This is a genomic window from Evansella sp. AB-rgal1, assembly GCF_041820985.1.
Taxonomy (GTDB): Bacteria; Bacillota; Bacilli; order Bacillales; family Salisediminibacteriaceae; genus Evansella.
Window position 1 is genome coordinate 1 of record NZ_JBGUAU010000026.1, and the last position, 57,671, is coordinate 57,671.

General features: G+C 35.8%; 65 protein-coding genes (1 of these 65 running past the window's edge). 11 read left to right on the forward strand and 54 right to left on the reverse strand.

The features are described 5' to 3' along the window. Nucleotides 1-172 precede the first annotated feature (172 nt). From ACERII_RS19160 to ACERII_RS19170, 3 genes are all read right to left on the reverse strand, one after another. Nucleotides 173-2,329 (reverse strand): heavy metal translocating P-type ATPase, encoded by a 2,157-nt coding sequence (locus ACERII_RS19160; RefSeq protein WP_373644437.1) that lies wholly within the window; start codon nt 2,327-2,329, stop codon nt 173-175. Further along, nucleotides 2,322-2,705 (reverse strand): ArsR/SmtB family transcription factor, encoded by a 384-nt coding sequence (locus ACERII_RS19165; protein WP_373644438.1) that lies wholly within the window; start codon nt 2,703-2,705, stop codon nt 2,322-2,324. Before ACERII_RS19165 ends, ACERII_RS19160 begins: the two co-directional genes overlap by 8 nt. A 268-nt stretch (nt 2,706-2,973) precedes the next feature. Beyond that, complete coding sequence (locus ACERII_RS19170; RefSeq protein ID WP_373644439.1) at nt 2,974-3,189, reverse strand: Beta-galactosidase C-terminal domain; 216 nt, start codon at nt 3,187-3,189, stop codon at nt 2,974-2,976. Between the two features lie 355 nt (nt 3,190-3,544). Between ACERII_RS19170 and ACERII_RS19175 the strand changes: the two genes are divergently transcribed. The 3 genes from ACERII_RS19175 (at nt 3,545) to ACERII_RS19185 (ending at nt 4,943) form a co-directional block, all read left to right on the forward strand. Continuing rightward, entirely contained in the window at nt 3,545-3,676 is a 132-nt protein-coding gene (locus ACERII_RS19175) for a hypothetical protein (protein WP_373644441.1), read from the forward strand. A 414-nt stretch (nt 3,677-4,090) separates the two neighbouring features. After that, nucleotides 4,091-4,609 (forward strand): YfiT family bacillithiol transferase, encoded by a 519-nt coding sequence (locus ACERII_RS19180; protein ID WP_373644442.1) that lies wholly within the window; start codon nt 4,091-4,093, stop codon nt 4,607-4,609. A 97-nt stretch (nt 4,610-4,706) separates the two neighbouring features. Further along, a complete protein-coding gene (locus ACERII_RS19185) occupies nt 4,707-4,943 on the forward strand; it encodes a hypothetical protein (protein WP_373644443.1) in 237 nt (78 codons plus the stop codon). A gap of 199 nt (nt 4,944-5,142) precedes the next feature. On the opposite strand, the gene ACERII_RS19190 is transcribed toward ACERII_RS19185, so the two are convergent. From ACERII_RS19190 to ACERII_RS19230, 9 genes are all read right to left on the reverse strand, one after another. After that, entirely contained in the window at nt 5,143-6,072 is a 930-nt protein-coding gene (locus tag ACERII_RS19190) for an alpha/beta hydrolase (protein WP_373644445.1), read from the reverse strand. A 303-nt stretch (nt 6,073-6,375) separates the two neighbouring features. After that, nucleotides 6,376-7,887, reverse strand: a complete 1,512-nt coding sequence (gene arfA / locus ACERII_RS19195) for an arabinosylfuranosidase ArfA (protein WP_373644447.1) — start codon at nt 7,885-7,887, stop codon at nt 6,376-6,378. A 55-nt stretch (nt 7,888-7,942) separates the two neighbouring features. Next, the gene (locus ACERII_RS19200; RefSeq protein WP_373644449.1) at nt 7,943-8,785 is read right to left on the reverse strand and encodes a carbohydrate ABC transporter permease; all 843 of its coding nucleotides are present in this window, start codon (nt 8,783-8,785) and stop codon (nt 7,943-7,945) included. Between the two features lie 6 nt (nt 8,786-8,791). Beyond that, a complete protein-coding gene (locus ACERII_RS19205; RefSeq protein ID WP_373644451.1) occupies nt 8,792-9,730 on the reverse strand; it encodes a carbohydrate ABC transporter permease in 939 nt (312 codons plus the stop codon). 103 nt (nt 9,731-9,833) lie between these two features. After that, on the reverse strand, nt 9,834-11,168 hold the full coding sequence (locus tag ACERII_RS19210) for an ABC transporter substrate-binding protein (RefSeq protein ID WP_373644452.1): 1,335 nt from the start codon (nt 11,166-11,168) through the stop codon (nt 9,834-9,836). 306 nt (nt 11,169-11,474) lie between these two features. Beyond that, a complete protein-coding gene (gene gucD / locus ACERII_RS19215; RefSeq protein ID WP_373644453.1) occupies nt 11,475-12,920 on the reverse strand; it encodes an alpha-ketoglutaric semialdehyde dehydrogenase GucD in 1,446 nt (481 codons plus the stop codon). Between the two features lie 28 nt (nt 12,921-12,948). Continuing rightward, nucleotides 12,949-15,111, reverse strand: a complete 2,163-nt coding sequence (locus ACERII_RS19220; protein ID WP_373644554.1) for a dihydroxy-acid dehydratase domain-containing protein — start codon at nt 15,109-15,111, stop codon at nt 12,949-12,951. Between the two features lie 6 nt (nt 15,112-15,117). After that, nucleotides 15,118-16,056 carry a U32 family peptidase gene (locus ACERII_RS19225; protein WP_373644455.1) on the reverse strand — a complete coding sequence of 313 codons (939 nt, stop codon included), beginning with the start codon at nt 16,054-16,056 and terminating at the stop codon, nt 15,118-15,120. A 285-nt stretch (nt 16,057-16,341) separates the two neighbouring features. Beyond that, complete coding sequence (locus ACERII_RS19230) at nt 16,342-17,043, reverse strand: FadR/GntR family transcriptional regulator (RefSeq protein ID WP_373644457.1); 702 nt, start codon at nt 17,041-17,043, stop codon at nt 16,342-16,344. Between the two features lie 380 nt (nt 17,044-17,423). On the opposite strand from ACERII_RS19230, the gene ACERII_RS19235 reads away from it, so the two are divergent. Continuing rightward, nucleotides 17,424-19,265: a family 43 glycosylhydrolase gene (locus ACERII_RS19235; protein ID WP_373644459.1), complete on the forward strand. Its 1,842-nt coding sequence runs from the start codon at nt 17,424-17,426 to the stop codon at nt 19,263-19,265. A gap of 135 nt (nt 19,266-19,400) precedes the next feature. Here the strand turns inward: ACERII_RS19235 and ACERII_RS19240 are convergent, their stop codons facing one another. Further along, nucleotides 19,401-20,285, reverse strand: a complete 885-nt coding sequence (locus ACERII_RS19240; protein ID WP_373644460.1) for a family 43 glycosylhydrolase — start codon at nt 20,283-20,285, stop codon at nt 19,401-19,403. A 723-nt stretch (nt 20,286-21,008) separates the two neighbouring features. On the opposite strand from ACERII_RS19240, the gene ACERII_RS19245 reads away from it, so the two are divergent. Beyond that, nucleotides 21,009-22,682: a glycine betaine uptake BCCT transporter gene (locus tag ACERII_RS19245; protein WP_373644462.1), complete on the forward strand. Its 1,674-nt coding sequence runs from the start codon at nt 21,009-21,011 to the stop codon at nt 22,680-22,682. 180 nt (nt 22,683-22,862) lie between these two features. Here the strand turns inward: ACERII_RS19245 and ACERII_RS19250 are convergent, their stop codons facing one another. The 13 genes from ACERII_RS19250 to ACERII_RS19310 form a co-directional block, all read right to left on the reverse strand. Beyond that, a complete protein-coding gene (locus ACERII_RS19250) occupies nt 22,863-23,972 on the reverse strand; it encodes a DUF4362 domain-containing protein (RefSeq protein WP_373644464.1) in 1,110 nt (369 codons plus the stop codon). Nucleotides 23,973-24,353: 381 nt separating this feature from the next. Next, nucleotides 24,354-24,692, reverse strand: a complete 339-nt coding sequence (locus ACERII_RS19255; protein WP_373644465.1) for a DUF1048 domain-containing protein — start codon at nt 24,690-24,692, stop codon at nt 24,354-24,356. After that, nucleotides 24,689-25,033: a PadR family transcriptional regulator gene (locus ACERII_RS19260; RefSeq protein WP_373644467.1), complete on the reverse strand. Its 345-nt coding sequence runs from the start codon at nt 25,031-25,033 to the stop codon at nt 24,689-24,691. The genes ACERII_RS19255 and ACERII_RS19260 overlap by 4 nt, the downstream gene beginning before the upstream one ends. A 443-nt stretch (nt 25,034-25,476) precedes the next feature. Further along, nucleotides 25,477-25,638 (reverse strand): hypothetical protein, encoded by a 162-nt coding sequence (locus ACERII_RS19265; RefSeq protein WP_373644469.1) that lies wholly within the window; start codon nt 25,636-25,638, stop codon nt 25,477-25,479. A 327-nt stretch (nt 25,639-25,965) separates the two neighbouring features. Next, a complete protein-coding gene (locus tag ACERII_RS19270; RefSeq protein ID WP_373644470.1) occupies nt 25,966-26,304 on the reverse strand; it encodes an ASCH domain-containing protein in 339 nt (112 codons plus the stop codon). A 132-nt stretch (nt 26,305-26,436) separates the two neighbouring features. Continuing rightward, nucleotides 26,437-26,685 (reverse strand): hypothetical protein, encoded by a 249-nt coding sequence (locus ACERII_RS19275; RefSeq protein ID WP_373644472.1) that lies wholly within the window; start codon nt 26,683-26,685, stop codon nt 26,437-26,439. A gap of 74 nt (nt 26,686-26,759) precedes the next feature. Then, nucleotides 26,760-27,380, reverse strand: a complete 621-nt coding sequence (locus ACERII_RS19280; RefSeq protein WP_373644556.1) for a class I SAM-dependent methyltransferase — start codon at nt 27,378-27,380, stop codon at nt 26,760-26,762. Between the two features lie 96 nt (nt 27,381-27,476). Next, a complete protein-coding gene (locus ACERII_RS19285; protein ID WP_373644474.1) occupies nt 27,477-28,052 on the reverse strand; it encodes a pyridoxamine 5'-phosphate oxidase family protein in 576 nt (191 codons plus the stop codon). A 621-nt stretch (nt 28,053-28,673) separates the two neighbouring features. Next, nucleotides 28,674-29,339, reverse strand: a complete 666-nt coding sequence (locus ACERII_RS19290) for an MFS transporter (protein ID WP_373644476.1) — start codon at nt 29,337-29,339, stop codon at nt 28,674-28,676. Nucleotides 29,340-29,625: 286 nt separating this feature from the next. Further along, nucleotides 29,626-29,808 carry a hypothetical protein gene (locus tag ACERII_RS19295; RefSeq protein ID WP_373644478.1) on the reverse strand — a complete coding sequence of 61 codons (183 nt, stop codon included), beginning with the start codon at nt 29,806-29,808 and terminating at the stop codon, nt 29,626-29,628. 33 nt (nt 29,809-29,841) lie between these two features. Beyond that, the gene (locus ACERII_RS19300; RefSeq protein WP_373644479.1) at nt 29,842-30,207 is read right to left on the reverse strand and encodes a hypothetical protein; all 366 of its coding nucleotides are present in this window, start codon (nt 30,205-30,207) and stop codon (nt 29,842-29,844) included. Beyond that, nucleotides 30,204-30,767 (reverse strand): hypothetical protein, encoded by a 564-nt coding sequence (locus ACERII_RS19305; RefSeq protein WP_373644481.1) that lies wholly within the window; start codon nt 30,765-30,767, stop codon nt 30,204-30,206. Before ACERII_RS19305 ends, ACERII_RS19300 begins: the two co-directional genes overlap by 4 nt. Continuing rightward, nucleotides 30,764-31,282 (reverse strand): RNA polymerase sigma factor, encoded by a 519-nt coding sequence (locus ACERII_RS19310; RefSeq protein ID WP_373644483.1) that lies wholly within the window; start codon nt 31,280-31,282, stop codon nt 30,764-30,766. The genes ACERII_RS19305 and ACERII_RS19310 overlap by 4 nt, the downstream gene beginning before the upstream one ends. Before the next feature lie 239 nt (nt 31,283-31,521). On the opposite strand from ACERII_RS19310, the gene ACERII_RS19315 reads away from it, so the two are divergent. After that, nucleotides 31,522-32,325, forward strand: coding sequence for a hypothetical protein (locus ACERII_RS19315; protein ID WP_373644484.1), 804 nt, complete (start codon nt 31,522-31,524; stop codon nt 32,323-32,325). A 37-nt stretch (nt 32,326-32,362) separates the two neighbouring features. Here the strand turns inward: ACERII_RS19315 and ACERII_RS19320 are convergent, their stop codons facing one another. After that, nucleotides 32,363-32,923 (reverse strand): hypothetical protein, encoded by a 561-nt coding sequence (locus tag ACERII_RS19320; RefSeq protein WP_373644485.1) that lies wholly within the window; start codon nt 32,921-32,923, stop codon nt 32,363-32,365. A 468-nt stretch (nt 32,924-33,391) separates the two neighbouring features. On the opposite strand from ACERII_RS19320, the gene ACERII_RS19325 reads away from it, so the two are divergent. Then, a complete protein-coding gene (locus ACERII_RS19325) occupies nt 33,392-33,610 on the forward strand; it encodes a hypothetical protein (protein WP_373644487.1) in 219 nt (72 codons plus the stop codon). A gap of 324 nt (nt 33,611-33,934) precedes the next feature. Here the strand turns inward: ACERII_RS19325 and ACERII_RS19330 are convergent, their stop codons facing one another. The 20 genes from ACERII_RS19330 to ACERII_RS19425 form a co-directional block, all read right to left on the reverse strand. Further along, nucleotides 33,935-34,456 (reverse strand): GNAT family N-acetyltransferase, encoded by a 522-nt coding sequence (locus ACERII_RS19330; RefSeq protein ID WP_373644488.1) that lies wholly within the window; start codon nt 34,454-34,456, stop codon nt 33,935-33,937. A gap of 109 nt (nt 34,457-34,565) precedes the next feature. Next, entirely contained in the window at nt 34,566-35,009 is a 444-nt protein-coding gene (locus ACERII_RS19335; protein ID WP_373644490.1) for a GNAT family N-acetyltransferase, read from the reverse strand. A 225-nt stretch (nt 35,010-35,234) separates the two neighbouring features. Next, nucleotides 35,235-35,687: an NUDIX hydrolase gene (locus ACERII_RS19340; RefSeq protein WP_373644491.1), complete on the reverse strand. Its 453-nt coding sequence runs from the start codon at nt 35,685-35,687 to the stop codon at nt 35,235-35,237. Nucleotides 35,688-36,277: 590 nt separating this feature from the next. Further along, nucleotides 36,278-36,553, reverse strand: coding sequence for a hypothetical protein (locus ACERII_RS19345; protein ID WP_373644492.1), 276 nt, complete (start codon nt 36,551-36,553; stop codon nt 36,278-36,280). A 363-nt stretch (nt 36,554-36,916) separates the two neighbouring features. Then, complete coding sequence (locus ACERII_RS19350; RefSeq protein ID WP_373644494.1) at nt 36,917-37,321, reverse strand: hypothetical protein; 405 nt, start codon at nt 37,319-37,321, stop codon at nt 36,917-36,919. A 39-nt stretch (nt 37,322-37,360) separates the two neighbouring features. Continuing rightward, nucleotides 37,361-37,552, reverse strand: a complete 192-nt coding sequence (locus ACERII_RS19355; protein WP_373644495.1) for a hypothetical protein — start codon at nt 37,550-37,552, stop codon at nt 37,361-37,363. An 89-nt stretch (nt 37,553-37,641) separates the two neighbouring features. After that, nucleotides 37,642-38,052, reverse strand: coding sequence for a hypothetical protein (locus ACERII_RS19360; RefSeq protein ID WP_373644496.1), 411 nt, complete (start codon nt 38,050-38,052; stop codon nt 37,642-37,644). Nucleotides 38,053-38,318: 266 nt separating this feature from the next. After that, complete coding sequence (locus ACERII_RS19365; protein WP_373644498.1) at nt 38,319-38,525, reverse strand: hypothetical protein; 207 nt, start codon at nt 38,523-38,525, stop codon at nt 38,319-38,321. Nucleotides 38,526-38,624: 99 nt separating this feature from the next. Next, nucleotides 38,625-39,197: a DUF6609 family protein gene (locus ACERII_RS19370; RefSeq protein WP_373644499.1), complete on the reverse strand. Its 573-nt coding sequence runs from the start codon at nt 39,195-39,197 to the stop codon at nt 38,625-38,627. A gap of 115 nt (nt 39,198-39,312) precedes the next feature. After that, nucleotides 39,313-39,837, reverse strand: a complete 525-nt coding sequence (locus tag ACERII_RS19375; protein ID WP_373644500.1) for a dihydrofolate reductase family protein — start codon at nt 39,835-39,837, stop codon at nt 39,313-39,315. A 121-nt stretch (nt 39,838-39,958) separates the two neighbouring features. Beyond that, nucleotides 39,959-40,459 carry a GNAT family N-acetyltransferase gene (locus ACERII_RS19380; protein WP_373644501.1) on the reverse strand — a complete coding sequence of 167 codons (501 nt, stop codon included), beginning with the start codon at nt 40,457-40,459 and terminating at the stop codon, nt 39,959-39,961. Between the two features lie 351 nt (nt 40,460-40,810). Further along, complete coding sequence (locus ACERII_RS19385; RefSeq protein ID WP_373644502.1) at nt 40,811-41,455, reverse strand: HAD family hydrolase; 645 nt, start codon at nt 41,453-41,455, stop codon at nt 40,811-40,813. Nucleotides 41,456-41,504: 49 nt separating this feature from the next. Next, nucleotides 41,505-41,684, reverse strand: coding sequence for an acetyltransferase (locus ACERII_RS19390; RefSeq protein ID WP_373644503.1), 180 nt, complete (start codon nt 41,682-41,684; stop codon nt 41,505-41,507). 172 nt (nt 41,685-41,856) lie between these two features. Beyond that, nucleotides 41,857-42,165 carry a hypothetical protein gene (locus tag ACERII_RS19395; protein WP_373644504.1) on the reverse strand — a complete coding sequence of 103 codons (309 nt, stop codon included), beginning with the start codon at nt 42,163-42,165 and terminating at the stop codon, nt 41,857-41,859. A 265-nt stretch (nt 42,166-42,430) separates the two neighbouring features. Continuing rightward, on the reverse strand, nt 42,431-43,192 hold the full coding sequence (locus tag ACERII_RS19400; protein ID WP_373644505.1) for a GNAT family N-acetyltransferase: 762 nt from the start codon (nt 43,190-43,192) through the stop codon (nt 42,431-42,433). Between the two features lie 318 nt (nt 43,193-43,510). Continuing rightward, a complete protein-coding gene (locus ACERII_RS19405; RefSeq protein WP_373644506.1) occupies nt 43,511-43,960 on the reverse strand; it encodes a DinB family protein in 450 nt (149 codons plus the stop codon). A gap of 151 nt (nt 43,961-44,111) precedes the next feature. Continuing rightward, the gene (locus ACERII_RS19410) at nt 44,112-44,870 is read right to left on the reverse strand and encodes an aminoglycoside phosphotransferase family protein (protein WP_373644507.1); all 759 of its coding nucleotides are present in this window, start codon (nt 44,868-44,870) and stop codon (nt 44,112-44,114) included. A 275-nt stretch (nt 44,871-45,145) separates the two neighbouring features. Beyond that, complete coding sequence (locus tag ACERII_RS19415) at nt 45,146-46,009, reverse strand: RNA polymerase sigma-70 factor (RefSeq protein WP_373644508.1); 864 nt, start codon at nt 46,007-46,009, stop codon at nt 45,146-45,148. A gap of 4 nt (nt 46,010-46,013) precedes the next feature. Next, nucleotides 46,014-47,294 carry a phytoene desaturase family protein gene (locus ACERII_RS19420; protein WP_373644509.1) on the reverse strand — a complete coding sequence of 427 codons (1,281 nt, stop codon included), beginning with the start codon at nt 47,292-47,294 and terminating at the stop codon, nt 46,014-46,016. Between the two features lie 368 nt (nt 47,295-47,662). Beyond that, nucleotides 47,663-48,187, reverse strand: coding sequence for an AAA family ATPase (locus ACERII_RS19425; protein ID WP_373644510.1), 525 nt, complete (start codon nt 48,185-48,187; stop codon nt 47,663-47,665). Nucleotides 48,188-48,331: 144 nt separating this feature from the next. On the opposite strand from ACERII_RS19425, the gene ACERII_RS19430 reads away from it, so the two are divergent. Continuing rightward, nucleotides 48,332-48,766, forward strand: a complete 435-nt coding sequence (locus ACERII_RS19430; protein ID WP_373644511.1) for a DUF2383 domain-containing protein — start codon at nt 48,332-48,334, stop codon at nt 48,764-48,766. Nucleotides 48,767-49,054: 288 nt separating this feature from the next. Here ACERII_RS19430 and ACERII_RS19435 read toward each other — a convergent pair whose 3' ends face one another. Further along, a complete protein-coding gene (locus ACERII_RS19435; RefSeq protein ID WP_373644513.1) occupies nt 49,055-49,255 on the reverse strand; it encodes a hypothetical protein in 201 nt (66 codons plus the stop codon). Between the two features lie 446 nt (nt 49,256-49,701). Between ACERII_RS19435 and ACERII_RS19440 the strand changes: the two genes are divergently transcribed. Next, nucleotides 49,702-49,893: a hypothetical protein gene (locus tag ACERII_RS19440; RefSeq protein ID WP_373644515.1), complete on the forward strand. Its 192-nt coding sequence runs from the start codon at nt 49,702-49,704 to the stop codon at nt 49,891-49,893. Between the two features lie 30 nt (nt 49,894-49,923). Here ACERII_RS19440 and ACERII_RS19445 read toward each other — a convergent pair whose 3' ends face one another. Both ACERII_RS19445 and ACERII_RS19450 read right to left on the reverse strand, forming a co-directional pair. Then, nucleotides 49,924-50,418 carry a DUF402 domain-containing protein gene (locus ACERII_RS19445; RefSeq protein WP_373644516.1) on the reverse strand — a complete coding sequence of 165 codons (495 nt, stop codon included), beginning with the start codon at nt 50,416-50,418 and terminating at the stop codon, nt 49,924-49,926. Between the two features lie 308 nt (nt 50,419-50,726). Further along, complete coding sequence (locus tag ACERII_RS19450) at nt 50,727-51,038, reverse strand: hypothetical protein (protein WP_373644517.1); 312 nt, start codon at nt 51,036-51,038, stop codon at nt 50,727-50,729. Nucleotides 51,039-51,365: 327 nt separating this feature from the next. On the opposite strand from ACERII_RS19450, the gene ACERII_RS19455 reads away from it, so the two are divergent. Then, nucleotides 51,366-51,803: a YndM family protein gene (locus ACERII_RS19455; protein WP_373644518.1), complete on the forward strand. Its 438-nt coding sequence runs from the start codon at nt 51,366-51,368 to the stop codon at nt 51,801-51,803. 395 nt (nt 51,804-52,198) lie between these two features. Here the strand turns inward: ACERII_RS19455 and ACERII_RS19460 are convergent, their stop codons facing one another. The 4 genes from ACERII_RS19460 to ACERII_RS19475 form a co-directional block, all read right to left on the reverse strand. After that, on the reverse strand, nt 52,199-52,813 hold the full coding sequence (locus ACERII_RS19460) for a GNAT family N-acetyltransferase (RefSeq protein WP_373644519.1): 615 nt from the start codon (nt 52,811-52,813) through the stop codon (nt 52,199-52,201). A gap of 181 nt (nt 52,814-52,994) precedes the next feature. Next, nucleotides 52,995-53,501 carry a GNAT family N-acetyltransferase gene (locus ACERII_RS19465; protein WP_373644520.1) on the reverse strand — a complete coding sequence of 169 codons (507 nt, stop codon included), beginning with the start codon at nt 53,499-53,501 and terminating at the stop codon, nt 52,995-52,997. Between the two features lie 124 nt (nt 53,502-53,625). After that, the gene (locus tag ACERII_RS19470; RefSeq protein WP_373644521.1) at nt 53,626-54,111 is read right to left on the reverse strand and encodes a tetratricopeptide repeat protein; all 486 of its coding nucleotides are present in this window, start codon (nt 54,109-54,111) and stop codon (nt 53,626-53,628) included. A 32-nt stretch (nt 54,112-54,143) separates the two neighbouring features. Next, nucleotides 54,144-54,590 carry a GNAT family N-acetyltransferase gene (locus ACERII_RS19475; protein ID WP_373644522.1) on the reverse strand — a complete coding sequence of 149 codons (447 nt, stop codon included), beginning with the start codon at nt 54,588-54,590 and terminating at the stop codon, nt 54,144-54,146. Nucleotides 54,591-54,961: 371 nt separating this feature from the next. Between ACERII_RS19475 and ACERII_RS19480 the strand changes: the two genes are divergently transcribed. After that, nucleotides 54,962-57,671 carry the 5' portion of an EAL domain-containing protein gene (locus ACERII_RS19480; protein WP_373644523.1) on the forward strand. Its footprint extends 308 nt past the window's final position, so the window shows 2,710 of its 3,018 coding nt (coding positions 1-2,710); it begins with the start codon at nt 54,962-54,964; its stop codon lies off the right edge, out of view.

Below are 57,671 nucleotides of genomic sequence, written 5' to 3' on the forward strand. Positions count from 1 at the left end.
CAGAGCAATAACTCTTTTTTTTGATACAAGCACGAATTCTACTATGTGAAATAGTTCCATCGCCAATCACGTCAAGTCAAGGAGCGATTGACTTTTCATAAAATGTTATCTCGTCTTTACCCTGTGCAATTTTATCGAAAAGGAAGCAACGAGAACCGTCCCCACTGCACCTTTATTCTTTGACGCGCATGAGGCGCATGCTATTTAAGGCTACGAGTATAGTTGCTCCCATATCGGATAGGATCGCAATCCATAATGTTAGCCAGCCTGGAACTACGAGTAGAAGGGCTAACAGTTTAATTCCTATTGCAAAGGTGATGTTTGCTTTGATGATGTTCAGTGCTTTCCGGCTCAGTTTTAACGTAAATGGAAGTTTTCGTAAGTCATCTCCCATTAACGCTACATCTGCCGTTTCCAGTGCTGTATCTGTACCCGCTCCTCCCATTGCAATTCCCACGGTAGATGCGGCCAAAGCTGGAGCATCATTTACTCCATCCCCTACCATCGCCACTTTTTGATATTTGGTTTTCAATTGTTTAATAACCTGTAATTTATCTTCGGGCATAAGCTCTGCTTGAACACTAGTCACACCAACATGAGTACCGATCGCGTTTGCGGTAGCTTGATTATCCCCAGTTAACATGACCGTCTCTTTAATTCCCGCTTTGTGCAATTGACGGATAACCTCTTTACTAGATTCCCGAACTTCATCAGCAACTGCTATCAATGCTAATACGTTGTCCTGCGTTCCAACTACCATAACGGTTTTACCTTGCTTTTGTAGAGACTCTATTCGACCCAAAGCGTCCTGTTTTAGCTCTACTGCTAACTCGTGAAAAAGCTTAGGACTTCCGATATAGTAGGTTGTTCCGTTAATTTTTCCGCGAATTCCTTTTCCTGTGATAGAAGTGAAATCACTCACCGAAATGATAGAATACGAGATATTCTCCTGATTTGCCTTCTTTACCACTGCCGATGCAAGTGGGTGTTTCGAGCGATCCTCTAATGCGGTAATAGTAGCCAAAAACTCTTTTTCATCAATGCTATCTTCAAGTACTTCATAATCTGTTACAGCCGGAACTCCCTTTGTAAGCGTACCGGTCTTATCAAACGCAATCGCTTTTAAGGAGCCAATCTCCTCGAGGTAGATGCCACCTTTCACGAGAACTCCCTTTTTCGCTGCATTTCCTATGGCAGAAACGATGGAAATTGGTGTTGAGATGACCAGTGCACAAGGACAGCCTACTACTAATACAGCTAATCCTTGATATACCCACATTTCCCAACTTCCGTTGAAAAACAAAGGGGGAACGATGGCCACAAGTGCCGCAACGATCATAATGATCGGAGTATAGTACTTTGCAAATTTATCAACAAATGCCTGAGCAGGGGCACGTTCCCCTTGGGCTTCTTCCACTAGATGGATGATTTTCGCAATCGTTGTATCTTCTACTAATTTCGTAATCTTTATTTCTAGCAAACCTTCTTCATTTAACGTTCCTGCGAATACTTCATCATCCACTTTTTTTTCCACGGGAACGGATTCCCCTGTAATTGCAGCCTGATTCACTGATGAGAAACCATGAAGAACCACACCATCCATCGCGATTTTTTCTCCAGGTTTTACAATCATGATATCTCCAACAACTATGTCATTTACATGTACAAAAAGTTCCTGAGCATTTCGTTTTATCAGTGCTTCTTTCGGTACGATGGACATGAGGGAGCGAATGGATCTTCTCGCGCGTTCCATGGAGAATCGTTCCAGCTCTTCACTAATCGCAAATAAGATAACAACAATTGCTACTTCTCCCCATTCTCCAATAATCGCACCACCAATGACAGCAACCGTCATCAGTGTTTTCATATCAAACTCAAGACGGATGAGATTTCTCACACCTGTTTGAAAGAGGGGTAATCCTCCTACCACCATCGATACCAAGAACAATAGCGTCGTAACAATGTTCTCCTCGCCATTTACAAACATCGATATAAAGCCTAATACAACAAGGGCGGTAGCGAAAAGTAATGTTTGATACTTCTTAAAAAAAGGCACTTTTTCATCTTCATTGTTGGTTGATGTAGATCGGGTATCCGCCTTCTCTGGACTAATCTTTAAGTTTTCAAAAGCACCAGCTTTTTCTAGATCCGCAACGGTCGTGTTACCTTGCACGGAAATTTTAGAAGCTCCGAAATTCACTTTCGCATTTTCAACTCCTGGAAGCTTTTTTACATTTTGTTCGAATTTACCCGCACAGTTCGCGCAAGTAAATCCTTGTACTCGATAGACATTTTCCTTTTGCGGTGTAAGTACTTGCTCCTCACTCACGATTTTCTACCTCTTTTCCATGGATAACTGCAGTTGATACAAGCATTTTGACATGATCGTCATCTAACGAGTAAAAAACTAATTTTCCTTCTTTTCTACTTTTTGCTATCCCTAATTTACGCAAGTGACGCAAATGGTGTGAAACTGTTGCTGTCGTTGCAGAAATAATGTTGGCAACATCACATACACACAATTCCTCTTCTTGAACTAACGCATAGGCAATTTTAAGTCTTGTTTCATCTGCTAACGCTTTAAAGACATTTGCTACAGGAGCTAAGTTTTCTTGTTCCACAATGGAAGTAACACGTTTTACTTTTTCTTCGTCAAAACAATAAACTTCACATGTATCTGTTGTTTGCTTTGTATTCTCACTCATCGTTTCACCTTCATTCAAATGATTGTTTGATTATGATCCCATTCTAATCTTCGTTTGAATATAAGTCAATAGAATATTCAAATATTCGTTTGAATGATAACATTGGTTACAAGTGGGGCGGTTTTTGTGGCTATTGGAAAGTTATCGGCATGATGTTAACAGGCCGAAAAAGCACGAGACAATGAATCCCGTGCGTGCTTTCTTTTTCTTATTTATTTGATAGTAAAAGGTGTATAAGGAAGCAGGTGAACTGCTTCCTTATATCACCTCAAAAGGAAGCACGAGAACCGTCCCCACTGCTTCCACCAACGGAAGTAAGAATCGCAACCCCAAATGGCTCCAATACAACGTCACCGTCCAAGACTTCATCTGTAAGGATGTTGACACGTTTGTCTTTTACCTGGATCGTCTGCTCTGCTTCCGAATAGTTTAATAGGAAAACATACTCCTTGCCACTTTTAGCTTGTCTTATGGCAAGCTCCACTTTTCGTGGAAGAACGAGCCACTCTTGAGCAGGAGAAGTAATCAGTAATTCCTCAAGTAGAAAACGTGATAATTCCTCTGTGAAAACTCCGCCAAAATAATAGACCGCTCCTTTTTTTCACAAACTTTTTCATGCACACTTCCTCCTTATATTTCTCTACACTTAGAATACTACTTTTTGGAAGCAATGGGGACGGTTATCGTGCTTCATACGCTTCACTAAACGAATGAAAAAATGTAAAAAAGAAATGGTAATAGGTTCTAGAAAAAACATGGTATAATCAGGAAAAAATAGTATGTATTAATGAAATTTGGTTAAATAGAAAAGCAATTTCAATAGCAACAGGGTGGCAAAAATGAGAAGGAGATTACAGAAAAAGCTAGGTAATAGATATAATGTTTTAAAAGTAGCAAAACGTCAAAAACAGAAAAGAAAAGGAAACAAATGTGTGGCATTCGCAATGGTACCAATGGGAATAAGAGATTAGATAAACTTGACTTATCGCCAAGTCCTAAAAGGCGAAAGCCTTAGTTTATCTTATACTTTAATCCTTTAGCGAAGTTAAACTTCTCTTAAAGTATAAAATAGAGTTTGATGATGAAGGATATACGATTGACTATCCATATGCAACACATTGGTTTGTGGATATTATTTATCGAACGCATATGGTCTTTGAAAATCAGAAAACTCCACATATTATCACAATTTACCCTTGTACGGAAAGAGGAGGAACTGATAAAGTTTCCCCTATTCATTACATCTTTTACAAGATATAGAATTCAGAGATGATAATTCCTATATCAGAAAAACTAGTAGATGATATGAAAAATGATTGTTATTGGGAAGCAGATTAATAGATTTTTGGGACTAGGTAAACAAAAATTGATAGGAGGATGATTAGATGAATAGGAAGTATCCGATTGGTGAGTTTCAATTTGAAGGTGAGATCACGAAGAATGTTATTAACGAATGGATAAGCGAGATAGAAGTATTACCAAAGTTATTGAGGGATGCTGTAAAAGACTTAGATAACGAACAGCTTGATACGCCTTATCGTCCAGAAGGATGGACTGTTCGCCAAGTGGTACATCACCTAGCGGATAGCCACATGAATGCCTACGTTCGCTTTAAATTGGCTCTTACGGAAGAAAAACCTACAATTAAACCATATGATGAAGCAAAATGGGCGGAACTTCCGGATTATCATTTGCCAATTGATATTTCCTTATCACTGCTCGATGCAATGCATAAACGCTGGACGAACCTTTTACGTAATCTAAGTTCTACTGATTTGGAAAAGACATTTATCCATCCGGAATCTGGGGAAGTTTCTGTTGGTCTAAATATAGGAATCTACGCTTGGCATGGTCGACATCATCTAGCACACATTACTTCTTTGTGTAATTGTAAGGGCTGGTAAAGCAGATTCTGCAACTTCTATACTGTTAACAACGTCTCACTTAAAGAGGTCATAGTAGAAAAAACAAATTTGTTGATTTCTGTTAGAGGTGGAGTTAGTGAAGATAAAACACATTTGGATTAGCATTGTTTCCGTATATATAGTGATGAGTATTCCCGCTATTTTTGGAATAGGTTATGTCATAGATTGGGTTCCAGATGCCACACTTTTTCAAAAAATAAAGGGACATGTAATGACTGGATTTGTTGAAAACTTCCTCTTTAAAATGGTATTAGCATGTAGTGTAGGTATTACTACAAGTTTTCTTATATCAAGAAGGCAAAAGATATCCTGAAAAGAAGTATTTGGGAAGCAGTGGGAACGTTCTCATTGCTTTCTTTGTTTCGCCAAATGAAAGGGAAGGTACTCTGCCTTGTAGTAGGTGAAAAAAGAACACTGAAAGTTATATTAGAAACTTTTTCAGTGGTTCATTCTTTCACTATTGGTCAGTTCCCTTGATAACTTTACAATGGTTATCACTAAGGGGCCCACTCCTATTTTTCCGGCAGATCGAGTTGGAATCTCTTTAATAGCCACTGCTCACAGAGATCTATCCATTTTGCTGCATCAAGATTCAGTAATTCACGGTTACTAGCTGTGGCCTGGTTGGCAAGACTAAGACCATGCTGCCCTTCTTCAAACACGTGCATTTCGAATGGAATGTTATTCTGCGCCAAAGCCCCCGCCATACGGATTGTATGTTCAACAGGCACAAGTGCATCCTCCGTGGTTGTCCATAAAAAAGTAGGTGGAGTTACATCGGAGACATGACGAGCAGGACTAATTTTATGTAATAGCTCTTGATCAGGATCTATCGTACCTGTATAAGCAATGTTTGCAACATCAGCAATATGCTTTGTACCTGGATCGTCAGATTGCTGTACCCAACTATTTTGTAACGTGAAATCGCTTAGCATATAACCTAAAATCGTTGCAGCAGGTTTTAATTGCACCGGAGTCACGTCGAAGTACTCCGTTAGTACGGGATCATTCCAATAAACAGAATACATGGCGCAGTTGTGAGCACCTGCAGAAAAACCACAGATAGCGATCTTCTCCGTATCGATAAACCACTCCTCTGCTCGCTCACGAATATATAGCATTGCTTTCCCAATATCGCGCATCGGGTTAGGATATAAGCTCTTTTCATTAATCGAAAGTTCCATCCCCATTTCAGGAAACCCTTTTTCTCCGTTCATATAAGTGGAATACCGCAGTACGAAGGCATGATACCCCATCGAAGCAAAACGGAAAGCTACTGGTTCCGCCTCTCGATCGGAACAGTTTACATAGGCACCACCCGGACAGATTAGAACAGCACCTCGTTTTTCCCCGTTTAATAACTCACTAGAATCACTATGAACATAGGATGTTAACGTAACATCTTCTCTATCTTCATACAACTTCTTTACTTCATAAATCATAGCTACTTCCTCCTATCTTTATATAAACTTATATGTATATAATAATCCCTTATCATCACTTAGAAAACAAGGAGAAAGCACAGATCTGCCACAATACGTGATGACCTGCGCTCTCATTGTACCTATTAATAAAAACATGCAGCTATGGAGTTAAAAAAGTAAAACTCGCTTGTTACGATAGGTAAATAGATAGTTGTCCGAGCCAACTGTCCAATCACGGGAACAGTTCTTGTTTAGCATACTATGAAGTAATTTTACCGTTACCACTTGCTCCGCCCCCTCGGTCGCTCCAGTCCAACTTCCTCAAATCCTCCCCAGACGTATCATATTCCATGAAAGCTTAGGTAAATCGGATTGAAGATGACCATTGTCTAGTTGAGAAACTCCATTAGAATGAGGCTTTACTTCCTCATTACCAAAAGTATTGACTGCTTTTGGGTTATCGTGTTCAAGGACAACATGTTCTATAATTTTGTAATTTTCAAAGCTGCGAGTATCGCATTTTAAATGAAGCGATTCTTCTAAATGACGATTAACAGCAAAAATAGTAACCTCTTCTTTATCCTCATTAAATACAACTGCCGATTCTAGATAAGGTATGTCTGTAAACTCCTGGCTATCATATTTAGGAGATTTGATTACAGGGTTTAATGCAATACCCCTTCCATAAACCGAAGTATAGTAATATGGATAATAAATGGTCTGTTTCCAGGCACCTCCTCCATTTTTAGTCATTATAGGTGCAATAACATTTACTAGCTGAGCCATACATGCAATTTTAACACGGTCTGCATGGTTCAACATGGTTGTTAGCATGCAACCGACCAATATAGCGTCCTCAAAGTTATAAATATCTTCTAACTGTGGCGGGGCAACTTGCCATGGATCGAGTTTTTTATCTGCTTCCTTGGAATGATACCAGACATTCCACTCGTCAAAGCTTAGATTAATCCTTTTCTTACTTCTTTTTTTCGCTTTTACATAATCACAAGTAGATATAACGGTACGAATAAAGTCGTCCATTGCTAGAGATTTGGCAATGTAGTTTGCCGTATCATCTTCATAGTTTCCATAATATTGATGAAGAGAAATATAATCTACATACTCATATGTATGATCTAAGGTGATTGCCTCCCATTCTGGAAACAAAGGCATATCCTTATTGGAACTACCACAAGCCACCAATTCTATAGTAGGATCCACCAGTCTCATGGCCTTGGCCGTTTCCGCTGCTATCCTACCATATTCCACAGGGGTTTTATGCCCTACCTGCCATGGACCATCCATTTCATTCCCTAAACACCACGTTTTGATATGATGAGCCTCCTCATAACCATGCTTAATACGCAAATCACTCCACCTTGTTCCTGAAGGGTGATTACAATACTCTAGCAAGTTCCGTGCTGCATCAATTCCCCTAGTACCTAGGTTTACTGCCATCATTACCTCTGCTTTTGCTTTTTTAGCCCAATCCACAAATTCATTTGTACCAACATCATTGGTTTCAATGGTACGCCATGCTAATTCCGTTCTTCTAGGTCTCTCCTCCTTAGGTCCAACCCCATCTTCCCAATGATAAGCCGACACCATGTTGCCACCAGGATATCGGATAATGGGAACCTGCAATTGAGAAACAAGTTCTAAGACATCCTTTCGGAACCCTTGCTCATCTGACTCGGGGTGGTTCGGTTCATAAATCCCTCCATAAACTGCTCTGCCAAGATGTTCAATAAAAGAACCATAAATCCGATTATCTACTTTTGCTACCTGATACTCCTTATCTACTAACATTTCTGCTTTCAAATTTCCTGACATAGTATACTCATCCTTCCTTTTATAGTTGTAACAACTTATTATTTTTAGTCTAGAATCATCCTTTCACTCCCCCACTTGAAAGACCAGAAATGAAATACTTCTGGAAAAATAGAAATAGGAAAAGAATAGGAACTACCGATAAAACGGATCCAGAAATAAGTACATCGTAGTTATTTCCATACGGTGTCAACAATGTTGCTAATCCAACTGGTAACGTAAACATATCATTTGATCGCAACACAACTAACGGCCATAAAAAGTTATTCCAGCTAAATAATCCCTGTAAGATTGCCATGGCTGCAAAAGCAGGAACCATGAGAGGAGCCATTATCCGGAAAAAAATACCGAACTCTGTGCACCCATCTATTCTGGCTGCATCTAGTAATTCCTTTGGCAAACCTAAGGAAAATTGCCTAAAGAAGAATACAGCAATGGGAGCTACTATCATAGGTAACATAACTCCTGTATAAGTGTTCATTAAGCCTAATGTTGCCATTAATTGATATAATGGAAGCATTAAGATTTCAAAGGGAATCATTAAGGTTAATAAAACTAGCAGAAAGACCAGATTTTGTCCGCGAAATTTATAGACTGCTAATGCATAACCTACAATCGAAGAAAAGAAAAGAGATACTACAATTAGAATTCCAGAAACCATAATACTATTAAAATACCAGTTTAAATAAGTAGTACCATCTGTAAATAAAAAGGTATAATTGTTTAAACTTATCAAGTCCCATTGCAAATTAAGATTAATCCCCTGTCTCATTAACTCTGTAGATGGTTTGAGCGAGGCTATCGCAAGAGCAAGTAAGGGGAAAACAGCAATAAAACCAACAAAGCTAAACAAGATAATTAGTAGGATCGATGCAATTCTCATCTTAACTTTTGAATACATAGAACATCATGCCTCCCTCTTGAAAGCACCAGTTAATAACAAGTAAATAACAGAAACAATAAAAATAATTACAAGCAATACAACACCAATTGCTGAGCCAAGGCCCATGTTATTGTACTGAAATCCTTGTTGATATAAATATTGAACGACTGTTAATCCAATATTACCTGGTGAATTTGTCTGCCAATAAACAAAGCTTTCTTCAAACATTCTAAACCCAGCAAAAATACTGATGGTTGTTACATAGATTGTCACTGGCTTTAAAAAAGGTAAAGTAATATAGTAAAACTTTAATAAAGGACCAGCACCATCCATCTCAGCAGACTCATATAGTTCATTAGGAATATTTTGTAATCCCGCTAAAAAATATAGGATATTTACTCCCATCCAACGCCAACAAGCTAAAAAAACCATTAAAAACATTCCTGTACCAGCGCTCATACGCCAGTTTTTAGGTTCTCCCCCAAAAAACATGGTAACTTGGTTTGCTAGAGATGTTTCCATTTCTCCAAACATGAGCCTAAATATTGTACCTGCTACGATGACAGAAGTTAGAGCAGGTATAAAAATTGCTGCACGAAAGAAATTTTTAAACCTCATTACTTTCGAATTTAAAAACACAGCAAAAATTAACGGCAATGGTATTAAAACGATAATTGTCCAAAAGGTATACATTGCAGTATTTCTAACTGCACGATAGAAAGTAATATTCAGTAAATCTCGGTAATTTTCTAAACCTATATAAAACGTCTGACCTGGTAACACTTGTTGAAAGCTCATTATAACTGCTTGAATTAATGGATAGGTATAGAGCAGCAAAAAAGAAATGATGAATGGCAAGACGAATAAATAAGGGGCTATTTTCTTAGAATAAAAGATTTTTTTTAGTCTATTATTATATTTAGGCTGTTTAGGAACATCCCCAACTGATCGCTCTAGCTCCATGTATTTCCCCTCCCTTTTCAATTATGGTCCAACATCATAGTATTAGAAGGTTTAACAGATGTTAAACCTTCTAATACGTATAATAGATTATTAGTATAATCTCCTAACGAACATGATCCGCAGCTTCCTTTAGTGCTTCTTCAGGGGTTTGATTCCCTTCCCTTAGAACATAATGATAAGTGTTTGTATTTAGATATCCATCTATGTCAGGAGTTTTTTCCGTGATTGTAACAGGATGAATTTCCTCCCGAATATCTAGAAGCATATCAAACAAGTAGTCTCCAAAATACTGATAGTATTTATTATCTGCTTGTAACGCATCCGATTCCCAAACATCCCATCTAGGTGGATCGAAGCCCATAATTTCCCAAAGTTTAATATTACCTTCTTCTGAACCTTTTGCATACATGAGGAAGTCCTTCGCTAGTTGCTCATGCTCTGTTTGATTCGTAACAACAGTACCTGTTCCACCCATTCCTGCCGAACGGAATCCACCGTCCTCCCACGCAGGTAGTGGACGAATCTCCATCTTCCCTTTTAAATCGGGCATAAAGTCAAGAAATCTCCCCATATACCACATAGGCATCCAAACAGAAGCTGCACCACCATCATTCATAAATCCATAATAGGCTTCTTCATGATGACGTCCATCTGGAGTTGGTATTGCAATATCATGAACATGGATCATATCTTTTAAGAATTGCAAAACTTCTATGTTTTCAGGGTTATCCGCTGTGACATTACCATTAGAATCAAAGAAATCCGATTGTCTTTGAGTGATCAAAGGCCAGAAGCTCCAACGGTCTTGTGCCTCAATCGTAGTAATAGGCTTTCCAGTAGCTTCTTTTACTTGTAGACCAGCTTCTACATAATCATCCCAAGTTACAATATCATCAATATTTACACCTGCTTCATCCATTATTTCTTTGTTGTAATACATTACCGTCGCTCCAACGTGCGTTGGTAATCCATAATAATTCCCGTCCTTACTGTAGATGTCCAATCTAGCTTCAACGAAATTAGCAAGTTCAGGTTCTATTACATTGTTAAGAGGTAGTAATTGCACGTCACCTTGCAAAAAGTTTGAGAATCTACTAATTTCAATATCAGCAATATCAGGTGCTCCAACGCCAGATTGTAACGCCAGTAGCAGATTATTGTGCATATTATCATATGGATAGGTTTCAGCAATCAATTTAATTTCCCGATCAGGAAACTCTTCATTCCAAGACAATACTGCATCTTCAAAGAAGTTTACATGGAGACCTTGAAATGTCCAGAAGGTTAATTCCACTGCATCATCTGAATCACCGCCAATGATCTCCACATCATCAGCTTCATTTCCTGTTCCACTAGTACCCTCATCATTTCCTGAACATGCAATGAGAACTACACTTAATAGTAGGAATAACAGAACAATACTTGTTCCTTTTTTCATAATCATTTTTCCTCCTTTATATAAGTTCAAATTTAATAATTCCCTGACTATTTGTCACACCCCCAGCTACGTTAATATACTTGGTAATTTATCTTTTTCTATGATTCCCCCTTTACTTTTCATCTCGATTTAAAATAAAGTAAGTATATTTAATGATAGTAAACTACCGTAATAAAACGCTTTCAAAATATACATTGAATATTTAGAATTTTTTGTAAGTACTTATACTTTATCATAGGCTAATCCAATTGCCATAAGTAGTTCTAACTAGAAGGAATTAGTTCCTCAGAACTATAATTGTACATTTTATCCTTTAACAAAAACCGTCTTAATAGATGTGAAAAACTCAATGGCCGCTTTCCCCTGTTCACGTGAATGGGAACTAGACTGCTTCATTCCTCCAAATGGAGCCTGAAGCTCAACACCTGCCGTTTCAGCGTTAATCCGAATTAAGCCAGCTTCCATGTTATCTATAAAACTCAACATTGCAGATATATTTTCCGTATAAATAGATGCACTTAAACCAAATTTAACATCATTTGCTAGTTGAAATGCTTCCTCAAGGCTGTCATAAGTAATAAGAGCAATGACAGGTCCAAATATTTCTTCTTGTGCGATAGTCATGTGAGTTTTTACCTCATCAAACACCGTAGGTTCTATAAAATAGCCCTGATCATAGGGGGATTCTGTTAACCTGTTTCCACCCTTTAATAGTTTTGCGCCTTCCTCTTTTCCAATATTAATATAGGACATTATGGAATTTAGCTGGTTTTCAGAAGCACAAGGTCCCATCCAAATACTCTCTTCTAACCCGCTCCCAATCTTTATTTCTTCCATTTTGTTTAATAGCTTTGCTACAAATTTATCTTTGATGCTCTTATGAATAATGACTCTACTTGTGGCAGTACATTTTTGACCTGTAGAACGAAAAGCCCCACTAATTGTTCCCTCAACTGCCTTCTCTATGTCTGCGTCGTGAGCTATGATGACTGGATTTTTCCCTCCCATTTCTAATTGGTATTTCGCTCCTCTGTTTAAAGCAATGTTTGCTATGTTTTTCCCAACTGTATTGGAGCCTGTAAAGGTAACTCCTGCAACATCCTCATGTTCTACTAGATTGTTTCCTACGATAGAGCCAGAACCTGTTATTAGATTAAGAACTCCTTTTGGAAGACCTGCATCATGAAAACATTCCACTAGTTTATTTGCTGTAATGGCTGTTTCAGAAGCTGGCTTAAAGACAACAGTATTTCCATATATTAAAGCCGGCGCTATTTTCCAGATAGGGATCGCTACCGGGAAATTCCAGGGAGTAATTACTCCTATTACACCTAATGGAACACGGGTTGTGAACATAAGAGCATCCCTGTCAGTGGATGGAATGACATCCCCTACACTTCGCATTCCCTCCCCGGCGTAATAGCGCAATATGTCTACCCCGCGATTTGTTTCTCCTTTTGCTTCCCCTAGAGTTTTTCCCATTTCTTTCGTCATTGTTTCCGCAATTTCATTTAATCGACTTTCTATTATGGCAGCTACTTTGTATAAATATTGTCCCCGTTCCGCTCCAGAGAGCTTTCTCCAGGTACGTTGTGTTTCCTTAGCAACATCCACTGCTATCTCCACATCTTCCTTCGTTGAATATGGAATATTGCCAAGCACTTCATTATTACTAGGATTTAAGACATCTGTTGTTTTTTTAAATTGTCCACTCTGCCATGAACCATTAATATAGTTTAAATATGCTGTCATAATTTCACCCTCCCATGACCCTTAGTCGTCATTGGTTGTAATCCAATGTTGCATGTTCAGCAATATGTGTTGGTACCACTCCTTTGGAAGCGTCAGTATGGTAGAGTATTCGATTGCTTCCTGCAACTCTCCACTGTCTTTTCGTTAATTTTTCTAAACGTGAATTTGCTAGAGCTTTTCTTTGTTCTTTTAAACCTTCAAATTTACAAGTTACATTCCCCTTTATAAATTCATTCTCATCTAAAAAATCAATTCTTTTTTTTCGGAAATTTAACTGCAATAAATCTCCTGTCTGCAGGTAAAGAATTCCGCCATCATTTATAGCTTCTGGAGTCATATGGCCAACAGCTGCTCCGAAAGTTACACCTGAGTATCGACCATCACTAATTAATGTGGCAATTTTTTTAATTTGACGATTAGCATTAATATGCTGCATTGGAGTAAACATTTCCGGCATACCGTAGGCAACAGGACCTTGACCTGAAATAACAATAGCGACTTTAAGGATTCCTTCTTCCATCATCCCTTTAAATAAACCTTCAAAATCATGATTTTTCCAGGATGAATAATGAAATGGGGCATTATACTTAAGCATAGCTAGAAGCTTCTCCTTGTCTAACATCCCCTCTTCTCTTAATCGATCTAATAAACTGTGTTCAAGTAAGTTTTTATTGGCACTTTCTTCATTTTCGTAATATAAAACAACGGCTACCTTACCATCGAAAGTGTCCAATTGATGACTGGTCATACCACTGGTTTTTACTACAGCGCTTTCAAAAAAGTTACCCTTTAATACATCCACACCACTAAAGGAACGTTTCGGTTTAGATAAAATAATACGGTTGTCTTTTATTTCATCTTCCCTTATTCTCTTTTTTAACGATAATCGATCTCTCCAGATTGTTCCAGTAACGGTTGGAGCATCTAGGTCCATTGGAACTCCATTTTCCATTAATTCAACAAATAATGTTTCCATCCCCCTGCTTTGACCACTACAGCATTGCATGGCTAAGGCAAAGATGTCTCTCCCTTCTGTTAAACTATAGTCAAAAAGATCTGGTATTGGAGACTCCCCATGTATTTTGTCAAGTTCCCATAAGTCAAAGGAATATCCTCCATATAGCATTGCTGCTACAATATGCATCATTAAATTGGTAGACCCACCGGTAGTACTGTGTATTCGAATTGCATTTTTAATATTTTTTGCCATAATATTAGCTGCACCAAACTCTGGATGATTGATCATATAACCAAGATCATCAATAACTTTATTAATTTGATGCTGTTCGGGAGGCTCTGTTAAAAGTTCAATTTCAGGATGAACCAATCCCATACCAGCTATAAGATGGCGTGAACTATTCCCTGTACCATTAAAGGCACAAATACCTCCCTTACTATCACAAGTAGCAACAGCTAACTTTTTCTCATATTCTTTATGCTCTGCACTAGTAATTAGTCCTTTTTCCATTGCGCGGATTAGTACCCCTTGGAATGCGGTATTGGAAGAGCATTGAAGAATATAACTCATGGCATCTAATAAATCATATTCTATATCTTCGAACCCTTCTGCCTTGGCTCGTTTAGAAAGCCGCTGCAATTCTAGTACTAATTCTTCAGGAATGGTTCCCCCTTTCAGAACATGTGCTGGAGCAAAAGTTGCAAATAAAGGAGATTCTCCCCGATATTGGCGAAGTCGATCCAGGTGGACTAATGCACTAACTACTCCTATTGGTTGCTTATCACACCCCTGGATTACAAAGGCACCATGATAGCTGTGAGCTTCCATTTGATTTACAATCATTTGCGCTACAGCATTTCGACTTTGAAGTGAATAGCTCATTCCTTGGTTGTTTTGCGCGGTTCCATCACACAAAACTGGAGTACTAAAGTAAAAGGGAACTCCTCCATTCTGCCAAATACGAATCGCTGCTCTCGATACAGTAAAGTCGTCCATTATATGAGCAGGATGATCACTCGATCCTCCAATGATTGCAATTCGTGGTGCATTTTCTTCTAATCGATTATAAATTTCCTCCAACGTCCAATCAGAAGTCAACACTTTACTAGAATAATGGAGTAGGCGTTTCGAACGATCAAGCAAGCCTGCTACAGTAATTGGTTCATTCGCTTTTCCTTGAACATTGTGCTTATAAGGGTTTATACCATTTTGAATTTTCGGAAAACTTAAAATACTACATCACTCCTTTCCCAGAGCAGGAGTACCTAAATCAGGTGCACCTAATTCTGAGATAACCGCTTCCGGGTAATACCTCTTTATCATTTCAATACCTAACACCGTACGGCGAACCCTCTCTTTACATAAAGCAATATTCGTTTCTTCTAAATGACTCCCTGAGGGATATACATCTGGATGATTTCTCAACCCAAATTTGATATAAACTGGAGATAAAATACGAATTATTTCAGGAATTTCATAGTGTCTAATAAAACCTCCTAAGTTATCAGGAGCCTCTACATAAACATCCAATGGAATATCTGTTGCTTGACGTATGGCAGCTAATTTCGGCAAGGTCAATCCTGTAGGAACATTATACGTATCCGCACCTAGGTCCTGTAATAATTTTACAGATACAGGGTTTGCTGCCATCATCTGAACAGAGACTTTAATTACAAAGTTCTTGGGAAGCAACCCTTGAGACTTCATTTCTTTTGTCAAAATTAACAGACCTTCATCTGCCACTAATGCCCCTCTTAATCCAAGGGATGCTCCTCTTCTCAAATCTTCCATTGCATAAACCAATTGATCTGTTCCTTCATGCCGGAGACCTATTGCCTTTCCTGAAGAAGTTAAAGGTAGGGGGCTAACATCAAATGTACTTCTAGGACCAACAAAGAGGCTTAACTCCATTCCTTTTTCTGCAGTCATGGTACACATTTCCTGAACTTCTTCATCTGTTAGCAGCATGATTCCGCTGCCTTGAGAAACCCGATGAACAGTAATACCATACCTGTCGATTTCTTTCAATGTTGCCTCTAGTGCTGAAGTTCCCTCCACACTCGGTAGCTCCACACGGTATTGTGCTCCATCTGGAAACCTTTTGGAAGAGGTTGGCAAATCATAAAGATCTCTACTCGGAAATCCTAAGGAAGCCAGAAATTCTCTAGACTGTTCCACCTTATCACCACCTTTTTTTCATAGTTCAAACCAAAATCATATGATGTATTTTATCATTATACATAATTCATCATATGTATAGGTAAAACATTACAGAACTTCATTATAAAAATCAAGGTGTTTTTTATATTATTTTGAATTTTTTGAATTTTTAATAGAAACTAGTTCCTAAGGATGTATTAAAATAAAAAGTGATTAATACCTAACTCGTTTTTATGTAAATCTTAAAATAATTTCCCCATTCTTATTTCCTTAATGAAGAAGGAGGAGAGTTCAGTAGAGGAATCACTGAATCTCTTTCTCCTTATCACGCTTGAAGAATTCCTTTTTTTCCATATCATTCAAAATATCTGATATATGAGAGTGCATTAAGTTTCTTGCTTGGATGGGGTTTCGGTCCTCGATAGCTTCGGCTATTAGCATATGGTAATAGGCTGCCTTATCGTTCATCTTCTTTACCTTCATCGTCATCCGACGGCTGTCTGCTAATAAATCGGACATGGTTTCAAGCATTTGCTGAAGAATGATATTATTTGCTGAAACAGCTATCTTATAATGAAATTTTATATCCTCATGAAAGAAATCCTGATTTCTTTTAACTTTTAATTGCATTTCTTCTGCTGCCTCTTTGATTTCGACCACATCAGATGCTGAAGCATTTTTGGCAGCTAGTGCGGCCAATTCTGGTTCGATAACTAACCGAGCTTCCGTCAATTGCTTCATAGTGGCTTTTTCCAAGAAATCCAGTCGGGAGGATGGATCATCTCCCTCGAAGTCTTGTAAAACATAAGTACCTCTGCCTTGTTCAATTTTTAGAATCCCTTGTTTCGCCAAAATTCTAATCGCTTCCCTTACCGAGGAAATACCAACACCAGTTTCCTTAGACAACTGAGGAATTGTGGGGATTTGGTCCCCAGGTTTCCATACTCCCCCTTTAATTTTCTCTTTAATAGCTTCATACACCTTCTCATATGACAATGTACCCATACTATTCACCTCATCAAAAAATTTGTATACCTTAAAAACATTTAATACCATTCAATTCTAGTAAGTCATGGTTCAATATTATCAATATATTCATAGGACTAACGCATTAAATATTCTAAATTGTTTAAATTTTCTTGAAATAAATAATTGTGTCAGCTACAATTCTAAACATAATACGTATGATGTATTTTTAGTAAATTCATCATACCTATAATGATTAATTTATCACTTTCACATTATTTCAGCAAGAGGTTTTCATTAATCATTTAGTAAAGGAGGAGATGCTATCAGACAAGAATTTAACTACTAGTTACTAGCATACGGTAACCTGTCCATGTTCGTTTATTCTTGATTGAAAAAAGGGAAGGAGATCAGATGATATGATCCAAAACGAAAAAACTACGATTAAATGGCTAGGGATTTCAGGATTATCGATTTTAGTATTGCTGACTCTATGGGTTTCGACTAATGCCGTGTTTTCCGAAGAATATCAAGAAACTAACGACTTTAATGTAAGCGCTATCTTGGAGGCTGGTATTCCTTTCCACCCTCAAACAGATAAAATTCCTCTTTCGGGAAATATTAGCACCCACGATCCAACTTTATTTAAAGACGGAGATACTTACTATGCATTTTCAACCCATCAATGGGCTTTCCGATCTGAAAACGGAATGGAAGGACCATGGGAACGGTTTGGTAGATTTGATAAACCAGAATGGACTTATGATGTTTCAAGGGGAACGACATGGGCACCTCATGTTCATAAGGTTGGTGACACGTTCTATATGTACTATTCCGTTTCTAATTTCGGTACAAATAATTCTGCGATTGGGGTTGCTTATACGGAAACACCAGGTGATTTAGATAGTTGGGTAGATCACGGCCAAGCCATTATTAGTTCTGGTGCTTCTGGTAACGGAGAAACTCACAATGCTATTGATCCCGCTATTCTTCAAGACAACGATGGCCACTGGTGGATTGTATGGGGCTCTCACTTTGATGGAATTATGATTCAAAGACTTAAGGACAACATGGTGGAAACTACAGGAGATATTTATACAATTGCACATCGTGGAAGTGAACGTTTCCCTGTTACCAATCCAAATTATAATAGAATAGAGGGACCCGCTATATTTAAGCGAGGAGACTATTATTATTTATTATCCGGCTGGGATTGGTGCTGCCGAGCTAATGCCAACGACAACACTTACAAAATTGTCGTAGGTAGATCCGAAAACATCAATGGTCCATATGTTGATAAAACGGGAACTCCTCTCACAGAAGGGGGAGGAAATATTATTTTGAATCATAGATACACCGCTCATGGAATTACGCCAGGTGGATTATACCGTGCTCCTGGAGGTCCAGATGTTTTTGTAGAAGATGATTCGTATTTTATGGTTTATCATGGATACATGCCGCAAACAAGAATGGGAATAAGAGAAATGCAATGGCATGACAATTGGCCATATTTTTCAGATCCAGGTCATTACAATATCCAAGATGGTCTTAGTTATGAAATTAAGAATGAAGAAACAAACAAATGTCTTGCCGTTGCGAACGACGGTAATGTCATTCAAATAGATTGTGATGCTTCTGTTCAACAAACATGGAAATTAAACAAGGAATATGATGGATTCTTCCAGCTTCAAAGCATGGCCAGTGGGGGGAAATATTGTTTAGAACTTGAGAATAACTCTGGTCTAGATCGTACCAATGTCCAAACTACTCCATGTAAGGATACAGACAACGATCTACAGCAATGGTATTTAGATGATATGGGGTGGGGTTACCATAGAATTGGAATGAAGGATATTAATTTAGCACTCGAAGTAGACCATGAAGATGATGGAGAATACTTAACCAATGTTGCTGCTTGGTATCCTCGAAACGGAGACCATAGCTTCGGAAGTGCTACTCAAGCTAGTAAATGGGCTCCTCAGCATTGGATGCTTACAATGATGGATACTAATAATATTCAAAGCTTAATTGATCACTATTCAGAAACAGATGAACTAACAGGACCACTTGTAAGACAACTTACAAATACGGCAAGACAAGTACAGCACCATTTCCAAAATGGAAGAAACACAGAAGCTGTTGAACATTTAGAAAAATTCCTAAACCAAATGAATAACGAGGATTTACAAAACCACATATCCTCTAACGCAAAAGTGATTTTAACTGGAGAGGTTAATGATCTAATGGAAGCACTACAATAAGAGGATAATGAAATATGGCCTATAGAGGAAGCATTTACCCTATAGGCCATATTTTCATGTTCTGGCAAAAATAAATCGGCCAGTTTTTTAACATGAGAAAGCAGTGGGAACGGTTCTCAGTGCTTCCTTGAAATTTTATTCCCCAATCGTTTTATCTACATCCACAACAGGTTTTCCATCAATCCAATCGATCTTACTTATGCATGTTTCACGGAGAAGTGTGCTGTTAGGATCTATCAGTCTATGATAAACCAAGTACCAGTCATCGCCATGTGTAGTCATGGATGCATGTCCTGTACCAAAATGCCTTTCGGATGGTTGGGTTACTCTATTATCTGTTGGCACTTCATAAGGTCCGAAAACATGGTTGCTTGTGGCATAACAAATTTGATACCTTGGATCGCGTGTGTCATAATTGCTCCAAGTTAAGTAGTACGTTCCATTTATTTTTTGCAAGTGTGGTCCTTCGTTATATACTCCACTATCAAAGATAGAGGCATCTTTTCCACGCTGTTTATAGATTTGATGAGATAAAGGAATAGGATCCTCTTTAAACGTATGCATATCTTCCTCTAACGGTACAATCCAGCACTTCCCTTGGCCCCACAACAAGTATGGTTGATTGTCCTCATCAATAAACAAATCTGCATCAATACTTTGGCAGTCATACTCATTTTTCTGAATTAAAGGTTTTCCTAACATATCTTTAAATGGACCTAACGGGGTATCCGAAACAGCTACACCTATTTGTTGCTCTGCGGTAAAATACATATAATATTTTCCATTGTATTTATTTATTCCAGGTGCCCACGCTCTCGAATTAGCCCAAGATACATCGTTTAAATCTAATGCTAAGTATGGTCCATCCCAATTTTTCAAATCTTTACTATGAAACACATGGAACTTTTCATATAACCACCCATCACTGTCCTTTGTAGGATACAAATAATAATCTTCCCCATCCTTCAGTATAAACGGGTCTGCCCATGCTCCTTCAATAGTTGGTTTCTGATTGTTCATATGTTACCTCCTTATTTTCTTGTGTTCTTGAAAAACAAGGGGATGGTTCTTGTTGATAAAAACCGTCCTCTTACTTTTTGAAATACCTCTATCAAATGTAGGAATTGATAGACTTTCCGAAGTAACTTTTCTCATAATTTACAAAAGGCTTCTTATAGTATGTAGTTTAACATAAGAGACGCTTGGAAGCAGTAGAGTCCGTTCTCGTACTTGTTTCGTTTCACTAGACGTAAGAAAGGTAAATAAAAGAAAGTTCATAGGTTCAAGGTTCATAGGCTCCATTGCTCCCTTGTCTCTTTTTTTGCAATATTCCAATACACATGGATTGACACCAAATGAATCATTGAAGATGCTACATTGGTAAAACATTCTATTGAACGTCATTTACTTTGATTTCATTTAATTTCCTGTGTTTTTTGACTATGAAGGGATTTGTGAAATTTTCATTTCACATTGGGTTGTATATAGAAAACTACTATTTAGGGTTGGAGTGTCTGGCACCACCCGAAACATCTTGTTTCACGAGAAATTTCACGAGTTTGATAAAAATCTCTCACTCAGGACATTACATGTCAAGATTCAAAAAGATATACATATAGAAGACTTAACTCTCCCCAACTCTTCATTGGAGATGCGTTGAAAAATGTCGTATAATAGAAAAATCTGCAAAATAACTGCTAGTTTAGAAGTTTATTTAAATATCTTGTACAAAGGGGAAATTTGGTGAAAAAATTAACAACTGTATTTTATATCTCTGCTATATTGGCAATTATTTTTATTTTGTGGGGTGTCATTGCGCCCGGTAACCTAAATTCTGTAACGAGTTCTATTCAAGGTTTTATTACAGAAAAATTTGGCTGGTTTTACTTATTGTCCGCCACTGCTTTTTTAGCCGTTGCTATCTTTTTGGTTTTTAGCCCATATGGAAGAATCAAATTAGGAAAGCCTGATGAAGAACCAGAATACAATTACATCACTTGGTTTGCGTTTTTATTCACAGCTGGGATGGGAATTGGTTTAGTATTCTGGGGTGTAGCGGAGCCAATGTACCATTTTTATTTACCTCCGAATGACAATTTGACAGAGTTTCAGGCTGCTGGACAAGCGTTACGATATTCGTTTTTCCACTGGGGATTACATCCGTGGGCGATTTATGCAATGGTCGCACTTGCATTAGCTTACTTCCAGTTCCGAAAAGACTATTCTGGAGTAATTAGCAATACGTTACGTCCCATTTTAGGTGATCGAGTAGATGGAATTATCGGAACACTTGTTAATGTATTAGTCGTCTTTGCCACTATTTTCGGTGTTGCCACTTCTCTTGGGTTTGGTACATTGCAAATTTCTGGAGGATTATCAGAACTAAGTGGATCCATTCCAAACTCTTTTGCAACCCAATTAATTATCATCATTGTTATTACCATTTTATATATGATCTCTGCCCAAACGGGGTTAGATCGAGGAATTAGAATCCTGAGTAAAACGAACGTTTACTTAGCTATATCACTTATGTTATTCGTTCTTTTCCTTGGACCTACCACCTACATCATGGGAGCTTTCACCCAAACATTAGGTAACTACTTGCAAAACATCTTGAGTATGAGCCTACGAATGGATCCGTTTGATTCGGAGAAAACATGGGTTCAAGGATGGACAATCTTCTATTGGGCATGGTGGATTTCGTGGGCACCATTTGTAGGAACATTTATTGCCAGAGTTTCGCGCGGACGTACCATTCGTGAATTTGTATTAGGTGTCCTAGCAGTACCAACTTTGTTCAGTGCTCTTTGGTTCTCTGTGTTTGGTGGAACAGCTATCTCACTAGACATGTTTGACAATGTTGGAATAATGGAGATTATTGAAACAAGTGGGATGGAAGTTGCGTTATTTTCTGTATTACAGCAATTCCCGTTAAGCACGTTCATTTCCATTATTGCTATTTTCCTTATTTGTTCCTTCTTTGTCACATCAGCAGACTCTGCCACCTTTGTATTAGGGATGCAAACAACGAACGGAAGCTTAACGCCCCCTAATTCTGTGAAATTTACATGGGGTGTGATCCAGTCTTCGGCTGCTGCAGTTTTACTTGCTTCTGGTGGTCTCGATGCCTTGCAAACAGCAGCAATTATTGCGGCATTACCATTTACATTTGTTTTAATCCTAATGATATTTGCGTTATTTAAAGAACTAGCTAGAGAACATTCCATCCTTTATCAAGATAAGATAAACCGCTTGAAGATGAAAGAAGAGAAATTAAAGCTAAAAGAAGAAAAGTTTCGCTTAAAAGAAGAAAATGCTGCATTAAAAGCACAACTGAAGATGGAGCAGAAAAAAAGCAAAGAAAAAAAGGAAGAGAAAGAAAAAGCGAAGAAATCGATAGAGAAACGTGATGAATAAGAAAAAATGTTCCTTGGAAGCAGCGGGGAAGCAGCGGGGACGGTTCTCACTGCTTCCTTCGTTTTGCGAAACGAAAGAAATGGAAGTGTATGAAGATTTAAAGCCAACTCAATAGAACTTGCTTTTTCACAAGTAAAATAGGCAAATGACCACCTTTCTCAACCCAAATCACAGTAATAATTAATACAATTCCAATTTCTTTATTTCTTTCACTTTTGCTCTTCGTGGTTGAAAACCGCTTAGGTATTCTTCTACTGATACATATACTTTATCACCAGGATGAAATTCTTCTCCATTCCATCCTGTTAAGATAATAAAGTCAAAAATATAGTTAGTAAAATCAATATGTCTCAATTCTTCCTTCACCCACTGATAATCTAGCATCGTAAGGCCTTCCCCAATGAGCATTTCGTTATCTGCACTTTCTAACACATAGCCTTGAATGGTGACTTCCTGTTGTATATCTTGATTGTTTTTCGATTGTTCGATGAGGTGGGTTGCAATATCTGTAAACTTCTCGCCATCCACACTTTGATCACATGCACTCCAATCAAATTCACGACTTCCACTGTTTATGTGTACTTTTAGATAATACTGTATTGTTTCTTCTGTACCACATGAGTTACTAAACTCTTTATCAGCTAAGTAATTTGCAAAAACTAGTTTTCTATATACTTCTTGTTTGACAGTCGGAACTAATCGAAAGTCCGTTTCTATTACTATTTCATTTTCACTAATTTCTTTTTCCAAAGTGTTTGTTACTGTATTTATTTCGTTCTCCAAATTTACTCCATATCTCAATTCCAACTCCAAACGATCTTGATGATGCATATTGTACTCTATTTGTAAGATTTGATGCATCCCATCAAAACCACCAGCACATTCCACCGCAATATAAGTTGTATTGGTAGGATTCACTTCCTCAACAAGTTTTCCGCATGTATCACTTATAATTTCACCGCTACCGAATTTATCTCGTGAATAATCATTCGTAACTTCCAAAGTTCCTTCTTTATAATGTAAATCTGTTACTAGAGGATCACCCTCAATCGTGTAATGTACAACTCGTAAATCGGAGTTTACTCCATTTTTTACATCATCATAGAAACTCATCATTCTATCCAAACCTTCCACACTTCCATGAACATTGAGAACATCCACATTCTTCAAACCTTCCACATAAATTTCTGAGGGAGAGTCGTTACTACGACTAGAACTATTTGTTACCACTTCACTATTACAACCAATTAGAAAAACGAATATGAGAATAAAGCAAGATAATCTTTTCATTGATTGTACCTCCACTCTGAATATGTATCACATAATGCAAGAAACGGGGTGCGCCACGAACAATACCTTTGTTTAGATTAGACGCCTATATTACGAAGTAAGTTTCAGAGACACGAGTAAAACGATTAACGCTTGTATGACTACCTTTTTCATCTTCAAATCTCCATCTCGTGTTACGCACCCGATTTAGGAAAACGCTTTCAATAATTGGATTCTCACCTCCGAGGAAAGTTGTTGTACTAATTATAAGGAAGAAAGAACTGGAACTGCGGACTGTTTTGAAAAATGACAAATACGGTGTGTCAAAAAGTTACTCCTCTTCGACACACCAGCACGTTAATTCAAAACAACTGCTCAAAAACTTTTAATGAGATTTTTCCATTAGCCACGACCAATCGTATCGTTCAACTTTGATCGATATTTGTCCATCCAAGTTTCCGTGTTTTTCACTAGTTCATCACAAAAAGCTGCTACGTCCTCGCCTGTAAGATCAATGACTTTCTTGCCTTCTGCGGCACCTTCTTCGAAGAGGTCGAGAATACCGCTAAAAATACGATGAATATCCTTCCATTCGGAAAGACCACCAGTAGTCCACATATATTTTTGGATAGCTTTGTATGCATTGAGGTACTCACTTGGAAGTTTCTTCGCACGAGTTTCCATCGCCTTCCATTCCCGCTTGTCATCCATACTTCCGATAATTTTTTCAATAATACTCATAATACATCTCCTTTTAATTTTTTATTTGTTTTGAGTTCGTTAATCTTACTTGAGACAAATTCCCATTTTCCCCAAAAGTTATTAAGATGCTTTTGACCTGCTTCGTTCAGTGTGTAAAATTTCCTCGGAGGTCCCATACTGGATGGCTTTTTCTCAATGTTCACCAAATTATGCTTCTCAAGGCGCATGGTAATCGTATAAACTGTGCCTTCCACTACATCAGTGAAACCAAGATCTCGCAGCTGTTGCGTGATTTCATAGCCATAAGTTTCGCCACGGCTGATAATTTCAAGCACACATCCCTCAAGGACTCCTTTCAGCATTTCCGTAATATTTTCCAAATTTCCATCTCCAATCGTATTTCGCTCTATTTATTCAGAAGCTCTGTAGAACAAGTACTCGGTATTACAGATATTCAGTATTACTAACTACCGGTATATAGTAATACATAATAGCGTTACATGTCAAGAATATCTTTTCAAAAAAAAGACCTTAAGAGCTTTTTAATATTCACAGTAAGGTAGAAACTGAAAATTATAGATATATTCTATGCACTAAATCAAATATAAAAAGGAACAAAGAGTGGTTGAGAAGATTCTTCATTCCTAATATTTTAGATCCTTGTGTCTTTATTGACTATGATCTCCTTCATCGGATCACAACATCTCTTTCTATTAAAGCTCTCCATTAGTGCTTGTTTGAACTCAAAATCTCTTCTAACAATAAAGATTTCTTACTCAATATATCCCTGCTAACTACTATTAAAAATAAAATAAGCCTTTTGCTATGATTCAAAATTTTTCTTCTCATAAGTTCGAATAAAATACTCCAATCTCATAGCAATCCATATTAACACCATTGCACTTATTCCGTTCCATAAACCTCCGAAAAATAAACCGATTCCACCACCTATTAAGATATAAATCATTAATTGCTTAGGTATCATAAGAATATCTCTCCCATTCTTGACATTTACTTTTTTTCAGCCAATGCACCTTAACAAGAGCAAACTGATTCGTGCGGTTAAACCATACACATTGCTTTTTACACCATCACCTACTTTATTTTAACATGATTTTCCAGTTTTTAGGTACAAAAAAAGAGCTGCAAACATTACAACTCTCATATCTTAATTCTATTTATTTTAACCATAAGTCATCAATATTTTATGTATAAACATACTATCCCCACCGAATTGGTTTCTGATGAATATCACCTTAATTCTTAAGGACATTTTGATATTTTTTCCATTAAGGTAGGAGTAACATTTGATCTAGTATTTTATAAAAATTGCTAATGTACCCCATTTCTTTTCTTGTTCTGGTGTATATATTTGATATGTTCCAGCTATCATTTCTTGCATTGTCCAGCCTTCACAATCAAAATCTTGAAAAGGAATTTCCTCATACATTGCTTCAAACGTATCGTATATTTTAAGGTCACTTACTTGAACTTGCAAAGTTTCATCTTGTTCGGGAACTTTTATAAATTTAATAGAATCTCCAACTTCTATTTTTCTTCTTTTTTCATCATTCAAGCGTACTTCAACCTTTTTCTTACCCTTTTTAATCGAATCAAAATACTCACCATATAAACCCATTTGATGTATCACTGGGATTTCACCTCTCTATGTATGTTCATCAATATAAGATCTGTTTTAACTACCTATTTCTACAATAACTCGTTCCTCTGGTATCCAGATTGTTTATCATTAACAAATTGATTACATCGTTTTTTAGGACTTCTATTTATTCCTTAACTCGTTTAAATCTTGAATACGATTATAAATATCTGATAGATTATGTACAACTTCTAACTTCACCTTGTCTCCGCCATTTCCCGTCATAGCAGTATTAACAAATCCATATATTATTTTCAACAATGATTTGGCATCCTCTTCTGTTAGATTATTAACCGCTTCTATAGTTTTAGAAAACTCATTTGTATCAGTCGTTTCTTTCAACATAATCCCTCCACTAACTTCTTCATCCACAACCCTTCTCTTATTTCAATAAGAAAAGAGCACTCCCTGCATCTTAAAGGATTGCACCTTTTAGTTGAAACAATTTATATACTTTTATTAATAACTATCTTTCTATACATACCATTAAACATTATTGGAGTATCCTCTTGAACAAATACGGCCTCTTTATTATCCTCATACAATCTCTCAAAGCTTACACCAATATCGGTACCTAGCAGCTTGATGATAGGTCTAATCACTTTCTTCAAAGGGGAAAGTTTCTTTCCTTTAGGTGAAAATTTATCAAAAATGATAATCTTTCCATTGGGTATTAACACTCTTATCATTTCTTTGAAACATTTATCTGTGTCAGGAACAACAGATAAGACAAGACTTCCCACCACAACATCAAATTGATTATCATTAAAACTCATATTTTGAGCATCCATTTTAAAAAAATGTATTGAGGAATCTTTAAATTTATCTTTTGCCTTTTCTAGCATTTCATTCGAGTAGTCTATTGCAGTGATATTTAACTCCCTATGGTTGATTAGCTCCAAATCTGCTCCTGTTCCAACACCCACAAAAAGTATATTTTGATGATTAGTAAACATGTTCCCTTGAAATATTTGTTTTCGAGCTTCCAAAAACTTCCCCGAATTAAAGAACTTATCGTACATAGGGGACCAAATTTTATATATTATTTCATTCCAACGATTGTCCATTTTCCACCTCATTCTTGAAAGCTTGTTATTCAAGATTAATACTCTTAACTATAATAAGAGCCATCCCCGCTTCTGATACTGCACCCGTTCAGTGGATTATTCAACATTCTTCGAGTTAACTACACCTTCTCCAATCGGTGTAACTATCCCATCCATACTAATTGAATTTTTCTTCTTACGATATTCCTCTAACTCATGTTCACTTTTATTAGAAGCCCATTGCTGAAGAGTATCTCGTTCACCATCGTATGAAAAGAAGGGTACACTAAATCCACATGATGTTTTTACCGTTTCAATCTTTGCTTGAATAATTTGACGAGCACCAGGAAGGATATCAAAATGTTGAACCAAATCATCCCATTCTGGTGAGCTAGGTAATACTACATTACCGCTTCCATATAGCCGTAAAATCATAGGAGGACCTTCGAAAGCTAAAAACATAAAAGTAATTCTTCCATTTTCATTTATGTGTGCACTTGTTTCATTTCCACTACCAGTTAAATCTAAGTAAGCTACCTCATTCGCAGAAAGTATTCTAAATACATCATGACCTTTTGGTGAAATGTTAACATTACCGTCTTCTGATAACGGTGCTGAACCGACGAAAAAAATCCGTTGTTTCCTTATAAATTCTTCGTGATCTGGAAGTATTGACGAATAAACAGTTCCCAAAGAAAAAACCTCCTCATCTATCAAATGTTATAAATTAGAAAACCACACGGTCCCCACTCTTCCTAAGACCTCCTGATAGTTTAATAACAATCTCTAAATCTTGTAAAAAAACTCTCCTCATCACTTTACAAAATCATCTTTATAAAACTTAGTACACGTTAAATTTTAACATAAAATACCAAATAACATCGATTTTTTATCTATGGATTTTCTTTGTTTTTTCAATTTGAAATGAAAAATAAATCAATAAAAAAACACCTACCAAAATAACTAACAAATTTAGTAGGTAAATACACCACGGGTTTATGCGATAAGTACAAAACCTGATCAAGAACCTATGAGTAATTATTCATCAAACCTTAAATATCCAAACCAATTTTGACCATTGTCAATCTTTATTCATACCGTATTCCTCTTTTGATAAATGTAGAATATAATCTAGTAACTTCGCCATTTTGTTTTCCATTCGCTGCAGTCCACTCCCTAAAGCCAAATCCCCTAACACTAGTCATAAGGACAATATGAACAATATATTTAACCGATTTGTCCTTATGAGCCTTTCATAAGGACAAGTCCATTGTGCACACTTATCCCTTTTGAACGAAAGCCGCCCCTGTTTCCTTAACCCTCTCTTTTTTTCCGAGGTGTAGTAACGCAATCGTCACAAGCAATCCTAATCCTCCAAAAACAAATCCACGGCACGCTTGGATAGCCACTTAAACCTAGATCATACAAAAATCCTCCTACGATATTACCTATTAATCCACCGACCGCTAACGCTAATCCGTTGAATCCAAAAAACGAGGCAATCAGTGGTAACGGGGCTATTTCTGATATTTGCTTACTCATCATCGGTTGTATGAACATTTGACCAAATGTAAACGTAATGACTCCCACATAAATTCCAACAACATTTGGCGTGAAACCAATGATTACTAGACCGACAGTTAAAAACATACTGCCTAATGCAATCAATTTCGTAGGAGCAACCTCCTCACTTAAACGATTAATTAACGGAACTTGTAAGAAAACAATAAGTAACGCTCCAGTACTATATATGAACCCAATATTTACATCTGTGGACTGTAACAACTGTAGTTTTACAGGTACTGCTAAATACAGTTGTGTTACTAAATTCAAAACAAAAATCATGAAAAAACAAAAGGTAACATACGCTCGATTCGTGATAATTTGATTTATATTTTTTACAAGTAGAAAAAACAAACCAAGGGGGTTTTTTATTTCTCCCTTGGTTTTTTTTAGATTGGTATAGGAAAAGCACAACATTTATCTGTTCTCTGAGAGTTGTTCTAGCATCCTAATGTATTAATTAGATAAACTTGGCATATCGCCAAGTCTTTAATGGCGAAAGCCTTAGTATTTCTTATACTTTAATCCTTTAGCGAAGTTAAACTTTCTTAACGTATGAAAGAAAATGACACGAAGAACATCTTCATGCCTTCCAACATCCTATTTATTTGTTTTACTGACGCTTCCTTTCATACAGTAGGAAAGAGCTATTTATTATTCATCAAGGAAAAGAATATTTATTTATTAGCTTGTTTTTTCTCTTTTAAAATAAATAGTTCTCTGATAAATGCACCTCACCAGCCGAACAACTTATAACAGTAATTAGAGATATACCTCTGACAAAAGCGAATGGTGAAAACACAACTTGTAGACTCCCCAATAGTATTAAAGTGCCAAACAAAGCACACCCAATAATTAACTGTTTTTTCACCTTGTTTTCTTCCAACTTTTCTCTCCCTCCTTATTTAGTAACCCTCCGTTAGTAATCTATTATTTTTATTTGTATAACCCTATCAATTATGACGGGGTCTTCATCACTTAGAGAGATGATTTCAGGTAATAATACTTCTATTTTGTCGTTTTCATTTACATCTTCCAGAGTAAGTTCTTCCCCTTTTTTGCCTATTATTTTTGATTCGCGAAGATGAAGAACAACTGTATCTCCTGATGTAATATTATGTTCGGTGAAATCACCTCGAATCGTTACATTTTCACTATCATAAGTGAAAGTTTCTACAACTTCCCCTATGATCGTTGGACCATCAACTTGTGAATCATTCGTTCCACAACCAGTTATTAACACAACCGTTACTAATACCAAAACGAATATAAAGCCTACTCTCACTCTCTTACAATATCCATACCAACAATAACCTGCCAGCCAATCTCCATCTTTTTTACAGGAAAACGTAGCTCTAATACTTCATCATTTTCAAAAATAAGAGCAGTTACCTCATACTCGTCTGACGTTACTCTCCTTATTTCTAAAATTTCTGTCTCCGTTGTTGGTTCATTAATTCTTGCATAATGTACTTTTTGTTCAGCTTTATTCGTATGTCTTGTATCATGTGAATACTGGACAACTGTATCAATATCTCCTGTACCCAAAGCTTCAAAATACTTGTTCACTACTTCTACCACTTCACTCGGTACTTCGCCACCCCATTGCCCACTAGAGGAATCTTGAAAAAAAGAGGAAAAAGTAGGAAAAAGCAATAGAAGAAAAATGAAACTAGCGCTTGCTAATGTAAGGTAGTATTTATATCTCATTGATGTAGTTGTCTTTTTTTTGTGGTGGATTCTATCTTTTATTTGTGAAAAAATCTCATTTTTTTCTGAATCCGATAATTTCATTTTATTATTAATTGATTCCACGATTTCATTTTTACCATCAAAGTGACTCACTTAAAAACCCCTCCTTCTTTCATCTGTTTTTCTAAAGAATCTAACCCTCTCTTGAGATTGGTTTTCACTTTCCCCTCGCTCCAACCAAGAATCGTAGCAGTTTCTTTGATGGACATCTCTTGAATTCTTCGTAAAATAATCACTTCTCGATAAGGTCGCTTCAACTTAGCTAGAGAATAGAGAAATTCATTTTCTTGTTCATTTAAAGTAACGCTCTGTTCAGGAGATAACTCATTGTTATCAGGAATGGAATGAAAGTACTCTGTTATATAAGAAATAGGTCGTTTTTTTCGCATATAATCAATAGTTAGGTTCCTCGCAATACTAAATAACCAGCTTTTCGTATTCTCCCCCCAAAAAGAGTCGTAGTTGCTATATGCTTTCACAAATGTATCTTGCATTAGGTCTTTCGCTTGTTCACGATCACGGATCATGTAAACAATAAACCTATGTATATCGTCACTATATGTTCGATACCAGTCCTCCAACTGATTAAGTTTTTGTTCATTATCCAAAAAACACACCACCTACAATTTTCTCTCTCTATACATAGTAGACGAATCTGATTTAGAAAAGTAGCATTTTTTTCACCATAAATAGAAAGATGGTGCTGCATAATGGACGAATTCCTCGGACCCGACTACTATCGGATCAGTTTCGCAGAAAGTTAGTAAACTTCGAAAAATAACTTTTACTGGGTATTTTTCAAAATATAGGTATAATGAAAATAAAGTCAAATGATGGAGGGATGAAAGTGAAAAAATTGATTGTCATTTTTGCAGTATTGTTATTGATAGGTTTTTCCGGAGGGGAAGTAGAAGCAGCTGAAAAGGAAGCAGAGCAAAAATTACATATCTATTTATCTGCTGTTGAACACCAAAACCTTACTAACATAATAGATAATGTCATTGATTTACGTTACACAACAAAAGAGGAGCAGATGTTAAGTTATGCTAGGGATCTTATGAAAAATCGTTTGGTAGAGTATAAAATATTAGAATCATCTCCAATTGATGAGGACACTTATACGTTTATCACTCAATTATCGTTTGAAAACGGTGCTATGGAACAAGTACCTTTTCATTTATCTCTAGTAAACAACGATTGGAACGTAATAATAGGTTTTGTCTCACTATCAACAAACGACTATAAAGTTTTGAAAGAGGGCCTTGCAGTAGAGCAAGAAAACATCGTTAGTCCTTTAGACAGTAGTACACTATGTACTTGGAATTTTTCGGGTAGAGGTGCTGGAGAATTTCTTTCCAATTGTCGATTTAGTATCAATAGACCAAGTGCCTCTTTAAATTTAACAGTAAGTAGACAAACTCATGCATTTCCTTCAAGTTACCCCATAACAGTAACGTATACAATAGTAAGGAACAGAGTTTTTGGAGAAACGGAACATGGCAGTGTCGTTGTTACAGGGCATAGAACTCGGCCATCAAATCACACAATCCGTTTAAATACAACAACACTAACCGATGCACAAATTCGATTCAAAACAGCATCCACTATGTGGGGGCATTTGGATTATCAATGGTCAGGTTCTTTACATTAGGAACGGAAAGTGGGAGTGTTTATACTAAACACTCTCACTATCTTTCAAACCTAAAACCCACAACAACCTGCCAGCCAATATCCATCTCTTTGACTGGAAAACTAAGTTGAAATGTACCTTCATCATCGTAAAATCGAACAGTTACTTCATACTCATCTGTCTTTACTTTTTTTATATCTAAAACTTCAGCTCTAGTTGTTGGTTCATTAATACTGATATATTGTTCTCTTTGTTCCCCTTTATTCGAATGTCTAATATCATGGGAAAACTGAACTAATGAATCAATATCCATTTCTTCATAGGAGTCGAAATACTTGTTAACTACTTCAACAATCTCATTAGGTATTTCCCCACCCCGTTGTCCGCCAGAGTTATCTTGTAAAAAAGAGGTGATTGTTGGAAAAAGCAATAAAAAGAAAAGGAAGCTTGCGCTTGCTAATGCAAGAAAGTATTTAGATCTCATTGATGTGACTATTGGTTTCTTATGCTCGATTTTATCTTTTACTTGTGAATAGATCACAATTTTTTCTGAATCGGATAACTTCATTTTACTATTTATCGATTCCACAACCTCATCTTTATCATCAAAGTAACTCATTGAAAATACCTCCTTGTTTCATTTCCTTTTCGTAAGCTCCTTATTCGGATTATCACTTTCCCCTCACAACAACTGAAGTTGGGGAGCAATTTTCACTTACTACATAGTAGACGGATCAGTTTTGGAAAAGTAGCAGTTTTCTTCCAAAAAAATTAAAATAGTGGGAAGCAGCGGGGACGGTTCTCACTGTCTTCCCTCATACTCCCGTTTGCTCTCGGATTTAACCTGCGACCTCGGTAGGCGCTACCACGGTAGTGCCTACAAAACGACCTAGTTGAAAGTACTTTACTTCACAAAACCTGTGGAGCGTGAGCGCATTTACAAGTTTCATGTGGCAGCTTTTTTTTACGCCCATAATCTGGGAATATATGTTAAACTAAACGGACGAGGAGTTTGGTCAATAAGCAATCACAAAAGGACGAGCACTTACTACTCGACATAAATAAAAATATATGGAGGTATAGTTATATGGATAATTGGATATTATTTGGGGCTATTGCAATAGTAGCAACTTTTATAAATCTTTATATGTATACAGCAGGAAAGGGTTATAAGCTTGCGATGGAGATAGGACTATCATTTACTGCATTAACACTTTGTTCAGAATATAGTCTTGTATCTCGGTGGGTAAAAGTGGAAGATTGGGCAGCTTTAGCGAATGTAGTACCTAGTATGGAATGGGCATGACCGGGAGTATATTACAGCTATCCCCTCATTCTGACCTTCTTTTCCCCACGAAAATATTGCTTCCCCATCTCCATTGTTCATTCCATCTAAAAAGTCCTCTATCAATAGCTGAAAGTCCTCAGGTCAGGGATAGCAACAATCGATTCAGCTTGCTTCCTTAAATCTTCTTCTTTTTTAAAATTATCAACTCCTTAACAAATTAGTTTTTTAATGATTTACTTTGATTGTTTCCTTGGTTTGTACGGTAACAACTTCTCAGCTCACCGTGTACGCCAACAATCAATACTATAAGAATAAAACTTGCATGTATTTGGACAATATTCGTTACTGCGCCTCTATTTTCATCTTCAAATCTTCAAGGCAAAATACAAAGACATCAACTTCTAATTGGGCTTTTCCTTGAGTTTCCTTCCTCAGCACTTTACCGCCCAGATTCGTATAAAATGTGTTGGAAGGTGCGAAATGGTGATTATAAACAACCATTTCCTTAAAATCTCCTTGGAAAAAATCAACTAATAATCTCTTAATCAACTTTAATGCTATCCCACGTCCACGATACTCTTTGGGAACAAATAAATAATTCAGTTCCATACCATGTAAAGAATCTGTTTCGTCGGCTATACTGCCACCAGCAAAGCCCATAAATGTATCTCCATCAAAAGCACCATACAATACGCGAATATCATTGTTCTCCGTTGCACCACTTACCCAATCCTTCAAAAATTGGAGTTCCTCCTCTCGATTTAAATCGTTAGGTGCCATTCCTGCTAACTCCTCATCCCAACAACTTATCTTTAGATCAATTGCTTGTTCATAATCTACTTCCTTTAATAATCGAATAATCATAGGTATCCCCCATCATTTATTCTATCTGTCTACGATTTATTTTCCTTTATGTAAAACGGTGGAATTAATGTTTCCTACCCGTTCATCTCCAATACTATCTTCCTTACTTCTACAATGAATACACATACAGTTCTTCTCCATCTACCACCTTTCCAGTTTTTACAAAACCAATTTGCTCATATACATGCTTTCCTCTACTATTCTCTGGCTCCGTAGATAAATAGATTTCTTTACAATCCTCCAGTTTTTTCATTTCAGAAATGACAAGTTGAATGGCCTCTGTTCCATAGCCATTACCTTGAAATTTATAGTCAATCATAATTCTACAAAGCTCATAGTAGCCTTGTTTATCCGCATAACCATACATGGTAAAACCAATAATTCCCCCATCTTTTTCAATTGCTTTTGTTGTCCAAGTTTTTTCAAACTGAGCTTGAACCAAGGACAAAGCATTCGAAGCAACAAACTCTTCACAAATGGTAGGCATTTCTTTGCTTGTTGATAAAAAAACAACTTTCAACCAATTTTCTTCATTTATATCTACTAATCTCATCACTGTTCCCCTTCCTGTCGTTAGAGTATCAATATCTCTATGGATGAACCTATCAAATAATCTATTACAATAAAAAGTGTAGTAGTGATTATTGGAATTAATATTATCCCGAATAAATGATTTTGGCGGATTTCCACTTGAATTTTTCACCACTTTTTATCTTCAGGTGTTTTCTTTCTATACATCTATAAACAAAAAAATAGAAAAAAGGTGTAATTCACTTAGTTATTTTAATTTGTGAATATTTTTATTAATAAAATCTTTCAAATGAGGTGATAGACTCTCTGGTAAGTTATCTAAATTAAAAAATCCTACTTCCAAAGATTCGATACCATCTGCTTTTAGGGAGCCACTTTTAATTTCATTTGTTACATATGCAATCGTGACAGCGTAAAATTCATCTCCATTGTGTAATTTCACAAAATATTCTTTACCAGAAATGACTTCAATTAACTCCAGTTTTCCAACAATAATCCCTGTTTCTTCAAACACTTCTCTTCTGCCAGCTTCTTCAGCAGATTCTCCCAACTCCATAAAACCACCTGGAACACTCCATATACCTTCACGACGCTTCTGTAATAGAATTTGACCTTCCTCATTTATGGCTACAACAGCTACTCCAGTTAATATTAATGGTTTTGTTCCAACTAATTCACGTATATCTTCAATATATCCCATCATACCCTCCAAGTTTATCTTTTGATAGAAATTTACTCATAGTAAATCACAGAAACGTTACACCACTCCATTGTGATTATTTACGGGATATAAACATAGATTACACTTGATTTTTCTGTAACCTTTATGTGCTTACGCACACTTTGGATGCTTTCGTGGCACACAATCGTCCGCATAGCGGACGATGTACCCTTCTTTAAAATTGATACGTTTTTTGGAAAGTAGTTCCCCTCAAGCATTTTAAAATGTTTATGTAGGGGGAAGAACTCCCAGTGTTCAGATACCCAATAATCGAGGTCGTTTAATACCACTTAAGAAAGAAAGGGGGATAACACCCCTCCTGCGGAGTACTTTTAGTAGGTATTTCCTAACTTGTCGGTCCTTCCCGTTTGTTGAAGAAGAATAAAGGAAATAATTCTATGATAATGTAATAAATAAACATAATATGAAAGTGATACCCGATAATGGTGTCATCTATGAGACATTTGTCAGTACTACAATTAAATTATTTTTATGTTTCATACTTAACGTGAAGGGTACCAGAAACACGCTCTAACACTGGTGCTCTACATTTGTAAAACAACTCAAATTTAATTGTAAAAAGAAAAATAAATGCCAAGCAATAATAAAATGAGAAAAACAGCTCTTATCCAGATTAACTTATTACTAATCCCCGCTTTCTTTTCTAAGTAGTATATATAGTGAACTACTGCTATGAATCCGAATCCAAAAAATGTCAGTATCAACACCGGCATTGTACTCTCCACTTTTGCAATCAACTCAAACATACCCAAAGCTATTAATAGAATCCCTATTGAACCCAATAGTAAATGTAAGTAAATGGTTCCATTATTCTCGGTTTTCACATTTTCACTCCTTCTTTTCTAGTTCATCCATTTCTTTTTGAAGTTCTTTTATTTGCAAATCTTTTTTTCTGTAAATAATCCCCAACCAAAAACAACAGTATTACAATCCCAAGTTTAGCTAACTTGTTTTTCTTTTTTCAGTAAAAATGTCCACTATAAATAATCCCAAAAAACATAGAAAACTAACAACATATAATCCGACAATGAAATGGCCCAGGGCGTTTAATAAAGGCCCCATCAAGAAAACTGCAAGTAATATGATCCTTATCAATAAACTTTGTTTTTTGCTTAACTTTTTCATCTTGCCATTATCCCTCTCATGACTTCCTCCCCATTCATGAAAACTCTCTATACCAATGGAAACTAATCTTTATCTATCAATCCATCACCACTTATTTGCCCTCCGTGTGGCAACGATATCCAATCTAGACTGTAAATGTTATTGTTCGACTCATCTTGATGTTTTGCTGAAAAAGAAATCACATATTCTTCGTTTTCTTCGATTAGGTTATATACATTCGCATCCCTAATAAAGACTTTAAATGTTTCCCTACTTTCACTCTCATCATAAGCATCATAGCCAATAATCCACATTTGTTGATATTCGCCTGGTTCAACGTGATGACCTTTTTCTTCTATATACATTCCACCAAAACTCTGACTGGAATACACCTTCTCATTTTTACCACCATAAAAATGATTCAATGCTACTATCGTAAGTAGGACAACAATAACCATGGATAAGATAATCTTTTTATCTTTCATCATAATCATAAACACCTTTCTAAAGCCTTGTGTATACTCTCTCTAAAGGGCAGAATTTAACCTTTCCCAAAGTGTAGGAGAGAGAAATCCATCTGATTCAGCTTGTTTCAATGCAATACTCTCTGCTTCTTCTTTAGAAATACCTCTATTTTCCTTACTATAATAAAATAAAACTATGCCACATAAAAATAAGGAAATGCATAGCATAACTAATAAGAAGTGTTTCTTCTTCATTTCTCCCCTCCTATCGCACACAGCAGCATATATTTTTTGCACTCACCGTTAAGGAAACCTTACTCTATAAGAATCTAAAAACATAGAAGCTATTCTATTACACTATCTAACAAAACATAACCAACTATCATCCCAGTCATTGCTGTAATGCTAATGCCTGATAGTACAGTTAAGTCAAAAGCAAAAGGAAAATGATGTCCAAATGGTATTAGGTAAAAGAGAGGAGAAAGAGAAATATAAAGAGCTGGCAAACATATTGCAAGTAATTTCGGGACATTTATATTCCACCTTTTCCCTTCCATCATTTGCTTCACTAATAATGGTGCTCGAAGCAACATTCCAATAAAGATAGGGAAAAGAGTAGAAAAAATTAAGAGGGAAGCAGTAAGTCTGCCTGTTGATATTGCCGTTTGGCGAAGATCTGACTGAACATGATAACCAATGTACATGACAAGACCTATAGTTATTGTCCATATAAGATATTTCATAAACCTTTTCATACTTACCCCCTTTTAATATAAGTCACTACTTATTAACTAGACGAAGAACCACGAAAAAAGTTTCCATTATTTTTTCTCAATACGTTCAACATTGTTTTCCAATTCATAGTACATAAAAGACGAGTTGCATCTACTTCGGCCCATAATATTACGTATACTCCAGTTAGCTTTATTTAAAACTAATTAATTCGACCTTTACCTGCTAACTGGTATTTTTCCTGATTACCTCTCAGTGTGTCTACACACCCTGCTTATTAAAGAAGCTTCTAAGCTTTTTTTGGAGACAATGAACGCACTAATAATATCCCTGTAAATACAAAAATGACACTCCTTGATGGTTCTGATAATAGTGGAGCTAGAACAGGTACATGTAACGAAGTTCCAAAGATGAGTTTTAATAATGAGGCTGAAAAGCCAAATCCAAAAATAGCATTGATTAAAAGTAGAATAACAGGAACTATAAACCAATTCACTTTTACACCCGATTTTATAATGCTTCCTACTTTTCTCCATTACAGCTACCTTTTGTTGATAAGTAGACTCTTCAGCAAGCATCTGTTCGTTTTAAACTATTACATTTTGACCTCATCAGATACACTTCTACTAATCTTTTTTGTGAAAAATAATAAATAGATTCCAAATAAGATTTTAACAATTCCATCGGCTACCCCAAAATAAAGAAAAGGAATTTCTATACTAATCATACCGATAATTGCCAAAACAGAACAGGTTATGGCAAGATAAATCATGGACTTTCCATGCACAAAATAAAAAGGTAAAAAATGAATACCTGTTGCAAGTAACGCACCTAGCCACATCATTCTCCAATCACCACCTGGGATAAAAGAACCTCCCAGAATAAAAATTAATGGGAATAAGGATAATACACCAATACTAGACATCTTTTCTTGAAAACTAGAAAACTCTCCATCCGTAAATCTATCCAGTATTGATTTATTATAATTTGTTAGATAAAAACCAATTCCAAAACCAATCATAAAAATAATTGGATTTAAAACAAATTCTCCTCCCACTACCGTAGCTGCAATAATTACAGCCCCAATGATGAGTAACCAAAGTCCACACAAACGCTTACCATTAAATTTTAGTTTCACATTTTTATCGTATCCTAGCCTTTTTAGCATGTGATCATTCTCCTATTTTCTTGTAATCAGCTAACCGCTACCCCCATTTATAGAAGGGATAAAGGTGACGGTTCTTCTTCACGTTCGCGCCTCTTTCGTTGAAGAAGAGTGTTTTTTAGTTGGTAACGGCATAATGTAGTTCCACAAACTGATGAAAGGTTCTCGTACCTTTTAATGTTAGGTCTAATTGAAAATCACCTTCTTTAAACAATGGTATTCCATTTCCAATTACAGTTGGTGCAATTGTTAAAATAATTTCATCCACTAATTTTTCTTTTATAAAACATTGAAGCAACTCTCCGCCACCAACAATCCAAATATTTTTTCCCACTTGGTTTTTAAGTTGGTTTGTAAAACTGGTTATATCTTCATTTATGAAACTTACATTTTCTGTATCCTCAATAGGAGACCTTGTAAAAACATAGCATTCTCTGTTTTTATACGGGAATTCTCCTGTTTCATGTTTCATTATCCAATCATACGTTTTTTTACCAATTAGTACAGTATCAACCGTTTCATAAAACTCTGAATAACCATTATCACCTTCTCCTTCCACTTTAAATAACCAATCTAAAGACTCATCTTTTGTTGCTATGTAACCATCTAAACTAGTTGCAATAAATAATACTAATTTCCTCATACTATCCCTCCACTATATAGATTATTCATTCAGTATATCTAACAGGTTTACTGTCCTGTTATAGTTATGCATTGAAAGCTTATGTTTCTTTCCGAGAGAGCCTTTTTCAATAAGACTTTTGCTATTTCTCAACTAGATTTTTATTCGCATGCACCGAATTATCCTGAATGATGCCTGTATCCACAAAACCAAGTGAAGCGTATAGTGCTTTAGCTCTGGTATTATTTGAATGATAAAAGAGGTCTACATATTCTGCTTCCCCATAGGGCATCGTTTTAATATCCGCCAACATTTTTTCAAAGGCAAGCTTGCCATACCCTTTCCCCTGATACTTCTTATCAATCATAAAATGCCAAATAAAATAGCACTTCTTTCCGTAAAAAACTTCATTTTTAAAGGATTCATGATCGGTCGTATCATAAATATACATCAAAAAGCCCAGCGTAACTCCATCGGCATAAATGGCAAAGGGAGTCGCTGGTATCCCTTCTGCGTTCAATACATATGCGTCTGCAATGCTTCTGAGGTTCGTCGTTTCTATAAAGTCTTTCTGGTTTTCTCCAACTTCAAGTGCTATTACTTCATTTATGTTATCCTCGGTTACTTTTCGCAATTCAATCATTTTTTTCTCCTCTCCTAAGACAAGCCACACAAATCTTTAGTTATCATCTATCATACTTTTTAAGAAATCTATCTTTCTAAAATCTTTTTATTATTGTGATCTGCTCGATAATTGTCCTTGGAGGAAGTATCGTAGACACTTACATTATTGGTTCGGATTTAGTAAATAGTACTTTATAGCTGCAGTTTGATGCATTTCTAAATCTTCTAATGGAACACCTGCAAAACATGGCAAAGTGTCCATTATTCCATACTCAACGAAAAGTCCCTCTTTCGAAAACTCATGTTCATGCAATGCAAATCAATCAAGCTATATTCCATCGAAGTCATCATGTTCACTATATCATTCCAGTTATGTATCTTTAATTTGGGGGTACTTCCCAACTATTGTTAATAGCTCATCAAATCTCTCAATAGCAAAATCATATTCCTTCACTTCTCCGAACCCATACTTTGCATAAACAAAGGGAATTCCGGCATATCTTGCTGCATTCAAGTCGCCTCCTGTGTCTCCTACATAAATAGGGCTGGTTAGGCTGTTTCTTGAGATTATTAAGTTAATGTTTTCCCCTTTAGATAGTCCTGTTCTCCCTGGATTCTCATAATCTAAAAAATACTTTTCTAATTTATGATAATCATAGAAAGATTCAATATATCCATCCTCACAGTTACTGACGATAAATAGATTGTATTTCTTTGCCAGTACGTTCAATACTTCCTCCACCTTAGGATAAAGATTGCCTCCTTGCTGCCTGATATATTCCCTTTCAGTATTACAACATTCCTCTATCAATGGTTTACGAAAATCCTCGCTCATATCTGGAAACAAGATTCTACTGATTTCATCCATTTGTAGCCCCATTGTTTTTTTGAAATCAGCACGTGTGAACTCTTTTTTCATATGAGTATGATTCTTGAGACAACTATTCCAAGCATGAAGAACTGTTTCAATCGGGTTCCAAATCGTTCCATCTAAATCAAAAATGATACTATCCATAAGTGTTTTCACCTCTTTTTTAAAATTTCTGACTTTTTGAGTCAAAAACTTATAAGGATTGAACCATTATAGCAACGTCATATTTCTTGAAATATGGTTTAGAAAATACTTCCTCCCTATAGGTCCAAACATGATTCTCATAATTAGGTATTATTCTCCCGAAAACACTAAAACCTTCGTTTGATTTGTTGAAATCGTCCATATTAGATTGTGTCATTTTAATTATCATGTCAGTCTCCTTTTATCCAAATAGCAGTTAAGGAAGGAATGAAATAAAAACACATGCTACTAAGAGCTAGAAGTAGGGCAGTCCCCTACTTCATCAGCAGTCCATTGCAACAGATTCTCACAAACGCTTTCATATTTTACAATAAAAAGCGCAATCTAAGATGACTAGTTTCTTAAGAATTAATCTGCTTAACCCACAAGTATCTATTCCTTTTAAACGTTATATGCAACATTAAACTCAGGAATCCTGGGTCTTTTAATCCCCCACACTCAAATCTTAGTGTTTCATTATCTTTCAATTCAAACTCTAATTTTTCACTTCTACACCAATCGATTTTTAGGTACAACTTATGTAATCCAGGATCTAAAGAATACTCAAAACAATCATTTGATCCAATAGTACCAATTTCATTTTCATTCAACATCACCTTATATTCTCTAAGTTTATCTACCCAGCCAGCTTCTCTTTTAATCTCAATCATTCCATACCCACCTTATTATATGTAGTTTTCTAGTATTCAGAGTTTACTGTAATAAACATTGCAAAGCTCATGATTATTTCCCATAAAAATATTCCTCAGTGTTCCTTTAAATATGATACAACTTTTTAAATATACGTATAACCTTTTAAAAGGTTTCCTTTATTTAATCCCCTGGCAACAAAAACTTGTACCACTAGGAGCATAAAAAACTAGCTGCATTTAATACAGCTAGTAACATTACTAATCCTCTCTGAATAATGAAGAATTAAATTTTTGAGTTCCACTCTTCTTTTAACAATCCATAAATAACCCTATCATGATATTCACCTTGTAAGAATTCATAATTTCGAATAGTGCCTTCTTGTGTAAAACCAAGTCTTTCAGGTATTGCCCTACTTTTAATGTTATTACTAGCAACCCCGATTTCCACTTTTCTCAGGTCTAATTCAGTAAAGGAGTGATCAATTAATTGTTTTACCGCTTTTGTGGCCAACCCTTTCCCCAGAAACTGGTCACCCAACCAATAACCAATTTCCGTTTTCCTAGCACTCCAGTCTATATATAGGAAACCTATTGAACCAGCAATTGTGCCATTATGCCAAATACCTGCCCAATACCCATTATTCTCTGAATATCTTTTTAACGATTTTTCGATGAATATCTCAGTATCCTCAACCTTGTTAGTTTTCTCAGGAAAAGAAAGCCATTTCCCGATACTTTCTCGACTTTCATCGATAAGCTGATATAAATCCTTTGCATGTCTTGTCTCTAAAATGGAAAGGTGAGTCTCAGAATCTAAATTTACTTTATACACAATTCTATCCCCCGATATACCGTTGTGAATTTCCATAACGCACTCTAACATAAAGACGCTATACTCCACTTGATGACCATTTGGATATTGTGAATGAAAGTCTTTTTCACCTAATACGCCTAATGACTTCTCTGGCACAATATATAATCCTGTCTCTTCCCCATACTTCACGAACAACTGCTTCGGCAGGTGCTTCACCAAGTTCAATTCCAACAGCAAGAAGACTCCACTTTTCGCCATTTTCATTGTTTTATAATAAAATTTCTCCTAAATCGTTTCGAACAATTCGTGCTACACTTGGGATAAAAAATAGTCCATTACCGACTTTTTCTTGGAGGGTTTCATAGTAATCTGACATTCGCATTTTTCTAACCATCTTGAGTTATTTATTTCTATAATAAATTTTCACTGTTCTACAAGATTACTTGTTTTTGTTTTACTAAAACTACGTTACTTAAACAAGAGCAGTAACAGCAGCCTCTTGTGCTATCGTTACTCCGTTAGCTTAATATCAACATGCATATGTAGTTATCATAGATGTAATTTCTCTTTGATTTGTTTTAGATGGTGTCCATCGTGTTTAATGAATATTTTAGCAATACTTTCTCCTGAGTACTTCCTTTTCCCCCCGCCAATAGTGAATCTAACATCTTTCCCGACTCTTGATAATTCTTCACTAAGTTCTTTCCGTATTTGTACAAATCTATCAATAATAGACTCAACCGAAAAAACTTCAATAAACGACATTGCCTCTTCATTATGTTGGTCATGGTCTGGAAACTGTGGTAAATCAGCATCTTCAACCATATAAGGTACCATCTCTTCAAGAATGAATTTATCCCAATAGTATAGATGTCCCACGACTTGTATAATTGACCACTTTCCTTCTTTAATAGGTTCAGATAGTTTTTCTTCAGATATTTCTTTTAAGTCCAAAATATTATCAACCATTTCTTCAAACTGACTAAATGTTTTATTCAAGGGATTTCCTCCTCAGAATTTAATTGAATGTTGCAATTCCAATAATAACACAAAACGCACCACCGAAGGAACGTGTGTTCTCTTTTTTTAGTTAGTATGATTTACAAGTTTTTTGAGTAACTCCCGGTGAAATTACGCATGTGTTGTCATTTCACCATAAGCAGTAATGATTGATAATCTTCATAAGTCGTTCAGAATTCTCCGTTGAGACACTTTCAGATAATCTTGCGCCAGCAATGACAGGCGCCCATTGAAAAACCTCAGACTTTAAAATCCCGCTCTTTTCACAATAAAGTCGCAAGTACATATCAGCTAATTCTGATGAAACTTGAGAATACAAAAGATAAGTCCGATATACATCAGCATAGATGTCTCCTGCACTGGCATCGACCCAATCTATAACTACCACTTTGTTGTTGTCTGTCTTAATCAAATTAAATATATGAAAGTCTCCATGACAGAGCCTATTTTCATAAGTAAATGAATCCAATTTCTTTAACAACTCAATTTTTTGTTTTTCATCTAATTTATTCATAGTCTCAATTTGACGGTATAATTTATCATACATTGCTTCGATTGCTTCTGGCTTAGGATTAATGCTATGAATTTTCAGTTGCATATCGACTGAAATATTCAGGTAATATTCTGCTTGTTTTTTATCTTTGAACACTAAATCTCCTAATGTTTCTCCCTTAATGAATTCCATTATAATTGCTTGTTCTCCGTTAATCTTAGTAACACCGAAAACCTCAGGTACAGGAAGTCCACATGCATATGCATATCTTTGCTTATTTGCTTCATTTGTGGATTCCGTATCTGGCAAAAAACCGTTAAAAACTTTTACTATTTTATTGTCAGAATGATAAATTTTTGCAGTATTTCCTTTTGCTATTGGATTACCTAAATCCATTGGGTTCTCCCCCGCCTTTTTAATAATTTCTGCCTATAAGTTTAATAAGAGAATGGTTTCTCCTTATTGAATCAATGATGAGTTTAAGTATCTATTTTCACAACCAAAGTCTTTACTATTGAATTATACCATGAAATTTCCATTCACTTTCCAAGTAAGCAGAATATGAATCTAGCAAACATGAGCTAATTTAATTTGTTTTTTGATAAAAAAAAAGACAGATTCACTATGTGAAAAGGTCTCTTTTTCGCAGTAAAAATTTCTGTTTTCTCCTCCTAGAGAATTGGTAACTTGTCAGGATTCAGGGTTATATATATTTCATTAATTTTATCATTATTAATATAAAAACTTAGGATGCTTTGAACCTTACCATTTATTAGAAATACGATTGCTGGTTGATAATTTACTTTTTTCACTTCAAAGTATAAGTCTTCGGGCGCATTTTTAATAATACCGTATAGAAAGGCAATAACATTATTACTAGTAACGATGGGTCGGATAGCAGCATTGACCTTTCCTCCACCATCAGAATATAAAGTTACATTATCAGTTATAAGTTCTAATAAGGCAGCAGTATTATGCATTTGAAATGCTTCAATAAAGAGATTAATAATGTCCTTATTTTTCTCATAATTTAAACTTTCATCCTCTACTCGTGAGACCCTTTGCTTAGCCCGACTAAGAATTTTTCGGCAGTTCTCTTCTTTCTTTTCTATAATATTGGCAATCTCAGAATAGGAGTAGTCAAAAACCTCTCTTAAAAGAAGAACGGCTCGTTCATCTGGCGCTAAATGTTCCATCATTCTTAAAAAAGCAATACTCAACCCTTCTTTTTTTAACACAATATCGGAGGGATCGTAGTCATTGGTTTTCTCCATCAATAAGGGAACTGGATTCCATGGCCCCACATATTTTTCCCGTCTGCGCCGTATTGATTTTAATTCATCAAGACAACGATTAGTCACCATTTTACAGAGGTAGGCTTTCATATTATCTATTTTCTTCTCATCAATTTGGTACGCTTTTAAAAAGGTTTCATGTACAACATCTTCCGCTTCCACAATAGAGCCAAGCATACGATAGCTTATGGAAAACATCAATGGCTTAAATTGTTCGTAATCCTCATTACTAATTTGCACGCTATCAACTCTTTTCCTTTTTTATAATTTCCTCAGCCGCTTGTTTCCCGCTAGTGACTGCTCCTTCCGACAATATTAAATTTGGTGAAGTCCAATCTCCCGCTATATATAATCCAGGGATTTTATTTTTAGAACACTGTAACATTTCCTCATCACCTGGTTGAGGTAATCGCTGGTTAACTGTAATGTCAGGAATAAAGCGACTCGTAATAACATAGCTTTTCCATCCTGGTTGTATCTTTTCTAAAAATTGCTCAAGCTCCATTTTCACCTTTTTCCGATCTATGTTTTCATTTGGTTTGTGGTATTTAAATACATGCATAACTATACTTTTGGCATCATCAGAGAGTCGCGCATAATTTGAATGTACAGAAAAATAAATTGGCTCCACAATTCCCATGGCGAATAATTTCTTTGGATTCGGAAGCTGCGTTAAAGCAATATCAAGTGTAGCCCCATTTACAGATTGTATTTCAGTAAACGATTCAATTTGGGAGAAGGGAGACTTTTCACCTAACATCTGATTGAGTTCATTTGGCCCTACTGTACTTAACACATTTTTCCCAAAAATAACCTCTTCATCAGTTAGTACCAATTTAAAATGATCCTTTTCAATAGGAAAAATCTGTTTGATACTCTTACTTGTTTGAACCTGTACACCACATGTAACCGCATTATTGTGAAGTTGGTCTATCATTGTTTGCCAGCCTTTATCTAGATATAGTACACCGCTCAGGGAAGCCTTCAAATGAAATAACATAACCTTCGCGCTTACTTTTTCAGGAGAATGACAATACGTCGCAAGTCTGCCTAGTAAAAAGAGTATTGATTGCACATTTGCTGAACGAGTTGTTTGCTGAACCCATTGCTCGAATGTTTGATTTACTAACTTTTCATTATCAATTGATATCACATTCATTAAAACTTTAGCCCATTCAATACGTTCTTTCCAACTTAAAAATTTTGTATTGAGCAAACCTAAAGGAGAAAAAGGTGCAATATATTCATAATTATCTTTAACTAAAATGCCACCTATCTTTGGTGACTTTCCAGAAATCTGTATATTTAATTCCTCGAGAATCGCCTTCGCTTTACTTTTTTTATATAGAGCATGTGGTCCTAAATTAAAATACTGCTGACGTATATGATCAGTTCTTGCTCTTCCACCTACATTTTTATTCTTTTCAAGTACTAATATAGATAAATTGTAACTCGCTAAATAATTGGCTGCCACGAACCCAGCTAGGCCACCACCGATAATAACAACATCCCATTTTTGACCCATAAGATAACCTCCTCTTATTATTTCATAAATCAAGACGAGGAAGGGTGAATATTTGTGACAAATATCTGGTCATAAGTTTTTGTTATCAGAAAAGAAACATTCCTTTTTTACATACCTGCTCTATAGGGAAGCTAAAAGGTAATACGGTCGTGAACTTATGGCGTATCATCAACTCAAAGTGGAGGATGGTGAAGAGTGGAAAGAGCTATACGGACAACTCCCCATAACGGTGAACCTCCAAGCGAATAATCCACCACGGATTTATTACTAAGAGGTTCCTGCCCCACACGCTGATAGTCCGAGACGGGCGGGATTCAACATGCAGCCTATTACGCACTGCAAAATTACAGCCCGTTATCTTATTAGCTCTACTTCTTTCGTTGAAGTATTTCTCTAATATTATTTGTGTGCTGTATAACTTCTATCTTGTCTTTATATATGTCATATTTGTTGAAAAAATGGACTTTTCCCACATCCTCAAAGTAACGATTCCATTGAAACATTTTTAAAAATATCTTAAATGTTGGTTTGTAATTCGATTTCTCTAATCGAAGCTTCTGTTTGATAAACCGCTGTATGATTCGGTACGTTCTTGTTGAGTATTTCGTATCTAAAAAGATAATCAAATCTGCACGTTGAAAACTATTGCTTACCCACTCCTCACTATGCACTCCTTCCATTATCCAACTTTCCGATTGGATAATACTGTTTAGATACTCTTCTCTTTCTTGTTCCGTTCTTCTTATTTCCCCAGACGTATCCCTTATCCAGATAACATTATCTAATTCATAATGAGGTATCGTTAGCTTTGAAGATAATTCTTTTGCTAAGGTTGTTTTCCCACTTCCAACAGAGCCAATAATATGTACTTTTTTCGGTGTTTTCGTCTTCAAGTAACCACCTAATTCTAATAATTTGTGTTTAAAACTTGTTCTATTTTAAAAAATAAGAATGAAATACGACAAAAAGTATGGATTCATTTTTTTTTGCTAAAACTATAAACCCAATCAATGAAATAACCAAAAGGAATGATTCCAATGAATAATCAGGATGTTGTAAAAACGTTAAATAAGTTACTTCAAGGCCAATACATGGGGGTACATTCTTTTGAAGAATTCATTAAAACTCTTGAAGAGTCTTCCCCGCTTCGAAATAGATTCATTACCATCCAAAAAGACTTAAAACACCATGCAGACTTGCTTTCCGAACGAATACAAGAGCTTCAAGGAACTCCAGCTACTAGTGAAGGGGTTATCGGCAAGATCGAACTTTCCATTAGCCAACTATTTGACCATTCAAGTAGTGATCAAGAAATTCTAAAACATGCAATTAAAGGAGAAAATCTCTATGGAATTAAAATGACGGAGGAATTGGTTCGAGATAAGCTCGATGAACAAAGTTTGAACCTCGTATCTTCTATCTTAGACAAGCAAAGAGAGCATGTCGATTATTTAAAATCTGAGTTGCACTGATAACTCATTAAAGGAACTATTATATTATTGCAACAAAAAAGAAAGCGATCATCTTTGTCATGCTATTTATCTCTTCCCCTTAGTATCATATTAGGATCGGTCTCCCGTTATCTTACGTATTTTTCCTTATGAGGAGTAACTAGTCTATAAAACTATTTTTCTCTACGCGCCATCTTATACGACCAAGTTACGTACAACAAGCGGTTATACCGATTCCATTACTTCTACAAAATGGGTGATAAAGTCTTTATCCTCGAGGTAGCTCCTTATGTTGACGCTCCCTCTACTTTAATTATTTGATAAAAAGTAATTCTTTGTTATTTTTGCCAAAACAGCCGATAACGGAATAAAAATAACTGGAAAAATAACTAAATACATTACATCGAGATAAAATAAAATTAATAAAGGATCTATAAAGTAAAAGTAAAAATGATGACTCACATACAAAATTAAAAGAAAAAACACCCAAAACAACAGAGTCTCCTTCATATGATAACCTCCTTCTTAATGAAATCTTATTAAACAATCATCCTCGTTGACCCTACACCATTACTTGAATAAGTTTCACCATATTTAAGTTTACATTAAAGAAAAGCAGGCGTTCTGTACTATAAACCACTCCTTATTCATGATTCGACCCCACCAATCCATAAAAGAGTGGACCCACTCGGACCAATGAGGGTATCAGCAACATGGGGGTTGATTAAATAAGGGGAGAAACTTCCCTTATTTAGAAATTGGAACCAAAAATAGTTAAAATAGACGGAAAAATTACTGCTATTTACTTAATAACCATGATAATTTGATTATTTTGCTAGATTAAAAGGAAAATCTACCCTTATTTCGCCCTAAACAAGCTATATTCTGCAGCTTAAAGGGAATATCTCCCCTTATTTTAAGGATCTTTGGTCACTCATTTAAGGAAAAAACTTCGTATGCCGCAAAATCAATTTTCACAATCCTACCCGTTTATTGAACAAAAACAGGAACAGTTACATGGACTATCGTTCTCCATTTATTCAAGTGCAAATCATCAAATACTCTTCCATCCTCGTTCAAAATATCCTTTAGAATGGGTATCATTACTAAAACTGAACGACCACAATCTCTTTATAGCATCATTATAAGTTTCATTATATTGTTCAAAACCGATGTCACTATTCTCCATGCAAATTTCTCAAGAAATCTTCATCAAACGGAAAATCTTTCGCTTTCACTTTTCTTTTTAATTCCTCTAGTGCCTTGATTGCTGACTCTTTTAGTTCCACAGGGTAGCCATATTTAGAACTATTCGTTACAAATTCATCTTCATCGATTACTTGCCAACCTACTTTATTTCTATTAACGAAATCTAAATCCAAATCAACAAAACGAAGGCTGTAACCTTCCAACTTAGAAGGCTTCGCAATATTGCAATAATACGAAGTAACCTTACCATACTCTATCTCCATTGCAGCTGTAAACCACTCTTTTAACGAAAAATATTCGATAGATGAATTGTTTACTGTAAACGTTTCTTCCTTTGTATAATGCTTTAATTGTCTCCCAGGTTTGCAATGTACCAACACATAATCTTCCGTTTTTTGAAGTAATTCTCCTTGCCATTCATAGTGGGGGATATTTGGATATTTTAATGCCATAATATTTATCATTTCTCTCATTTTCCTCCCAATAATTCCGATTACACCGCAAAAAGTAGTATCAACATGTAAGTAATTTTAAGGAAAGAAAAATCCTAAAAAACAATAATACATAAAATGCTAATGGAAACACAGTTATCGTTATCCCTAACATCCTTCTATGCTCTTTCGATTGAATTACAACACCAACTAACCATATCAACAATGGTAGCATAAAATACCATCGACACGTTCTAAAAACCTCAAACACATTTATTCCATCAACCACTTTATCATTGAATACACGCTCCCACGTCCTTACCTATTCGTAGTTACTCCCCTTAGTATCCGATTGATTCTATCCTCTGTTTGAATTCATATATTTCATAGCTAGTTCGAGAACCATCCTTCTTAATTTCCATTAAAAAAATCATATTCGATATTTCTCCACGATACATATTACTTCCTAAATATCTTATATTTGTTATTTCTGAGGAATCAGCAAAAACCGTTTCTTTTATATTAGGGTCAGCAAAAATTCTTGAAACTGTCTCTTCCGCTTTTATGTGATGATACAAGTTATAAGGATTAAACAATAATAACGCTGCAATGAACAACACAACGCATAAGACAAAAATAATTGTCCTTTTCATAGAGTAGAGAACCTCCTATTCAATAATTATTTTACAAGTAACCTAACCCCCCTTAATTTTAACATTGTTTTCCATTTTTTGTTGCGCAAAAAACGAGATACCTCGATGACATCTCGTTTTTTTACAACCCACTAGTTTGTCAAAAAAATTACCAAAGTCTTAGCTCAAGTCTTGAATATGCATTGTTCACTGTTCTAAATTCATGTGGAAATATAAACCTCATAACCGAAGGGGCCATCCCGTAGATTAATGAAATCACTATTTGTGAAAATAACCAGTTTGTAACCTCTTCTTTTAAACCATACTATTCCTAAAAGGAGTTTTTATATGATGGAGCATATTAAAGTACTTTTGTTAAAGTTCGTTGCTAGCTTTTTTATATTCTGGATTAGCTTTGATTTGTTTTTTGACGCTACGTTCGTAGACATTGTTTCCTTTAGCTTGTTAGTTACAATTATTACGTATGTAATCGGAGATCGCATGCTTCTTCCTCGAATTGGAAAAAGGGAATCCGTTGTTGTGGATTTTTTCCTTACCTATATCGTTGTTTGGGTATTCGGAGGAATTGTCTTAGATAGCTATTTACTTATTGCTTGGGGAAGCATTATTTCTGCTACGCTTCTTGCTGGATCTGAAGTGTTTGTCCATTCCTATATTTTAAAGAATGTAAAACCTATTCGCCTGGAAAAACAACGTCACTTTTCTCAACGTTTTGCATTCGAGTTCGCCGAAGAACAAGATCCGAATCCAGATAAGAACAAGTAAAACATGGAAGCAGTGGGGACGGTTCTTGCTGCTTCCTTTTCTATCCCTCCCTCTGTAACTGCCAAACCAATCATTGACAAGATGCCTAGTATAAAGGATTTTAACCTCGCTAAAGTTGGAATTTTGTTTTAAGCTAAAATTATCATCCACAGTGAAAAGAATTGCTGGTTTGTATAAAGCCCAGTTTCCGACTCTAACCATGCTTTTGATTCCATAGTTCCCCCTAAATAGCCATTATTCAACTGGTTGCACCGACGCCATTACTTCTACAAAATATGTCCTTGATGAATTCTATCTCTTCACTTAAATTATTTATATTCAAGCTGGTGAAGTATGGGTTAGGACCTCTACCCGTAAATAGTTTCAAAAGTTCACTTGATGTGATATTAGAAAAACTATTGAAGAGTAATTTGGTTAATTTTCATAATATAATTTTGGTCACTAGTATTGTTTTTGAAGTAATCCTCTTGAAGTATTCCGAAAACCGCACAGTCTTTGTATTGATTCTTGGCATTACGAATCTTATGTCTGATAATACCTTCTTGAACCATCCCTGCTTTCCCCATCACTTTTCCTGAAGCAGGATTATCAATGTTATGTGCTGCAGCGATTTTATGTATGTTCATGTGTCGGAAACCGAATTCCATAACCGCCCTTAGCGCTTCTGTTCCACACCCTTGGTTCCACCATTTATATCCAATCGTATAACTTACCTCACAGTTTCCCGTACTTTTATCGAAGTCATACAAATCGATTTCTCCAATCAATTCACTATCCACTTTTCGCTCAATAGCCCACCAACAAAAATCTTTTCTGACATAATTCCTTACAATTTTTTCTATCCTCTCCATTGTTTCTGGAACAGTCTTGTGTGCCGCACTGACTCGATTGTCCGAAACACGTTCGTCCGAAAGCCAGTGGTTGAAAGCCTTTTGAGTATCAGCCGATTCCATCTTTCTAAGAAGTAACCGCTCAGTTTCAATTATGGGTGTTCCTAAATAATGTATCATTACTTCACCCTTCCTAACTAAGACACATATCATTATTATAACCATCATGATCCATTCTTGTTTCTTTAAAGCAATAGTAATAATACTATTCCGCCTACTAAAAATAGAGTAGAAAAGAGGAGGAGCATTCATCCACTCCTGATCCTCTCTGACAAAAACGGAATTGAATTGTTATTATAACTTACAGCGATTTATAATAAAAAACGGTAGAATCCAGTTCTCCATTTGCGGATTTAGCATAAAAAGGGATCTTACCAGCCTCTATAAAACCAATAGAAGAATAGAGGAGGTTCGAAGGGTCACCTTCTCTTGTATCAAGAACTAATAAAGTCTTCCCTTCTTGCTTTGCTCGTTCCTCTGCTCCATTCATCAGATAGCGACCAATACCATTACGTCGGTAGTTTGGGTGCGTCATTAGCTTAGCAATTTCAGCTCTATGACTACCATTTTGTTTCGTGCATAATTGCAATTGTACAGAACCAGCTATCTGATCATTTATTTTTGCGACAAACAAAATAACTTCAGGATTTACTACCTCTCTCCAGTACTTGTTAGCATCAGTTCGTTGCAGTGGTGGTAAAAATCCTATCGACGCTCCCTCTTCTACGACTTGAATCAGAAGTTCCGATAACACATCTATGTATTTTTCAACGGAATCTATTTGTTCAATTGTCAAATTATTGATCATGAGAATCATCACCTTATCTATTTTTATTTTTCCAAGCAGAACCGTTTACGGAATCATTGAATATATAAAATAATCACCTTTCACCTCAAATCACTTTTCTTTCAGTGATATCAACATTCCAATCCTACTCCCAAGTCTCATCCAGCTTATCACTATAAAACTCAATGGCTCTTTTATACCTGTGGATCTCAGGGTCCTTTGTCGTATCTACCAGGCATTTGAGTAGTAACTCCATCGCTTTATCATGTTCTTTCAAATTATATAAGGTCATGGAATAGAACGTCTGCATTGCTCTATTATTCGGAAATAGTTCCATTCCTTTTAAAAATGTGCTTTTTGACTTTTCATATTGTCCTAATGCTCTATATGTACTGCCTAATCCTAAGAACGCTCCTTCTAAATCCTTTTCTGGCAAACCAATCGTAATCGCGCTCTCATAGAAGGGCACTGCCTTCGCCTCTTCTCCTAACAAATCAAAACTCCAGGCACATTGGTAGTTAATGATAGAGTTATCAGGGAACTTCTCTACCAATCTAAAAAGTAATTCATTCGATTCTTTATGATTTCCCTTCCTTCGTAAATCAATGGCTTCTTTTAGCTTGTTTTCCATTTCGTTCACCTCTAATACTCTCTTCGTTACTTCTAAAACGAATACACAAACAATTCTTCTCCATCAACCAACTTTCCTGTATTGATAAAACCGATTTTTTCATATACACGCTTTCCTTTACTATTCTCTGGGTCCGTAGATAAATAGATATCATTACAATCCTCTATTTTTTTCATTTCGGAAATGATAAGTTGAATTGCTTCTGTTCCATAGCCATTACCTTGAAATTTATAGTCAATCATAATCCTACAAAGCTCATAGTAGCCTTGTTGTTCCGCATAACCATACATGGTAAAACCAATAATGATACCGTCTTTTTCAATTGCTTTTGTAGTCCATGTTTTCTCAAACTGAGCTTGAACTAATGACAAAGCATTAGACGCAACAAACTCCTCAGAAATTGTAGGCAACTTCTTACTCGTCGATAAAAAAATAACCTCTAACCAATTCTCTTCAGTAATATCTATGAGTCTCATCATCTAGCATCTTCCTTTTTTTTAGGATCTGTTATCATTCAATGTTGATTTTCACATCAGGTTAGTCGCTTGTAGCGGGTAACACTTCAGCCTATTTCGATTAATGTAATTATTATTGATTATAAAATAAATATACAGTAGACACCATATTCTTGTACCAGTTCTGAATTTATCACAACAAAATAAATCAATGATACATTACAGGTCGCCACATCAATAAAACATACTAAAAAAGTGGTTAAAAGACCTAGTTAATTTCTTCTATAATTTACAGTTTTCTCGGAGATAATGTAGTAAGATGATATTGTGAGAGTATAGAATTAGTTTACTTTTATATTATTATATCTACTTAATTTAAATAGTAGGAGATGAAAATGACTACAATTCAAACAATCGGAGTACTTACACCAATATTAGATGGTTTTTACAATGGTAATTTGCTACTCGGTATCTCTAAAAAGGCAAAAGAATATGATTGTAAGATAATAATTTTCGGTACATCTGCTAGAAATTATTCTCATACATTTTCATCAGCTTATGTTGATGCTTGGATTGTTATTATGGATGCCGTCGACAATCAGTATATAGAAAATTTACGAAAAAAAGGCAAACCTATCATCGGGATTAATACAACTTTAGACTGTGACTACATAGTTTCCATAGATAATGAAAAGATGATGGATTTAGCCGTTCATCACCTCATTGAACACGGTCATGAACGAATAGCATATGTTGGAGATAATTATTTTTTTGATGCAAAAGAAAGGTTTACTTCATATTTAAGATCGTTAAAAAAACACAATATTGAATATGGCAAATCCTACTTTTATAATGCTTTGGAAAAAAGTCCTTTTGATATAGTAACAAATATGATTGATAATAAATTACCCTGTACTGCTATTATTTCAGTGAATGATTTCGTTGCTCGCGAATTAGTTGATATGTTCCATCGATTTAATGTGAACGTTCCTAATGATGTTGCTATTATTGGATTTGACGATAGTCCAACTTCTGTAACAAGCAAGCCGTCATTAACAACCTTCCATCTTCCTATAAGAGAAATCGGTGAACAGGCAGTTAGTGCAATTATTAACCTTTCTGAAACAACCTCAGACTCACATGATAACGGCCATTACATCAACAAATATATTAACGTTAACAAAATTATTAATGTAAAATCGAAGTTCATGTTAAGAGAAAGTTGTGGTTGTAAGATTGACTCCTCCAAAGAGATTACTGATGGTCCATCCGATACGATAAAACTTTTATCAAATATGATAGATCGTAATTTCAACTTGGGGCAGATGATGCAAGCAAGTAACTATAAGAATGTTTTAGACTTAAAATGGCTCATTCATACTCCTTTCCAAAAAGCCTTACTAGGATTATGGGATCCAAATGATGATAAACAATTAAAAGTAAATAAGTACAACACAAATTTTGAAATTGGCAAATATGAAAATATTGCACTTGAAAATTGCTTACCAATAAATTTCCCTCCAAAAAAGACATTGTTCAATGAAGAGTTCATGGATGGAGAACACGCAATTATCATTATACCTATTGTTCAAGAAGACAAAGAACTAGGGGTTTTGGGGTTTGTTGGTTTACAGGACATTTTTACCTTTAGTCAACCTTTGAACACAACATATCAATTAGCAAATTTCTTTGGAGCAGCACTACTAAAAGAAGCAATGTATGAAGAAAACAAATCATATTCTCATCAATTAGAGATAATTTCTAACATTATGTATGATGGCATATGGACACTAGACTATACTTCAAAGAAAATTTCCATCCGTGGAGGTATTAATCATATTCTTGGATATTCATTTAATGGCTATGAAAGTACACTAAACGATATGTTTAATCTAATTCATCCCAAAGATCTATTGGCTGTTAAAAAAAGCTTCCAAAGTCATATCGAAGAAAATACTCCATTTGAAGTAGAATGTAGATTTCGCCACGCTGAAGGACATTTCATTTGGATGTATATTACCGGACAGACTCAGTATGATCCTTTTGGAAACGCTTCAAAAGTATTAGGATCCATTATGGATATTTCTATCCGAAAAAAAAATGAAGAACGAATTAATGAACTAGCCTATTCTGACAAATTAACTGGTTTGGCTAACCGATTTTATTTTGAAGAAAAATTGATTGAGATACTCGACGAAGCGAATAAGAACAAAGAGAAAGTAGCTTTATTTCTATTTGATCTAGACCGATTTAAATTTATTAATGATAGTTACGGTCACCAAGCAGGAGACAGATTGCTCCGATATGTGGCAGAACGAGTTCGGTCTCTCACAACTGAACAACAATTATTTGCTAGATTGGGTGGCGATGAGTTTGTCATAGTCATGCCAAATATTAAATCTATAGATAGCGCTTACCTTTTCGGATCAAAGTTAGTTACTTGCCTGAGTGAACCATTTATTGATGATGAGAGAGAATATCTTATTTCGAGTAGCATTGGGATTAGTTTACACCCTGATGACAGCAAAGATGCGGAAACAATGATGCTACATGCAGACTTAGCTATGTATCATGCAAAATCACTTGGTAGGAATCGCCTTCAACTATTTAATGAGCAGATGCGAAACAACAATTCTCAACAATTAAACTTTGAATACAGACTCCAAAAAGCCATTGATAAAAGGGAGTTTACTATTCAATACCAACCTATATATGAATTTTCTACAGGTAAATATATTGGGGTTGAAGCATTATTACGTTGGGAATCTCCAGAACTAGGATTAGTGAACCCTCAGGAGTTTATACCATTTGCAGAAAAGACTGGGTTCATTATACCTATTGGAGAATTCGTTCTTCGAGAAGCGTGCTTTTTAAAGCAGTTATTAAATGCTAATGATCTTCCATTTGTAAAAGTTTTTATAAAAATTTCATCAAAACAATTAAATCATGTTAACTTTGTCTCTCGAGTTGAGAAGATAATAAATGAGATAGGCTGTAGTCCTGAAGATTTCTTTTTTGAAATGACAGAATCAACGATGATGGATGATACTACCCTCATTTCAAGAAATATAAAAAAACTTATTAACCTCGGGCTAACTTTTACGA

Excerpts from the sequence above, each read along its gene's own strand:
- ACERII_RS19250 (WP_373644464.1), bottom strand. The coding sequence starts at position 23,972 with ATGAAAAGATTATCTTGCTTTATTCTCATATTCGTTTTTCTAATTGGT.
- ACERII_RS19385 (WP_373644502.1), bottom strand. The coding sequence starts at position 41,455 with ATGGATAGTATCATTTTTGATTTAGATGGAACGATTTGGAACCCGATT.
- ACERII_RS19395 (WP_373644504.1), bottom strand. The coding sequence starts at position 42,165 with ATGATTGAGATTAAAAGAGAAGCTGGCTGGGTAGATAAACTTAGAGAA.
- ACERII_RS19455 (WP_373644518.1), top strand. The coding sequence starts at position 51,366 with ATGATGGAGCATATTAAAGTACTTTTGTTAAAGTTCGTTGCTAGCTTT.
- ACERII_RS19320 (WP_373644485.1), bottom strand. The coding sequence starts at position 32,923 with ATGAGTTACTTTGATGATAAAGATGAGGTTGTGGAATCGATAAATAGT.
- ACERII_RS19280 (WP_373644556.1), bottom strand. The coding sequence starts at position 27,380 with ATGGACAATCGTTGGAATGAAATAATATATAAAATTTGGTCCCCTATG.
- ACERII_RS19240 (WP_373644460.1), bottom strand. The coding sequence starts at position 20,285 with ATGAACAATCAGAAACCAACTATTGAAGGAGCATGGGCAGACCCGTTT.
- ACERII_RS19180 (WP_373644442.1), top strand. The coding sequence starts at position 4,091 with ATGAATAGGAAGTATCCGATTGGTGAGTTTCAATTTGAAGGTGAGATC.
- ACERII_RS19380 (WP_373644501.1), bottom strand. The coding sequence starts at position 40,459 with ATGATTGAATTGCGAAAAGTAACCGAGGATAACATAAATGAAGTAATA.
- ACERII_RS19370 (WP_373644499.1), bottom strand. The coding sequence starts at position 39,197 with ATGCTAAAAAGGCTAGGATACGATAAAAATGTGAAACTAAAATTTAAT.
- ACERII_RS19175 (WP_373644441.1), top strand. The coding sequence starts at position 3,545 with ATGAGAAGGAGATTACAGAAAAAGCTAGGTAATAGATATAATGTTTTA.
- arfA (WP_373644447.1), bottom strand. The coding sequence starts at position 7,887 with ATGTCAGGAAATTTGAAAGCAGAAATGTTAGTAGATAAGGAGTATCAG.
- ACERII_RS19210 (WP_373644452.1), bottom strand. The coding sequence starts at position 11,168 with ATGAAAAAAGGAACAAGTATTGTTCTGTTATTCCTACTATTAAGTGTA.
- ACERII_RS19460 (WP_373644519.1), bottom strand. The coding sequence starts at position 52,813 with ATGATACATTATTTAGGAACACCCATAATTGAAACTGAGCGGTTACTT.
- ACERII_RS19410 (WP_373644507.1), bottom strand. The coding sequence starts at position 44,870 with ATGGATTTAGGTAATCCAATAGCAAAAGGAAATACTGCAAAAATTTAT.
- ACERII_RS19230 (WP_373644457.1), bottom strand. The coding sequence starts at position 17,043 with ATGGGTACATTGTCATATGAGAAGGTGTATGAAGCTATTAAAGAGAAA.
- ACERII_RS19290 (WP_373644476.1), bottom strand. The coding sequence starts at position 29,339 with ATGTTGTGCTTTTCCTATACCAATCTAAAAAAAACCAAGGGAGAAATA.
- ACERII_RS19420 (WP_373644509.1), bottom strand. The coding sequence starts at position 47,294 with ATGGGTCAAAAATGGGATGTTGTTATTATCGGTGGTGGCCTAGCTGGG.
- ACERII_RS19435 (WP_373644513.1), bottom strand. The coding sequence starts at position 49,255 with ATGAAGGAGACTCTGTTGTTTTGGGTGTTTTTTCTTTTAATTTTGTAT.
- ACERII_RS19360 (WP_373644496.1), bottom strand. The coding sequence starts at position 38,052 with ATGAAAAGGTTTATGAAATATCTTATATGGACAATAACTATAGGTCTT.
- ACERII_RS19330 (WP_373644488.1), bottom strand. The coding sequence starts at position 34,456 with ATGATTATTCGATTATTAAAGGAAGTAGATTATGAACAAGCAATTGAT.
- ACERII_RS19440 (WP_373644515.1), top strand. The coding sequence starts at position 49,702 with ATGCCGCAAAATCAATTTTCACAATCCTACCCGTTTATTGAACAAAAA.
- ACERII_RS19450 (WP_373644517.1), bottom strand. The coding sequence starts at position 51,038 with ATGAAAAGGACAATTATTTTTGTCTTATGCGTTGTGTTGTTCATTGCA.
- ACERII_RS19255 (WP_373644465.1), bottom strand. The coding sequence starts at position 24,692 with ATGAGTATTATTGAAAAAATTATCGGAAGTATGGATGACAAGCGGGAA.
- ACERII_RS19165 (WP_373644438.1), bottom strand. The coding sequence starts at position 2,705 with ATGAGTGAGAATACAAAGCAAACAACAGATACATGTGAAGTTTATTGT.
- ACERII_RS19200 (WP_373644449.1), bottom strand. The coding sequence starts at position 8,785 with ATGTATTCAAAAGTTAAGATGAGAATTGCATCGATCCTACTAATTATC.
- gucD (WP_373644453.1), bottom strand. The coding sequence starts at position 12,920 with ATGACAGCATATTTAAACTATATTAATGGTTCATGGCAGAGTGGACAA.
- ACERII_RS19390 (WP_373644503.1), bottom strand. The coding sequence starts at position 41,684 with ATGATAATTAAAATGACACAATCTAATATGGACGATTTCAACAAATCA.
- ACERII_RS19205 (WP_373644451.1), bottom strand. The coding sequence starts at position 9,730 with ATGGAGCTAGAGCGATCAGTTGGGGATGTTCCTAAACAGCCTAAATAT.
- ACERII_RS19375 (WP_373644500.1), bottom strand. The coding sequence starts at position 39,837 with ATGAGGAAATTAGTATTATTTATTGCAACTAGTTTAGATGGTTACATA.
- ACERII_RS19190 (WP_373644445.1), bottom strand. The coding sequence starts at position 6,072 with ATGATTTATGAAGTAAAGAAGTTGTATGAAGATAGAGAAGATGTTACG.
- ACERII_RS19235 (WP_373644459.1), top strand. The coding sequence starts at position 17,424 with ATGATCCAAAACGAAAAAACTACGATTAAATGGCTAGGGATTTCAGGA.
- ACERII_RS19265 (WP_373644469.1), bottom strand. The coding sequence starts at position 25,638 with ATGATACCTAAGCAATTAATGATTTATATCTTAATAGGTGGTGGAATC.
- ACERII_RS19445 (WP_373644516.1), bottom strand. The coding sequence starts at position 50,418 with ATGATAAATATTATGGCATTAAAATATCCAAATATCCCCCACTATGAA.
- ACERII_RS19340 (WP_373644491.1), bottom strand. The coding sequence starts at position 35,687 with ATGGGATATATTGAAGATATACGTGAATTAGTTGGAACAAAACCATTA.
- ACERII_RS19355 (WP_373644495.1), bottom strand. The coding sequence starts at position 37,552 with ATGAAGAAGAAACACTTCTTATTAGTTATGCTATGCATTTCCTTATTT.
- ACERII_RS19465 (WP_373644520.1), bottom strand. The coding sequence starts at position 53,501 with ATGATCAATAATTTGACAATTGAACAAATAGATTCCGTTGAAAAATAC.
- ACERII_RS19325 (WP_373644487.1), top strand. The coding sequence starts at position 33,392 with ATGGATAATTGGATATTATTTGGGGCTATTGCAATAGTAGCAACTTTT.
- ACERII_RS19475 (WP_373644522.1), bottom strand. The coding sequence starts at position 54,590 with ATGATGAGACTCATAGATATTACTGAAGAGAATTGGTTAGAGGTTATT.
- ACERII_RS19430 (WP_373644511.1), top strand. The coding sequence starts at position 48,332 with ATGAATAATCAGGATGTTGTAAAAACGTTAAATAAGTTACTTCAAGGC.
- ACERII_RS19470 (WP_373644521.1), bottom strand. The coding sequence starts at position 54,111 with ATGGAAAACAAGCTAAAAGAAGCCATTGATTTACGAAGGAAGGGAAAT.
- ACERII_RS19335 (WP_373644490.1), bottom strand. The coding sequence starts at position 35,009 with ATGAGATTAGTAGATATAAATGAAGAAAATTGGTTGAAAGTTGTTTTT.
- ACERII_RS19350 (WP_373644494.1), bottom strand. The coding sequence starts at position 37,321 with ATGATGAAAGATAAAAAGATTATCTTATCCATGGTTATTGTTGTCCTA.